The sequence below is a fragment of the Mycobacterium sp. ITM-2016-00317 genome (genome assembly GCF_002968295.1).
Lineage (GTDB): Bacteria > Actinomycetota > Actinomycetes > Mycobacteriales > Mycobacteriaceae > Mycobacterium.
Genome location: NZ_CP134399.1, coordinates 4,112,093 through 4,168,939 on the forward strand (window position 1 = coordinate 4,112,093; position 56,847 = coordinate 4,168,939).

52 protein-coding genes, 1 tRNA gene and 6 pseudogenes (2 of these 59 only partly in view) are annotated in these 56,847 nt (G+C 69.1%); 26 read left to right on the forward strand and 33 right to left on the reverse strand.

Translation table 11 applies throughout. The features are described from left to right. The 3 genes in view from C6A87_RS19565 to C6A87_RS19575 are tightly spaced (at most 28 nt apart) and all read right to left on the reverse strand, a layout consistent with a single transcriptional unit that may run on beyond the window. Positions 1-480 carry the beginning of an acyl-CoA dehydrogenase family protein gene (locus C6A87_RS19565; protein WP_311113790.1) on the reverse strand. 603 nt of this gene lie to the left of the window's left edge, so only the first 480 of its 1,083 coding nucleotides appear in the window; the start codon lies at positions 478-480; its stop codon lies beyond the left edge, outside the window. Continuing rightward, positions 467-1,282 (reverse strand): acyl-CoA dehydrogenase family protein, encoded by an 816-nt coding sequence (locus C6A87_RS19570; protein WP_311113791.1) that lies wholly within the window; start codon positions 1,280-1,282, stop codon positions 467-469. Before C6A87_RS19570 ends, C6A87_RS19565 begins: the two co-directional genes overlap by 14 nt. Positions 1,283-1,310: 28 nt before the next feature. Further along, positions 1,311-2,726: an AMP-binding protein gene (locus tag C6A87_RS19575; protein WP_311113792.1), complete on the reverse strand. Its 1,416-nt coding sequence runs from the start codon at positions 2,724-2,726 to the stop codon at positions 1,311-1,313. A 109-nt stretch (positions 2,727-2,835) separates the two neighbouring features. Here C6A87_RS19575 and C6A87_RS19580 point away from each other — a divergent pair, with 109 nt between their 5' ends. Continuing rightward, the gene (locus tag C6A87_RS19580) at positions 2,836-3,156 is read left to right on the forward strand and encodes a 2Fe-2S iron-sulfur cluster-binding protein (RefSeq protein WP_396836905.1); all 321 of its coding nucleotides are present in this window, start codon (positions 2,836-2,838) and stop codon (positions 3,154-3,156) included. On the opposite strand, the gene C6A87_RS19585 is transcribed toward C6A87_RS19580, so the two are convergent. The 4 genes and pseudogenes from C6A87_RS19585 to C6A87_RS19600 all read right to left on the reverse strand — a co-directional run bounded on the left by C6A87_RS19585 (position 3,144) and on the right by C6A87_RS19600 (position 7,290). Further along, a complete protein-coding gene (locus tag C6A87_RS19585; RefSeq protein WP_311113794.1) occupies positions 3,144-4,202 on the reverse strand; it encodes a CoA transferase in 1,059 nt (352 codons plus the stop codon). The genes C6A87_RS19580 and C6A87_RS19585 overlap by 13 nt on opposite strands. Before the next feature lie 60 nt (positions 4,203-4,262). Beyond that, positions 4,263-5,217: pseudogene (locus C6A87_RS19590) on the reverse strand (LLM class F420-dependent oxidoreductase). Positions 5,218-5,302: 85 nt separating this feature from the next. Continuing rightward, the gene (locus C6A87_RS19595; protein ID WP_311113795.1) at positions 5,303-5,701 is read right to left on the reverse strand and encodes a cobalamin B12-binding domain-containing protein; all 399 of its coding nucleotides are present in this window, start codon (positions 5,699-5,701) and stop codon (positions 5,303-5,305) included. Next, complete coding sequence (locus C6A87_RS19600) at positions 5,701-7,290, reverse strand: methylmalonyl-CoA mutase family protein (RefSeq protein WP_311113796.1); 1,590 nt, start codon at positions 7,288-7,290, stop codon at positions 5,701-5,703. The genes C6A87_RS19595 and C6A87_RS19600 overlap by 1 nt, the downstream gene beginning before the upstream one ends. 172 nt (positions 7,291-7,462) lie before the next feature. Here C6A87_RS19600 and C6A87_RS19605 point away from each other — a divergent pair, with 172 nt between their 5' ends. From C6A87_RS19605 to C6A87_RS19630, 6 genes are read left to right on the forward strand one after another with little or no spacing between them, the layout of a single operon-like run. Continuing rightward, positions 7,463-8,323 carry an NAD(P)-dependent oxidoreductase gene (locus tag C6A87_RS19605; RefSeq protein WP_311113797.1) on the forward strand — a complete coding sequence of 287 codons (861 nt, stop codon included), beginning with the start codon at positions 7,463-7,465 and terminating at the stop codon, positions 8,321-8,323. Beyond that, positions 8,320-9,828: a fatty acid--CoA ligase family protein gene (locus C6A87_RS19610; RefSeq protein ID WP_311113798.1), complete on the forward strand. Its 1,509-nt coding sequence runs from the start codon at positions 8,320-8,322 to the stop codon at positions 9,826-9,828. The genes C6A87_RS19605 and C6A87_RS19610 overlap by 4 nt, the downstream gene beginning before the upstream one ends. An 11-nt stretch (positions 9,829-9,839) precedes the next feature. Further along, positions 9,840-10,142 (forward strand): hypothetical protein, encoded by a 303-nt coding sequence (locus C6A87_RS19615; protein ID WP_311113799.1) that lies wholly within the window; start codon positions 9,840-9,842, stop codon positions 10,140-10,142. A gap of 12 nt (positions 10,143-10,154) precedes the next feature. Beyond that, positions 10,155-11,621 carry an adenylate/guanylate cyclase domain-containing protein gene (locus C6A87_RS19620; protein ID WP_311113800.1) on the forward strand — a complete coding sequence of 489 codons (1,467 nt, stop codon included), beginning with the start codon at positions 10,155-10,157 and terminating at the stop codon, positions 11,619-11,621. 29 nt (positions 11,622-11,650) lie between these two features. Next, positions 11,651-12,526 carry a putative hydro-lyase gene (locus tag C6A87_RS19625; RefSeq protein ID WP_311113801.1) on the forward strand — a complete coding sequence of 292 codons (876 nt, stop codon included), beginning with the start codon at positions 11,651-11,653 and terminating at the stop codon, positions 12,524-12,526. Next, positions 12,486-13,802, forward strand: coding sequence for an MFS transporter (locus C6A87_RS19630; protein WP_311113802.1), 1,317 nt, complete (start codon positions 12,486-12,488; stop codon positions 13,800-13,802). Before C6A87_RS19625 ends, C6A87_RS19630 begins: the two co-directional genes overlap by 41 nt. Before the next feature lies 1 nt (position 13,803). On the opposite strand, the gene C6A87_RS19635 is transcribed toward C6A87_RS19630, so the two are convergent. The 5 genes and pseudogenes from C6A87_RS19635 to C6A87_RS19655 all read right to left on the reverse strand — a co-directional run bounded on the left by C6A87_RS19635 (position 13,804) and on the right by C6A87_RS19655 (position 19,129). Continuing rightward, complete coding sequence (locus tag C6A87_RS19635) at positions 13,804-14,217, reverse strand: nuclear transport factor 2 family protein (protein ID WP_311118006.1); 414 nt, start codon at positions 14,215-14,217, stop codon at positions 13,804-13,806. Between the two features lie 21 nt (positions 14,218-14,238). Beyond that, positions 14,239-14,646, reverse strand: a pseudogene (locus C6A87_RS19640) (Zn-ribbon domain-containing OB-fold protein); the annotation flags it as partial. A gap of 8 nt (positions 14,647-14,654) precedes the next feature. Continuing rightward, positions 14,655-15,863: a thiolase family protein gene (locus C6A87_RS19645; protein WP_311113803.1), complete on the reverse strand. Its 1,209-nt coding sequence runs from the start codon at positions 15,861-15,863 to the stop codon at positions 14,655-14,657. Positions 15,864-15,896: 33 nt separating this feature from the next. Further along, entirely contained in the window at positions 15,897-18,119 is a 2,223-nt protein-coding gene (locus tag C6A87_RS19650; protein WP_311113804.1) for an acyl-CoA dehydrogenase, read from the reverse strand. Beyond that, the gene (locus tag C6A87_RS19655) at positions 18,116-19,129 is read right to left on the reverse strand and encodes an NAD-dependent epimerase/dehydratase family protein (protein ID WP_311113805.1); all 1,014 of its coding nucleotides are present in this window, start codon (positions 19,127-19,129) and stop codon (positions 18,116-18,118) included. The genes C6A87_RS19650 and C6A87_RS19655 overlap by 4 nt, the downstream gene beginning before the upstream one ends. 110 nt (positions 19,130-19,239) lie before the next feature. Here C6A87_RS19655 and C6A87_RS19660 point away from each other — a divergent pair, with 110 nt between their 5' ends. Beyond that, on the forward strand, positions 19,240-19,809 hold the full coding sequence (locus tag C6A87_RS19660) for a TetR/AcrR family transcriptional regulator (RefSeq protein ID WP_311113806.1): 570 nt from the start codon (positions 19,240-19,242) through the stop codon (positions 19,807-19,809). Between the two features lie 81 nt (positions 19,810-19,890). Beyond that, positions 19,891-21,711, forward strand: a complete 1,821-nt coding sequence (locus C6A87_RS19665) for a sulfatase-like hydrolase/transferase (RefSeq protein ID WP_311113807.1) — start codon at positions 19,891-19,893, stop codon at positions 21,709-21,711. A gap of 1 nt (position 21,712) precedes the next feature. Here C6A87_RS19665 and C6A87_RS19670 read toward each other — a convergent pair whose 3' ends face one another. Next, positions 21,713-22,975, reverse strand: a complete 1,263-nt coding sequence (locus C6A87_RS19670; protein WP_311113808.1) for an amidohydrolase family protein — start codon at positions 22,973-22,975, stop codon at positions 21,713-21,715. Between the two features lie 49 nt (positions 22,976-23,024). Between C6A87_RS19670 and C6A87_RS19675 the strand changes: the two genes are divergently transcribed. Beyond that, on the forward strand, positions 23,025-23,864 hold the full coding sequence (locus C6A87_RS19675) for a helix-turn-helix transcriptional regulator (protein ID WP_311113809.1): 840 nt from the start codon (positions 23,025-23,027) through the stop codon (positions 23,862-23,864). Between the two features lie 3 nt (positions 23,865-23,867). Here C6A87_RS19675 and C6A87_RS19680 read toward each other — a convergent pair whose 3' ends face one another. Further along, a complete protein-coding gene (locus tag C6A87_RS19680; RefSeq protein ID WP_311113810.1) occupies positions 23,868-24,491 on the reverse strand; it encodes a TetR/AcrR family transcriptional regulator in 624 nt (207 codons plus the stop codon). A 111-nt stretch (positions 24,492-24,602) separates the two neighbouring features. On the opposite strand from C6A87_RS19680, the gene C6A87_RS19685 reads away from it, so the two are divergent. Beyond that, entirely contained in the window at positions 24,603-24,875 is a 273-nt protein-coding gene (locus C6A87_RS19685; protein ID WP_311113811.1) for a WhiB family transcriptional regulator, read from the forward strand. A 1-nt stretch (position 24,876) separates the two neighbouring features. On the opposite strand, the gene C6A87_RS19690 is transcribed toward C6A87_RS19685, so the two are convergent. Beyond that, a complete protein-coding gene (locus C6A87_RS19690) occupies positions 24,877-25,749 on the reverse strand; it encodes an alpha/beta fold hydrolase (protein WP_311113812.1) in 873 nt (290 codons plus the stop codon). Positions 25,750-25,938: 189 nt separating this feature from the next. On the opposite strand from C6A87_RS19690, the gene C6A87_RS19695 reads away from it, so the two are divergent. Beyond that, complete coding sequence (locus C6A87_RS19695; protein ID WP_311113813.1) at positions 25,939-26,190, forward strand: hypothetical protein; 252 nt, start codon at positions 25,939-25,941, stop codon at positions 26,188-26,190. A gap of 136 nt (positions 26,191-26,326) precedes the next feature. Here the strand turns inward: C6A87_RS19695 and C6A87_RS19700 are convergent. Beyond that, positions 26,327-26,409, reverse strand: a tRNA-Leu gene (locus C6A87_RS19700). Between the two features lie 122 nt (positions 26,410-26,531). On the opposite strand from C6A87_RS19700, the gene C6A87_RS19705 reads away from it, so the two are divergent. Continuing rightward, positions 26,532-27,266, forward strand: a complete 735-nt coding sequence (locus C6A87_RS19705) for a hypothetical protein (protein ID WP_311113814.1) — start codon at positions 26,532-26,534, stop codon at positions 27,264-27,266. 19 nt (positions 27,267-27,285) lie between these two features. Here the strand turns inward: C6A87_RS19705 and C6A87_RS19710 are convergent, their stop codons facing one another. Next, positions 27,286-28,776: a GAF domain-containing protein gene (locus tag C6A87_RS19710; protein ID WP_311113815.1), complete on the reverse strand. Its 1,491-nt coding sequence runs from the start codon at positions 28,774-28,776 to the stop codon at positions 27,286-27,288. Between the two features lie 155 nt (positions 28,777-28,931). On the opposite strand from C6A87_RS19710, the gene C6A87_RS19715 reads away from it, so the two are divergent. From C6A87_RS19715 to C6A87_RS19745, 7 genes and pseudogenes are all read left to right on the forward strand, one after another. Beyond that, positions 28,932-29,969 (forward strand): amidohydrolase family protein, encoded by a 1,038-nt coding sequence (locus tag C6A87_RS19715; protein WP_311113816.1) that lies wholly within the window; start codon positions 28,932-28,934, stop codon positions 29,967-29,969. Continuing rightward, on the forward strand, positions 29,966-30,694 hold the full coding sequence (locus tag C6A87_RS19720) for an iron-sulfur cluster assembly protein (RefSeq protein WP_311113817.1): 729 nt from the start codon (positions 29,966-29,968) through the stop codon (positions 30,692-30,694). Before C6A87_RS19715 ends, C6A87_RS19720 begins: the two co-directional genes overlap by 4 nt. 10 nt (positions 30,695-30,704) lie before the next feature. Further along, complete coding sequence (locus C6A87_RS19725; protein WP_311118007.1) at positions 30,705-31,736, forward strand: NAD(P)-dependent alcohol dehydrogenase; 1,032 nt, start codon at positions 30,705-30,707, stop codon at positions 31,734-31,736. Positions 31,737-31,753: 17 nt separating this feature from the next. Further along, positions 31,754-32,077 (forward strand): putative quinol monooxygenase, encoded by a 324-nt coding sequence (locus C6A87_RS19730; protein ID WP_311118008.1) that lies wholly within the window; start codon positions 31,754-31,756, stop codon positions 32,075-32,077. A 51-nt stretch (positions 32,078-32,128) separates the two neighbouring features. Continuing rightward, complete coding sequence (locus C6A87_RS19735) at positions 32,129-32,524, forward strand: hypothetical protein (RefSeq protein ID WP_311113818.1); 396 nt, start codon at positions 32,129-32,131, stop codon at positions 32,522-32,524. Next, positions 32,521-32,865 carry a DUF3817 domain-containing protein gene (locus C6A87_RS19740; RefSeq protein WP_311113819.1) on the forward strand — a complete coding sequence of 115 codons (345 nt, stop codon included), beginning with the start codon at positions 32,521-32,523 and terminating at the stop codon, positions 32,863-32,865. The genes C6A87_RS19735 and C6A87_RS19740 overlap by 4 nt, the downstream gene beginning before the upstream one ends. 58 nt (positions 32,866-32,923) lie before the next feature. Then, positions 32,924-33,961: pseudogene (locus C6A87_RS19745) on the forward strand (acyltransferase family protein); the annotation flags it as partial. A 74-nt stretch (positions 33,962-34,035) separates the two neighbouring features. Here the strand turns inward: C6A87_RS19745 and rdgB are convergent. The 11 genes and pseudogenes from rdgB to clpS all read right to left on the reverse strand — a co-directional run bounded on the left by rdgB (position 34,036) and on the right by clpS (position 41,388). Next, positions 34,036-34,644, reverse strand: coding sequence for an RdgB/HAM1 family non-canonical purine NTP pyrophosphatase (gene rdgB / locus C6A87_RS19750; protein WP_396836907.1), 609 nt, complete (start codon positions 34,642-34,644; stop codon positions 34,036-34,038). Positions 34,645-34,649: 5 nt separating this feature from the next. After that, the gene (gene rph / locus C6A87_RS19755) at positions 34,650-35,432 is read right to left on the reverse strand and encodes a ribonuclease PH (RefSeq protein ID WP_311113820.1); all 783 of its coding nucleotides are present in this window, start codon (positions 35,430-35,432) and stop codon (positions 34,650-34,652) included. Positions 35,433-35,466: 34 nt separating this feature from the next. Further along, positions 35,467-36,240: a cyclic nucleotide-degrading phosphodiesterase gene (locus C6A87_RS19760; protein WP_311113821.1), complete on the reverse strand. Its 774-nt coding sequence runs from the start codon at positions 36,238-36,240 to the stop codon at positions 35,467-35,469. Between the two features lie 58 nt (positions 36,241-36,298). Then, positions 36,299-37,132, reverse strand: a complete 834-nt coding sequence (gene murI, locus C6A87_RS19765) for a glutamate racemase (RefSeq protein ID WP_311113822.1) — start codon at positions 37,130-37,132, stop codon at positions 36,299-36,301. Continuing rightward, the gene (locus C6A87_RS19770; RefSeq protein WP_311113823.1) at positions 37,129-37,815 is read right to left on the reverse strand and encodes a rhomboid family intramembrane serine protease; all 687 of its coding nucleotides are present in this window, start codon (positions 37,813-37,815) and stop codon (positions 37,129-37,131) included. Before C6A87_RS19770 ends, murI begins: the two co-directional genes overlap by 4 nt. After that, a pseudogene (locus C6A87_RS19775) lies at positions 37,806-38,769 on the reverse strand (PLP-dependent cysteine synthase family protein). Before C6A87_RS19775 ends, C6A87_RS19770 begins: the two are co-directional and overlap by 10 nt. Positions 38,770-38,779: 10 nt before the next feature. Then, complete coding sequence (locus tag C6A87_RS19780; protein ID WP_311113824.1) at positions 38,780-39,061, reverse strand: MoaD/ThiS family protein; 282 nt, start codon at positions 39,059-39,061, stop codon at positions 38,780-38,782. Positions 39,062-39,084: 23 nt separating this feature from the next. Further along, positions 39,085-39,465 (reverse strand): Mov34/MPN/PAD-1 family protein, encoded by a 381-nt coding sequence (locus C6A87_RS19785; protein ID WP_396837109.1) that lies wholly within the window; start codon positions 39,463-39,465, stop codon positions 39,085-39,087. Between the two features lie 45 nt (positions 39,466-39,510). Further along, positions 39,511-40,533, reverse strand: coding sequence for a P1 family peptidase (locus C6A87_RS19790; RefSeq protein WP_311113826.1), 1,023 nt, complete (start codon positions 40,531-40,533; stop codon positions 39,511-39,513). Next, a complete protein-coding gene (locus C6A87_RS19795) occupies positions 40,530-41,114 on the reverse strand; it encodes a DUF2017 domain-containing protein (protein WP_311113827.1) in 585 nt (194 codons plus the stop codon). The genes C6A87_RS19790 and C6A87_RS19795 overlap by 4 nt, the downstream gene beginning before the upstream one ends. A 7-nt stretch (positions 41,115-41,121) precedes the next feature. Then, positions 41,122-41,388, reverse strand: coding sequence for an ATP-dependent Clp protease adapter ClpS (gene clpS / locus C6A87_RS19800; RefSeq protein ID WP_311113828.1), 267 nt, complete (start codon positions 41,386-41,388; stop codon positions 41,122-41,124). A 45-nt stretch (positions 41,389-41,433) separates the two neighbouring features. Here clpS and C6A87_RS19805 point away from each other — a divergent pair, with 45 nt between their 5' ends. The 3 genes and pseudogenes from C6A87_RS19805 (at position 41,434) to C6A87_RS19815 (ending at position 46,410) form a co-directional block, all read left to right on the forward strand. Continuing rightward, on the forward strand, positions 41,434-42,834 hold the full coding sequence (locus C6A87_RS19805; RefSeq protein ID WP_396836908.1) for a nicotinate phosphoribosyltransferase: 1,401 nt from the start codon (positions 41,434-41,436) through the stop codon (positions 42,832-42,834). 6 nt (positions 42,835-42,840) lie between these two features. Next, positions 42,841-44,842, forward strand: a pseudogene (locus C6A87_RS19810) (ATP-dependent DNA helicase). Positions 44,843-44,952: 110 nt separating this feature from the next. Beyond that, positions 44,953-46,410 (forward strand): peptidase, encoded by a 1,458-nt coding sequence (locus tag C6A87_RS19815; RefSeq protein WP_311113829.1) that lies wholly within the window; start codon positions 44,953-44,955, stop codon positions 46,408-46,410. Between the two features lie 12 nt (positions 46,411-46,422). Here the strand turns inward: C6A87_RS19815 and glgP are convergent, their stop codons facing one another. Next, positions 46,423-49,050, reverse strand: coding sequence for an alpha-glucan family phosphorylase (glgP, locus tag C6A87_RS19820; protein ID WP_311113830.1), 2,628 nt, complete (start codon positions 49,048-49,050; stop codon positions 46,423-46,425). A 228-nt stretch (positions 49,051-49,278) separates the two neighbouring features. On the opposite strand from glgP, the gene C6A87_RS19825 reads away from it, so the two are divergent. After that, on the forward strand, positions 49,279-51,369 hold the full coding sequence (locus C6A87_RS19825) for an alpha-1,4-glucan--maltose-1-phosphate maltosyltransferase (protein ID WP_311113831.1): 2,091 nt from the start codon (positions 49,279-49,281) through the stop codon (positions 51,367-51,369). 4 nt (positions 51,370-51,373) lie between these two features. After that, the gene (gene glgB, locus C6A87_RS19830) at positions 51,374-53,623 is read left to right on the forward strand and encodes a 1,4-alpha-glucan branching protein GlgB (RefSeq protein WP_311113832.1); all 2,250 of its coding nucleotides are present in this window, start codon (positions 51,374-51,376) and stop codon (positions 53,621-53,623) included. 35 nt (positions 53,624-53,658) lie between these two features. Here the strand turns inward: glgB and C6A87_RS19835 are convergent. The 3 genes and pseudogenes from C6A87_RS19835 to C6A87_RS19845 form a co-directional block, all read right to left on the reverse strand. Then, positions 53,659-54,554, reverse strand: a pseudogene (locus C6A87_RS19835) (tetratricopeptide repeat protein). A 13-nt stretch (positions 54,555-54,567) separates the two neighbouring features. Beyond that, entirely contained in the window at positions 54,568-54,951 is a 384-nt protein-coding gene (locus C6A87_RS19840; protein WP_311113833.1) for a DUF3817 domain-containing protein, read from the reverse strand. Between the two features lie 51 nt (positions 54,952-55,002). After that, positions 55,003-56,196 (reverse strand): acetyl-CoA C-acetyltransferase, encoded by a 1,194-nt coding sequence (locus tag C6A87_RS19845; RefSeq protein WP_311113834.1) that lies wholly within the window; start codon positions 56,194-56,196, stop codon positions 55,003-55,005. Positions 56,197-56,288: 92 nt separating this feature from the next. Between C6A87_RS19845 and mce the strand changes: the two genes are divergently transcribed. After that, positions 56,289-56,771 carry a methylmalonyl-CoA epimerase gene (mce, locus tag C6A87_RS19850; RefSeq protein ID WP_311113835.1) on the forward strand — a complete coding sequence of 161 codons (483 nt, stop codon included), beginning with the start codon at positions 56,289-56,291 and terminating at the stop codon, positions 56,769-56,771. A gap of 11 nt (positions 56,772-56,782) precedes the next feature. Here the strand turns inward: mce and C6A87_RS19855 are convergent, their stop codons facing one another. Next, positions 56,783-56,847 carry the end of a hypothetical protein gene (locus C6A87_RS19855; RefSeq protein ID WP_311113836.1) on the reverse strand. 229 nt of this gene lie beyond the right edge of the window, so 65 of the gene's 294 nt are visible here — the last part of the coding sequence; its start codon lies off the right edge, out of view; it ends in the stop codon at positions 56,783-56,785.

The following is a 56,847-nucleotide window of genomic DNA, read 5'->3' on the forward strand; positions in this document are numbered from 1 at the left end:
GTCGGCGACGTCGGAGTAGCTGGTCCAGATCTTGTGGCCGTGGATGACGTAGTGGTCGCCGTCGCGCACGGCTGTCGTCGTCAGCGCTGCGAGGTCCGATCCCGCCCCGGGCTCGGAGAAGCCCTGGCACCAGCGCTCGGTGCCGTTGATCATGCCGGGCAGGAACCGCTGCCGGAGTTCCTCGCTGCCGTGATGGCTCAGCCCGACGACCAGGTAGCCGAGGCTGGGCCGCGCCGGCGCCCCAGCCTTGGCGATCTCCTCGTCGACGATCACGTCGAACACGGCCGGCAGGTCTTGCCCGCCATAGGATTTCGGCCATGAGGTGCCGAAGAACCCGGCCTCGAACAGTGCCTGATGCCATTCGCCGGCCTTGGCCCAGTACGCGTCGCCGGAGGTCGGGAACTTGCCCTTCTGCTCGGCCAGCCAGGCGCTCAGGCGCTCACGAAACGCGGCCTCGTCGGGGGAATCACGAAAGTCCAATGGTCAGCTCCTCCAGCTTCGCAGGCCAGGCCTCGGTCGCGGCCAGCACTCGGCGCAGGTACACGTGCGCCAGGCATTCCCAGGTGTTGCCGATACCGCCGTGCACCTGGATCGACGTCTCGCACACCGTCATCGCCGCACGCGCGGTGTAGATCTTGGCCACCCGGGCGGCCTCGATCGCTTCCCGCACGGGCAGTTCGTCGACCGCCCACGCGGCGTGCCGTGCCACGCTGACCGACCCCTCGATCAGCGCCAGGCTCTCGGCGAGCAGATGCGCGACGGCCTGGTAGGACCCGATCGTCGCGCCGTACTGCGCGCGCACCTTCGCGTACTCGGTGGCCAGCGCATGGGTGCCGCGCGCCGCGCCGAGGATGTCGGCGGTGGTCGCCGCCAGTGCGAGCGCGTACCAGCGGCCCGCGTCGTCATCGGTGAGCTCGGCCAGTTCGGCAGGCGATTCCACCACGCCGGCAAGACTTCTGGTCAGGTCGACGGTCGGCGGCACGGCATCGTCGACCGTCACCGCCCGGCCGAGCCTGACCTGCAGGTCGTCGGACAGCACCGGGCCGAGGTAGGGCACGTCGACCAGCCCCCGACCGAACTCCTCGGCCACGATCGCGATCTCGACGGCCGACGCGCCGTCGGAGCGCAGCGTGCGGAAACCGGTCGCGTCGACCGCCTTCTCCAGCCGCGTCAGGCGCGCCGAGTCGTCGAGGTCGGCGACCGAACCCGGCCCCAGGTCGCCCGCCACCTCCGCGGCGGCATCGCGCAGCTGTTGCTGCTCACCGGTCAGACGGACGTCCATCAATTTCCTCCACTCTTCGCGAGGGCGCTCATCGCAATCCACCGCTCTCTACGACAGCGCTCATCGCACGCTCCCGCAACACTCTTCTGAGCGCCTTGCCCGAAGGCAGGCGCGGGATCTCGTCGACGACCACCACACGGCTCGGTCGCTTGTAGGAAGCGAGCCGGTCACCGACCAACGCGGCCAGTTCGGCGGTGTCCACCGGCCCGTGGGTGGTCACCGCGGCCACGATCGCCTCGCCGTCGGCGGTGGGGACACCGAACACCGCGCAGTCGTCGACGGCGGGGTGGCCGTGCAGGACAGCCTCGATCTCGGCTGGGGCCACCTGGAAGCCGCGGACCTTGATCATCTCCTTGGCGCGGTCGGTGATCCTCAGCCAGCCGTCGGCGTCGAGGGTCCCGACGTCGCCGGTGCGATACCAGTCGTCCGAAAACGCTTGGTGGGAAACGTCGTCGGGGAGGTAACCGGCCATCGCAGAACCCGACCGCACCTGGATCTCCCCCTCCGCGCCCGGACCCAGCGCCTCGCCGGAGTCGCGGGAGACGATCCGCACACTCACCCCGTCGACCGCCCGGCCGACGGTGTCCAGGCGTGGGTTGTGCAGGTCGTTGCACGAGATCACCGGAAGCTCGCTGGCGCCGTAGGCGGTCATCCATGACACCCCGGTGCGCTCTGTCACGGCCTCGGCCACGCTGGTGGTCACCGGGGTGGCACACCACATGATGTAGCGCAGCGACGAAAGATCGTGCTTCTCCAGGTCCGGGTGTGCGGACAAGGCCAGCGCGATCGGCGCGACCGCCATCTCGACGGTGATCCGGTCGGACTCGATGTGGCGCAGCATCGCGTCGATGTCGAAGCGCCGGTGCAACCGGATCCACGCGCCGGTGTCGAGAGCCATCACGATGTTGAGCAGCCCGAGAATGTGCGACGGCGGCGTCATCACCTGGAGCCGGTCCGAGGACGTGAGCCCCAGACCCGCCCGCCAGTGCCGCACCGCGACAGCCAGCGACGCGTGCGTGTGACGCACCGCTTTGGGCATGCCGGTGGTACCCGAGCTGAAGACCAGCACGGCGTCGGCGGCGGAGTCGGGTTCTGCCGCCCGGCGATCACCGGCGGCGAGTGGCTCGTCGAGGGACAGCATCGGCATCGCGTCGGCGAGCACCGGGTGGTCGCCGACCGCGTACACCGGTCCGGTCAGCGACAGCGCATGGTCGACCTCGGCGCGCTTCCACGCGGGGCTGAGCAGCACCGCCGCCGCGCCGAGGCGCCAGATCGCGCGCAACGCCACCACGAACTCGGGACGGTTCGACGACATCAGCGCGACCCGCGATCCCGGGGTCACGCCGCGCCGCTGCAACTCGGTGGCCATCCCGGCGGCGAGTGCGTCGAGGTCGGCACGGGTGTACTGCCGGTCCTCGAAGGCGAGCGCCCAGGGCTCACTCACGTCGCGCGCGCCCCTTCCGGTCAGGGATGATGGGTACGAGAAGGCATCCGCTTTTCGATGAGAATAGTATTCTCCTATTATCAGAATGACAATGTCGAAAGAGGGTTCAATGACCGACCCGCAGACACCGGGCACCGGGTCCGCAGTGACAGCCACCGCCACCGTCACCGTGAAACTGGACGGCAGTACCGCCTCGGTGCCGCAACGACCCAACGAAACGCTGCTGGAGAGCGCCCGCCGCGCAGGCCTGGCGCCGCCGTTCTCCTGCGAGGCCGGCAACTGCGGAACGTGTATGGCACTGGTCACCGAGGGTCACGCCACCATGCGCGTCAACGACGCGCTCACCGAGGACGAGGTCGCCGAGGGCTACGTGCTGACGTGCCAGGCGGTTCCCGACACCCCCGCGGTGACGGTCAACTACGACGACTGAGTCGCCACCCTGTGATGCTCGTCCAGCCGCGGAGCGGGCCGGTACTCCGGCTCGTACCCGGCGATGTGGATCGGACTGCCGACCAGACGGAACTCCCCCGCGGTGACCAGCGCCTGCGGCGTCGCAGCCAACGCCTCCGGCAGTGTGCGCACCGCAGCCACCGGAATACCCAGCGGCTGCAGCCGGCGCTGCCAGTTCAGCGCGGAGTCGCCCCGCAACGCCGCCCCCACCAGCTCCAGCACCTCGTCACGGCGCGCGGCGCGTTCGGCCATCGTGGCGAACCCGTCGATCCCGGCCTCGGCGGCGAACGCCGCCCAGAACCCGTCGTGCGTGATGAACAGCGCGAGATAGCCGTCGGCCGTCGGAAACAGCTGCGCCGGAACGTAATACGAGTGGGCGCCATTGGGCAGGCGCTGCGGCACCACGCCGTCGTTGAGGAACGCCGCGGCCCGGTAGTTCAGCTGCGAGAGCATGACATCCTGCAGTGACACGTCGATCTGCCCGCCCCGGCCCGACACGATCTGCGCGAGCAGACCCAGCGCAGCGGTCAGGCCGGTGGAATTGTCCGCCGACGAGTAACCGGGCAGCGTCGGCGGGCCGTCGGGGTCTCCGGTCATCGCGGCCACCCCGGTCGCGGCCTGGATCACGTAGTCGAAGGCCGGATCGTCTCCCCCGTCCAGCCCGAACCCCGTCATCGCCACACAGACGATGCGCTCGTTGAACTGCTTGAGCGACTCATAGGTCAGGCCCAGGCGACGGATCGCCGACGGCTTCATGTTGACCAGCAGCGCATGCGAATCGGCCACCAGCTCGCCGAGTCGGCGGCGCCCCTGCTCAGAGCGCAGATCCAGCATCATGCTCTGCTTGTTGCGGTTCAGGCTCGCGAAATAGCTGTCGCTGACCTGCCGGGAGATCTCGCCGCCGGGCGGCTCGATCTTGATCACCTCAGCGCCCAGATCCGCGAGCATCATCGTCGCGTAGGGCCCGGCCAGCATGACGCCGACCTCGATGATGCGGATCCCGGCCAGCGGACCGGCAGTGCTCACCGGTTTCCTCGGCTCTTCGCGCAAGCGCTCATCGGGCTCCTCGGCTCTTCGCGCAAGCGCTCATCGCACAGCCTTGGCGAGCTCGCCGATCACCTCACGCGTCCGGTACTTCGACGCCACCAGCTCGTCCCGGGTCTCCCCGATAGGCAGCAGCCGCACCGAAAGGTCGGTGACACCGGCATCGGCGAATCTTTGGAATCGCCGCAGAATCTCGTCCATGTCACCGGCCGCGCAGAGATCGCCCACGTTGCGGGCGTCGCCGCGGTCGAGCAGCTTCTGGTAGTTCGGCGACGTCTCCGCCTCGGCCAGGATCCGGTTGGCCCGCTCCTTGGCCGCGTCGATCTCGGAGTTCGCGCACAGGCACACCGGGATGCCGGCCACGATGCGCGGCGCGGGGCGGCCCGCCTCCGCGGCAGCCTTGTTGATCTTCGGCGCGATGTGCTCGCCGATCGCCTTCTCGTCAGCCATCCACAGCACAGTACCGTCGGCCCGTTCCCCGGCGATCTGCAGCATGACCGGACCCAGCGCGGCGACCAGCACGGGAAGCGGCTGCTCGGCGCCGAGGACGGTCGGATTGTGCACGGTGAACGTGTCGTTCTCCACGTCGACGTCACCGGGTCCGGCCAGCGCGGCGTTGAGCACCTCGAGGTAGTCGCGGGTGTAGGCGGCCGGTTTGTCGTACGGCAGGCCCAGCATGTCGCGCACGATCCAGTGATGCGACGGCCCGACGCCGAGGGCCCGGCCTGGCCGCCATCGCGTGCACCGAAAGCGCCTGGCGGGCAAGGGCCACGGGATGCTGTGCCTGCAGCGGCACCACGGCGGTGCCGAGCTCGATGCGGGAGGTGTGCGCCGCCATCAGCGCCACCATGGTGAGGCAGTCGAAATCATTCGGCACCTGCGGCATCCACGCGGTGTCCAGGCCTGCCGACTCCGCCCATTCGATGTCGGACACCAGTTTGCCGACCTTGCGCGCCATGTCGCCGCGCTCGGCCCCGATCATCACTCCGAGCTTCATCGCTGTGCCTCCTGCCGCGAGAGTGCGCTGAGATCGAGAAACCAACCGAAAAGGCGCTCTGTGCGCACTCTCGACTCGCCGAGCTTCACTGCTGCACCTTCTCCGTCAGCGCCCGCACGTCGCGCACCAGATCCTCCAGCGAAGTGCCGGTCGGGAACACCGCGGCTGCGCCGGCGTCCAGCAGCTTCTGCACGTCGCCCTGCGGGATGGTGCCGCCGACGACCACCGCGATGTCACCGGCGTCGGCCGCACGCAGCGCGTCGACGGTCCTGGCGGTCAGCGCGACATGGGCGCCGGACAGGATCGAAAGGCCCACCAGCGCAACGTCTTCCTGCAGCGCGATGGACACGATGTCCTCGATGCGCTGCCGGATGCCGGTGTAGATCACCTCGAAGCCGGCATCGCGCAGCGTGCGCGCGACGATCTTGGCCCCTCTGTCGTGGCCGTCCAGACCCGGCTTGGCCACCAGCACACGAGTGGACATCAGAACACCACCGGCTGCTGGAACTCGCCCCACACCGACTTCAACGTCGACACCATCTCTCCCACCGTGCAATACGCGTTCGCGCAGTCGATCAGCTTGTGCATCAGGTTGTCGTCACCCTCGGCCGCCCGGGCCAGCGCCGTGAGCGACTCCTTGACCGCGACGTCGTCACGGTCGGCCTTGACCTTCGCGAGCCGCCGGAGCTGGGTGTCGCGGCCCTCGGCGTCCAACTCGTAAGTGGCCAGGTCCGGCGGCGGCTCGTCGACGACAAATCTGTTCACCCCGACCACGGGCCGCTCACCCGATTCCACCTCCTGGTGGATCTTGAACGCCTCGTCGGCGATCAGCCCCTGCAGATAGCCGTCCTCGATGCAGCGGACCATGCCGCCGTGGCTCTCGAGGTCGTGCATAATCTCGACGATCTTCTCCTCGGTGGCATCGGTGAGGGCCTCGACGAAGTACGAGCCGCCGAGCGGGTCGGCCACCTTCGTCACGCCGGTCTCGTACGCCAGGATCTGCTGGGTGCGCAGCGCCAGGGTCGCCGATTCCTCGCTGGGCAGCGCGAAGGGCTCGTCCCACGCGGCGGTGAACATCGACTGCACCCCGCCGAGCACCGCGGCCATCGCCTCGTAGGCGACCCGGACCAGGTTGTTCTGCGCCTGCGGCGCGTACAGCGACGCACCGCCTGCCACGCACCCGAAACGGAACATCGAGGCCTTGTCGGTGCTCGCGCCGTAGCGCTCCCGCACGATCGTCGCCCAGCGCCTGCGGCCGGCCCGGTACTTGGCGATCTCCTCGAAGAAGTCGCCGTGGGTGTAGAAGAAGAACGAGATCTGCGGGGCGAACTTGTCGATGGTCATCCGGCCGCGCTCGACGACGGTGTCGCAGTAGGTGACGCCGTCGGCGAGCGTGAACGCCATCTCCTGCACCGCGTTGGCGCCGGCGTCGCGGAAGTGCGCACCGGCCACCGAGATCGCGTTGAACCTCGGCACCTCGGCCGCGCAGAACTCGATGGTGTCGGCGATCAGCCGCAGCGACGGTTCCGGAGGCCAGATCCAGGTGCCCCGCGACGCGTACTCCTTGAGGATGTCGTTCTGGATCGTGCCGGTGAGCTTCTCGCGCGGCACGCCCTTCTTCTCCGCCGCCGCGACATAGAACGCCAGCAGGATCGCCGCGGTGCCGTTGATCGTGAAGCTGGTGCTGATCTTGTCCAGCGGGATGCCGTCGAACAGGATCTCGGCGTCGGCGAGAGTGTCGACGGCCACGCCGACGCGTCCGACCTCCTCGCCGTACTCCTGGTCGTCGGAGTCGTAGCCGCACTGCGTCGGCAGATCCAGCGCGACCGACAGCCCGGTACCGCCCTGGTCCAGCAGATAGCGATAGCGGCGATTGGACTCTTCGGCCGTGCCGAAACCCGAGTACTGCCGGAAGGTCCACGTCTTGCCGCGGTACCCGGACGCGAAGTTTCCGCGGGTGAACGGGTACTGCCCCGGCGGCGGCGGATCGGCCGCGCTGTCACCGGGCCCGTAGACGGGGTCCAGCGGGATGCCAGAGGGGGTCTCAACCCTGGGGTCGACTTGCTCGCTCATCGCTGGATAACGTACTTGCAAAAAATGAGAATGCCAATACCGCCTGCCGGAAAGCCGCACGCAGCAGTATGTGCAAAGGTCGCAAACACCACCCCGAAACCCCGGAACACAGCGATTATGGGATTCGCCTAAAATGAGAATGCCACTATCTGGCGCCGACGAGGAGGCCCTTTTGTCTGGAACGTCCCACGCCACCGGCGACGCATCGTTCGCCGACCGCACCGTCGTGGTCTCGGGCGGCAGCCGCGGCATCGGGCTGGCCATCGCGCTCGGCGCCGCCAGTCGCGGCGCCAACGTGGTGTTGCTGGCCAAGACCGCAGAACCGCACCCCCGGCTACCGGGCACCGTGCACACCGCGGTGGCCGAGGTGGAGGCCGCCGGCGGCAAGGGTGTGGCCGTGGTCGGCGACGTCCGCAAGGAGGAGGACGTGGCACGGGCCATCGAGACCGCGGTCGAACACTTCGGCGGGGTCGACATCGTCGTCAACAACGCCAGCGCCATCGCCACCGAACCGACCGAGGCGCTGTCGGCCAAGAAGTTCGACCTGATGATGGACATCAACGTCCGCGGCACGTTCCTGCTGACCAAGGCGGCACTGCCCCACCTGCGACAGTCCCGCACCGGAGCGCACGTGCTGACCCTTGCGCCGCCGATGAACATGAACCCGCACTGGCTGGGCGCCCACCCGTCCTACACGCTTTCCAAGTACGGCATGACCCTGCTGTCGCTGGGCTGGGCGAGCGAATACGGTGAAGCCGGAATCGGTTTCAGCTGCCTGTGGCCGGAGACCTACATCGCGACCTCAGCGGTGTCCAACCTCGCCGACGGAGAGGACCTCGTGAAATCCTCGCGTACCCCCGACATCATGGCCGACGCCGCCGTGCAGATCCTGTCGCGGCCACCGGCGGAGGTCAACGGGCAGTGCTACATCGACTCCTCGGTGCTGACCGAGGCCGGGGTCACCGACCTGTCCCGCTACGGCGGCGGGGACGACCCCATCCTCGACATCTTCGTCGACGAGCGCATCTCATGAGCATCTCGCTGCTGCTGGAGATGGCAGCCGACGCCGCCCCCGACCGGACCGCGCTGGTCGCCGGCGATCTGCGGCTCACCACAGCCGAATTGAGCTCGCTGGCCGACGGCGGCGCCGGCGTCATCGCGGCCTCCGGCGCCGGCCACGTGGCCTACGTCGGCACCGGCGGGGCGCTGCTGCCGCTGCTGCTGTTCGCCTCCGCCCGCGCGGCCATCCCGGTGACGCCGCTGAACTACCGGTTGTCGGCCGACGGGCTGCGGGCACTGCTCGACCGCCTGCCCGACCCCCTGGTGGTGGTCGACGACGAGTACCGCAACGCCGTCGGCGACGGCTATCGGACGGTGAGCTCTGCGGAGTTCCTCGCCTCGGCCCGCACGGCCGAGCCCGCGGCTGAGTTCGCCGACCCCGACGCGGTCGGCGTCGTGCTGTTCACCTCGGGGACCACGTCCAAGCCGAAGGCGGTCGAGCTCACCCACACCAACCTGACGAGCTACATCATGGGCACGGTGGAATTCGCCGCCGCCGAACCCGACGACGCCGCACTGATCTGCGTGCCGCCGTACCACATCGCCGGTGTCAGCGCCGCGCTGTCGAATCTGTATGCGGGCCGGAAGATGGTGTACCTGACGCACTTCGACGCCGAGCGGTGGGTGCGCCTGGTCGCCGAGGAAGGTGTCACGTCCGCGACGGTGGTGCCGACGATGCTCGACCGCATCGTCGCGGTGCTGGAAGCGCAAGGTGTCACGCTGCCGACCCTGCGCACCCTGGCCTACGGCGGGTCGAAAGTGCCGCTGCCGCTGGTGCGCAAGGCGCTGTCGCTGCTACCCGAGGTCGGATTCGTCAACGCCTACGGCCTGACCGAGACCAGCTCGACCATCGCGGTGCTGACCCCCGACGACCACCGCGCCGCGCTGGCCGGCACCGACGAGGGCATCACCCGCCGGCTGGGGTCGGTCGGTCAGCCGGTGCCGGGCATCGAGGTGCAGATCCGCGCCGAGGACGGCACCGTGCTGGGACCCGGCGAGACCGGCGAACTGTTCGTCCGCGGCGAGCAGGTGTCGGGCAAGTACACCGACATCGGCTCGGTACTCGACGAGCAGGGCTGGTTCCCGACCAGAGACGTCGCGTCCGTGGACGAGGACGGGTACCTGTTCATCGGCGGCCGGTCCGACGACACGATCATCCGCGGCGGGGAGAACATCGCGCCCGCCGAGATCGAAGACGTGCTCGTCGAACACCCGCACGTCCGAGACTGTGCCGTGGTCGGCGCCGACGACCCCGAGTGGGGGCAGATCATCGTCGCGGTGGTGGTCGCCCAGCCCGGAGAGCAACCCGACGCCGAACAGTTGCGCAGCCACGTCCGTGCCCAGTTGCGCGGATCCCGCACCCCCGACCGGGTGGTCTTCCGCGACGAACTGCCCACCAACGCGACCGGCAAGGTGCTGCGCCGTGAACTGGTCGACGAACTCAACCACCCATCGCCGGCACAGCCGGCCACGACATAAGGAGTCCCTGCATGATCAAGAACGGCACCCGACTGCAGAGCCAGGTCTGCGACACCCAGGTGATCGTGGTCCGCAGCAGCGACAGCCTCGACGACCTGCGCGCCGGTGGAGCGGCGATGGTTCCTGTCGGCGACGCCGTCGACGGCAACCTCTCGCTCGACGACGGGCTGGCCGACGGCAATCTGATGGGCAAACGCTACGTCGACGAATCCGGCGCCGAGGTGCTCGTCACCAAGGCCGGCAAGGGCACACTCAGCATCGGCTCTACCCCGTTGGCGCTCAAAGAGGCCAAGCCGCTGCCCGCCAGCGACTGATACCGTCGCCGGGTGAGGCCACGCCGCCTACTCGGCAAATACGCCGCAGGACTGACGTCGGCCTACCTGCTGACCGTCGGCGAAGTCGTCGCGATCGTCGTCGCGCTCGCCGGCCGTGACGTTCTCACCGCGGGCAACGTCATCACCCTGGCCGTCGTCAGCTCCGTCGGTACCGTCACCGTGGCGCTCGGCGCCGTGCTCATCGTCCGGCCGTCGCTGCGCTGGTCGACGTCCGGCCGCCACCCGACCCCCGCCGAGATCCGGTCGACGGCCCGGATCACCCGCCGCCAGGCCGTCATCACGCTCGCGCCGTGGCTGCTCACCGCCGCGATCCTGGTCCCGTTGAATCTGGACGCCCCGGCGCCGGTCTTCGTCGTGCTCACCACCGCGCTGGCGTTCGGCGCGATCGCCACCGTGAGCACCGGCTTCCTGTTTACCCTGCGCACGCTGCGGCCGCTGCGGGCCGCGGTGCCCGCCGACGCTGACCGTCCGGCGGCCCCCGGCGTGCGGGCCCGGCTGCTGATCATGTGGGTGGTCTGCACCGCGCTGCCCGGCTCGACGATCGCCGTGCTGCTGATCCTGCGGTCCCAGCACTGGCTGCTCGACGAGTCGTCGCCGATCGAGCTCGCGCTGCTGGTGCTGGCGCTGGTGGCCGTGGTGCTCGGCCTGCGCTCGATGCTGCTGGTGGCGATGTCGATCTCCGATCCGGTCGACCAGGTGGTCGACGCGATGGCCGACGTCGAGAAGGGCGAGATCGACCGCAGCATCGAGGTTTACGAGTGGTCCGAGATCGGCCGGCTGCAAAGCGGTTTCAACCGGATGGTGGCGGGCCTGCGGGAGCGCGACAGGCTGCGCGACCTCTTCGGCCGCCACGTCGGTGAGGAGGTCGCCCGGCGGGCGGTCGAGCAGTCCACCGCACACAGTGACGCGGCGGCCGGCGACGAACGCGACATCGCGATCCTGTTCATCGACCTGGTGGGCTCGACCCGGCTGGCGACCGAACGGGAGCCCCACGAGGTCGCAGGCATCCTCAACGAGTTCTTCCAGATCGTCGTCGCCGAGGTCGACCGGCGGCACGGTCTGGTCAACAAGTTCCAGGGCGACGCCGCGCTGGCGGTGTTCGGCGCGCCGCTGCGCATCGACGACCCGGCCTCGGCAGCACTGTCCACCGCCCGCGCGCTGGGTGCGCACCTCCGCCGACTACCAGTGGATTTCGGCATCGGCGTGTCGGCCGGGCCGGTGTTCGCCGGCAACATCGGCGCCCACAACCGCTACGAGTACACGGTGGTCGGCGACGCCGTCAACGAGGCCGCCCGGCTGGCCGACTGCGCCAAGGAGTTCGCCGGGCGAACCCTGTCGTCGGGTGCGGCGCTGGACCGGGCCGCCCCTGCCGAGCAGCGACTGTGGTCTCCCGAAGGCGAGGTCACGCTGCGCGGACGCTCCGACGCCACCGCGATCTCGACGCCGTTACGACGTTAGGCCGCGACCCCGAGCGGGAATGCACACGCATGCGTTCTGCAGCGGCAGTACACACGACGCCCGTTGCTGCCGCGCGCGCCGCGATCCGGGCGGGCACCCACACCGGCCCCACCAGCGGCCTGGCCCCCGGGTACGCGCAGGCCAACCTGGTGGTGCTGCCCGAGGCGTACGCGGTGGATTTCCTGCGGTTCTGCGTGCGCAATCCGGTGCCCTGCCCCCTGCTGGAGGTGACCGACACCGGCTCACCGCGGCCCGCCGGCCTCGCCGCGGACGCCGACATCCGCACCGACCTCCCGCGCTACCGGGTGCTGCACAAAGGCATGTGCACCGACGAACCCACCGACATCACCCCGTACTGGCGGCCCGACCTGGTGGCGTTCCTGCTCGGGTGCTCGTTCACGTTCGAATGGGCCTTGGCCGCAGCGGGACTGCCGTTGAGGCATCAGGCGCAGGGGGTCAACGTCCCGATGTACGTCACCGACCGGCCGTGCCGGGCCGCCGGGCCGTTCGACGGACCGATGGTCGTCTCGATGCGGCCGCTACCCCGGCGCGACGTCGAGCGTGCGATCGAGGTCACCGCACGCTTCCCCGCGATGCACGGACGTCCCGTGCACATCGGCGATCCCGCCGCGCTCGGCATCGCCGACCTCACCGCACCGGACTTCGGCGACGCGGTGACCCTGGCCGACGGCGACGTGCCGGTCTTCTGGGCGTGCGGTGTCACGCCACAGGTCGCGGCGCAGCGGGCGAGGATGCCGGTGGCCATCTTTCACGCGCCGGGACACATGTTCATCACCGACCGGATGCACGGGCACTACGACAGTGCCGCGAGCGAAGACATCGATCAGCTCCAGGAGGACACCGGTGAACGTCGAGCAGAAGACCCGACCCACCGCCAAGGGTGAGGGCTCCGTCGCCCAGGCCGTCCGCGCCGCGGCCATCGGCAACGCCGTCGAATGGTTCGACTTCGCGATCTACGGGTTCTTGGCCACCTACATCGCGGCCAAGTTCTTCCCGCCCGGTGACGAGACAGCGGCGCTGCTGAGCACCTTCGCGATCTTCGCGGCCGCGTTCTTCATGCGACCGCTGGGCGGGTTCTTCTTCGGGCCGCTGGCCGACCGCATCGGCCGCCAGAAGGTGCTCGCGTTGGTGATCCTGCTGATGTCGGCGTCCACGCTGGCGATCGGCCTGATCCCGAGTTACGACTCGATCGGCGTGTTGGCCCCGATCCTGCTGCTGCTCATGCGGTGCCTGCAGGGCTTCTCCGCAGGGGGCGAGTACGGCAGCGGCGCCTGCTTTCTGGCCGAGTACGCCTCCGACAGGCACCGTGGCTTCGTGGTGTCGTTCCTGGTCTGGTCGGTTGTCGTCGGCTTCCTGCTCGGGTCGCTGACGGTCACCGCCCTGGAGACGTTGCTGTCGGAGTCGGCGATGGACAGCTACGGCTGGCGGATCCCGTTCCTGATCGCCGGCCTCCTGGGCGTGGTGGGCCTCTACATTCGGCTGCGCCTGAATGACACCCCAGAGTTCGAGGCGCTGCGCGAGGCCGGCGAGGTGTCGACCTCACCGCTGAAGGAGGCCGTCACCACGTCCTGGCGGCCGATCCTGCAGATCATCGGCCTGGTCGTCGTCCACAACGTCGGCTTCTATCTCGTGTACACGTTCCTGCCGAGCTATTTCACCGAGACGCTGGGCTTCACCAAGACCGACGCGTTTTTCTCGATCACCGTCGCGAGCCTGGTCGGTATCGTGCTCATCCCGCCACTGGGTGCATTGTCCGACCGGATCGGGCGCAAACCGCTTCTGCTGACCGGGTCGATCGCGTTCGCACTGTTCTCCTATCCGCTGTTCCTGCTGCTCAACACCGGATCGCTGCCTGCGGCGATCGCCGCCCACGCGGGCCTGGCCGCGATCGAATCGGTGTTCGTGTGCGCCTCCCTGGCCGCGGGCGCCGAACTGTTCGCCACCCGGGTGCGCTCCAGCGGCTACTCAATCGGATACAACGTGTCGGTGGCGGTGTTCGGCGGCACCGCCCCGTACGTCGCGACGTGGTTGGTGTCGCGGACCGGAAACGACCTCGCGCCGGCGTACTACGTGATCGCCGCGGCCGTCATCACGTTCCTGACCGTGCTCACCATGCGGGAGACCGCGCGCAAGCCGCTGCGAAAACTGGTGTCGGACTGAGTCACCCCGAGCCGACCAGCCGCATCAACACCACGGTGAAACGGCGGCGCCTGATCCGCCAGCCCGTGTCCGTGCGCGACAGCTCGTCGTCATAGAAGCCGACGGCGTTGACCCCGGATGCGTTGTCCGGTGCCATGATCAGCGCGTCGACATAGGCACGAGCGGTGGCGGTGTCGCCGTCCACGTCGACGGCCTGGTTGGTGATCCGGTGCAGTGTGTGACCGGCCATCTGGTGGGTGTCGGCCATGAACTGCACGACGGTGTCCGCTCCGACGAACGTGCCGATCTCCCCGTAGTCGAGCTCGCAGTCCTCGGTGAACACGGTGCGGAACAACGGCCAGTCGCGACTGTCGATGCCGGTGGCATACCGCACCAGCACGTCGCTGATCTGTGCGCGGTCCTCGTGGGCGGTCATAGGTTGTCCCCGTTGGCGTGCCGCGCGCTCGTAACGCAGCATCGTCACCTCGTGCTCCGGGTAGTCGCAGAACACCGGGCTGACCCGCATTCCGATCGTGACGTCCGCCGGTTCGACATTGACCAGCTCGGTGGAGAACCGGGGACCCTCGTCCCACTCGACGATCGCCAGCAACTGTGGTACCGCACCGGCGAAATGCGGGCCGACCGGCCGCCGCGCCACGGTGAACGAATACAGCGTGCCCATGCCCGAGATCTCCCGCCACTGCAGGTCGTCGGCCAGCGTGCGCGGTGCGCGCACCCGCGGATAGAACACGTAGGACTGTGCCGAGGGCGAGTACTGGATCACCACCCGGTGTTCGGCGAGGGCATCCCAGAACGGTGCCGTGGTCGGGGTTTTCACCGGCATCGGCCGTTCGAAGGTGGGCATGCTCATCGTCAGTCCCCTTCCAGCACGAGCGTGGTCTGTTCGGACAGAATGCCGCCGTTGCCGGACACGAACGCCCGGTCGCACGCAGCGACCTGGGCGTCGCCGGCCCGCCCCATGATCTGGCGGGCCGCATCGCAGACGTGATGCATGCCGCCCGCGTTCCCGGCCTGACCGTAACCGAGTTGCCCGCCCGCGGTGTTCAGCGGAAAGTCGCCGCGGAAGGTCAGATCATGCTCGGAGACGAACTCCATGCCCTTGCCCTTCTCGCAGAAACCGGCGTCCTCCAGGCTCAACAGCACGGTGATCGTGTAGCAGTCGTAGATCGACACCATGTCCATCTGTTGCCGACTCAGACCCGACATCGCGAACGCGGTGTCGGCGGCCCGGATGATCGGTGTCTGCAGTAGGTCCTCGGCGTAGGTGGGGGTCTTGTAGGGCACCTGCTCGCCGAATCCCTTGATCCACACCGGACGGTTCCTGGCTCGCGCGGCCACGTCCGCACTCGCCACCACCACCGCGGCGCCGCCGAGACACGGCATCACGATCTCGAGCATGTGCAGCGGATCGGCGATCACCGGGCTGGCCAGCACGTCCTCGATGCTGAGCGGCTTGTCCTTCCAGATCGCCCCGTCGGTGTGGTTGGCGTTGACCCGCTGATCCACCACGATCTTGGCCATCGCGCGCTCGTCGTAGCCGTACACCGACGCGTACCTCTGCGCCACCTGACCGTAGGGTCCATTCTGGCCGAGATTTCCGTAGGGGATCTCGAATTCGGCCTGCGGAGAACCGAACTGGTTGCTCGACGCGCCGAAGAACATCGCGTCCACGAACGGCTTGGGTTTCTTCGCCGACGTCGGGGTCAGGTAGCGGGCCGGGATCGCGCACAGCACCACATCGCAGATGCCGAGTTCGATCGCCGCGGCCGCCCGCCACACCATGCCCACCGCACTGGCGCCGCCGAGGTCGACCATCTCAGCGAAGTTCGCACGCACACCGAGGTATTCGGCCACCGTGGACGGGACGAAGATCTCCGACTCGCTCACGTGGGTGGTGACCAGGCCGTCGACCGACTCACCGGACAGCCCGGCATCGTCGAGCGCCGCGGCGGCGAGCTCGGCCCACTGCTCCAGCATGAACGGCGCCGGAGTGGCCTGGTTGAGCCGCTCGGGCGGCAGTTCCACGAATCCGACGATCGCGGCGTCACCGCGCAGCCCCATGGGCGTCTCCTTTACGTCGTTGTCCCACAACGCTTACGCGCGGGGCAGCCCGAGAATCATCTGGGCGATGATGTTGAGCTGAATCTCCTTGGTACCGCCACCGATCAGTTCGGCGGGCAGGTGGAAGTACGGTTCGACGACCGTCGGGTCGGAGTCCTCGACCAGCGCCGCGGGCGCGCTGAGCGCCAGCGTCGCGGCGAAGATGCGGCGCAGCATCACGTTCATCGCCACCTTGGCGATACTCGACGCCGGGCCCGCGGCCTGCCCGTCGAGCAGACGCATGACCTCGCGCAGGGCCAGCACCTTGATGGCGTTGGCGTACGCGTCGGCCTCCCCGAGGGCGGCCAGCACCCGGGCCCGGTCCCGACGCTGCGCGGCGGCCAGGGCGCGCAGGATGCCGGCCCGGTCGAAGTTGACGTAGCCGCTGATGGCCACCCGCTCCTGCGCCATCGTCGCAATGGCCAGGTTCCACCCGTCGGTCGGCCCGCCGAGCAGCAGCTCGTCCGGCACGAACACGTCGGTCAGGAACACCTCGTTGAAGTGCGCCTCCCCGGTGGCCTGTCGGATCGGTTGCAGCTCGATACCTTCGGAGGTCATGTCGATGACGAAGTAGCCGAGGCCGCGGTGCTTGGCCGCGTCGGGATCGGTGCGCGCCAGCAGCGCCCCGTAGTCGGCGGTGTGCGCCGACGACGTCCAGATCTTGTGGCCGTTGATCCGCCAGCCGCCGTCGACCTTGGTCGCCCGGGTCGTCAGCGACGCCAGGTCCGAACCCGCACCGGGCTCGCTGAACAGCTGGCACCAGCCGAGTTCGCCGCGTTGGGTCGGCGGGATGAGTCGCTGCTGGACGTGGTCGGGCGCCGAGCTGATCAGTGCGGGCAGGATCCACTCGGCGATGCCGAGCGACGGCCGGACCAGACCGGGCCGTCTGGCGAATTCCTCGTCGAGGATCAACAGCTGGCGTTGGGTGGCCTCCACTCCCCACGGCCTGGGCCAGTGCGGGGCGATCAGGCCGGCCTCGGCCAGCAGTGTCCGTTGCGGGCCGGTGGCGAGATTCTCGTAGTCGCCCTGGCGCCCCGGCTTGTCGTTGCGCAGGGCCTCCGCCTCATCCAGAGTCGTTGCCACGGCGCGCCGGAACTCGGCGTCCAGGTCCCCGAGCTTGACCGAGACGTCCCGGCTCTGCGTGCGGGTGAGCTCACCGAGTGCCTCGGCGTAATCGCCTGCCGGTCCGATCGACGCGGCCAGGCTGGTGGCCTTGCGCCAGTACAGGTGCAGGTCGTGTTCCCACGTGTAGCCGATGGCGCCGAACATGGTCAGGGTGTCGAGGACCAGGTCGGGGGCCGGCGAGATCGCCATCAGTGCCGAACCCCAGGTGGCGATGCGGTGCTGCGCCAGGTCCTCGGAGGCCGACCGGACCGCGTCCCATGCCGCCGAGGTGGCCAGTTCGCTGTGCACCAGCAGCATCGCGGCCTGATGCTGCAGCGCCTGGAACGTCCCGATCGGACGGCCGAACTGCTCGCGGGTGCGCAGGTGGTCGGTGATCGCCCGCACGCACCAGCGCACGACACCGGCGGACGCACTGGCCGCCAGCGCGATCGCGACACAGCGGGCCCGCTCCTCGTCGACGCCGGTCAACACCTCGCCGTCGGCGCACCGGTATCCGTCGAGATGCACCACCGCGACGTCGACGGTCCGGTCGGTGCCCAGGCGGGTCTGGACCTCCACCCCCGGCCGCGACGGGTCGATCGCGAACCACACCAGGTCGTCGCCTGCGCGTGTGGCGGCGATGACCGTGCGGGCCGAGCGGGCGCCGAGGGCGGGGGCACAGGAACCGCTGACCTGCCAGCCGTCCGAGGTCCGGACAGCCTGGAACTCGTTGTCCCCGGGCAGGATCACCGCCGCGGGCGCGCCCTCGGCGAGTATGCCGAGCAGAGACTGCCGGGCCGCTGTGGGGTCGGCCAGCAGCGCGACCGCGCTCGCGGTCACCGTCGGCAGCACCGGACCCGGGATCAGCGCGAGTGCCGCGGCCTCGACCACGCATGCGGTGTCGGTCAGCGTGCCGCCCTGCCCACCCGTCTCCTCGGGCAGGTGCACGGCGTGGAAGCCGTTGGCGACGAACTGATCCCACCAGGGCGGAAGCTCTCCGGCGGCCAACGCGTCGAACGACCCACGGGTCTTGTCGATCGGCGCGTGCCGCGCGGCGAACCGGGTGACGGCGCTGCTCAGCTCTTCCTGCTCGGGGGTCAGGCCGATGCTCATCTGGCTCCTTCGGCCGCGCGCTGTCGCCGGTCGCGGAAGAAGTGCGCGGCCGCCACGACCGCCTCAGCGATCGGCCGCGGCTGCCATCCGAGCTCCCGCACCGCCTTGGAATGGTCCATCGGCGACATGATGTGCATGAGCCGGATGTTCAGCGGCGTCAGCATGGTGTCCCTGCCCCGCAGCCGGGCCACGGCCTCGCTCGCATACCCGGCCGCAGACATCAGGCCGATCGGCACGCCGAACTTCGGCGGCGCGACTCCGACGGCGGCGCAACCGATCTCGTGGAGCTCGCGGGTACTCATGAATCGCTCGCTGACGATGTAGCGCTGCCCCACCCGTCCGCGCTGCCCGGCCAGGATCAGCGCCCGCGCCGCGTCCTCGATGCCGACCACCTCGGCCGCGTAGCCGTCGATGGAGAACGGCAGCTTGCCCCGCACCGCGGCGGCGAGCATCCCACCGTGCGGAGTCGGCAGGAAGTCACCGGGGCCATAGGTGTTGGCCACGCACATCGCGACCGCAGGCAGATCCTTCTCGGCGCAGTACCGCAGCACCATCTCCTCGGCCTGCACCCGGGACCGGACATAGGCCCCACCCTGGTCTATCCAGTGGTGCGCGGTGCCCTCGTCGGCCAGACCGCCGTCGGCCAGACCGATCGTCGCTATCGAGCTGGTGAAGACGAAACGGTCAAGGCCGGCGTCTGCGGCCACGTCGAGGACGTTGCGCAGTCCGTCGACGTTGGTCCGCCACATGGGCCCGGGGTCGCGCAGCCAGGGACGGGCGTCGACGACGCAGTAGTAGACGACGTCGCAGCCGGACATCGCGATACGCAACGCCTCGGTGTCGAAGATGTCGCCGTAGTGGATCTCGACGGGGAGCCCGTCGATCCCGCGGGTCGAGCTGGTGGTGCGGATCATCACCCGCACGTCGTCTTCGCCGTCGGCGACCAACTGCCTGGTGACATGTGACCCGAGGAAGCCGCTGGCGCCGATCACCAGCTTGGTACCCGCCATTACCGCCCCACCCCGGCTCTCCTCCACAACCGTCAAACGAGACGCAACGTCTCGTCTTGTGGCACACTACGGGCGATGCCCCACCGTGTAAAGCAGGCCGGACGCTGCTGATGGCCGCCGAGACCGCGACGCCGCGCAGGCGCAGCGAGAAGTCCCGCGTGGCCATCATCGACGCCACCCGCCGACTGCTGATGGAGCGGGGCTTCGACAAGCTCACCATTGAGGCGGTCGCCGCCCGGGCAGGTGTCGGCAAGCAGACCATCTACCGCTGGTGGCCGAGCCGGCACGCGCTCGTCGCCGACGTCCTCCTCGAAGACGCCGACCGCATCCTGCGGCCCGTCGACCACACCGGCGACGTGGTCGCCGACGTGTCTGCGTGGGCGATCACCCTGGCGTCGGCGTTGACCACGCCGCGCGGCAACGCGATGCTGCGCATCCTGACCACCGCGGGCATGGAGAATCCGGACACCGCGGCCCGGCTGCGGACCGGCTTCAGCCTGCCGCTGCACGACTCGGTGCAGAACCGCTTGGCAGCCGCCGGCTTTCCCGTCGACGCTGCCCGGGACGCCGCCGACGCGATCGTCGGCGGCATCGTCTACGCGATCCTCGGTGAGGGCCGTTCCTTCCCGCCCCACCGCGCCGAGTCGATCACCCGCACCGTGCTCGACACCCCGAGATGAGCGGTCAACGCCGGCGACGATGAGCGCTTCGGCGGGAAACCCGGCACCGCCCGGCTACGGTGACCGCGTGAAAGGAAAGCCATGAGCGACGCAAGGCCCGACATCGTCATCATCATGACCGACGAGGAACGGGCGGCACCGCCCTACGAATCCGATGCGGTCCGCGCCTGGCGGCGCCGCACACTGGTCGGCAGGAACTGGTTCGACGACAACGGGGTCAGCTTCGCCCGCCACTACACCGGTTCACTCGCCTGTGTGCCGTCCCGGCCCACCCTGTTCACGGGCCAGTATCCCGACCTGCACGGCGTGACGCAGACCGACGGTCTGGGCAAGGCCTACGACGATTCCCGCCTGCGGTGGCTGCGCCCCGGCGAGGTGCCGACGCTGGGCAACTGGATGCGCGCCGCGGGCTACGACACCCACTACGACGGCAAGTGGCACATCTCCCACGCCGATCTGACCGACCCGGGCACCGGGCAGGCGCTGGCCACCAACGACGACCGCGGGGTGGTCGACCATGCCGCCGTGCGCCGGTATCGCGACGCGGATGCCCTTGCCCGGTACGGCTTCTCGGGCTGGGTCGGACCGGAACCGCACGGCGCCAAGCTCTCCGACGCCGGGATACGGCGCGATCCGCTGATCGCCGACCGGGTGGTCGCGTGGCTCGACGACCGCTACGCACGCCGACGCGCCGGTGACCCCGCCGCGATGCGCCCCTTCCTGCTGGTGGCGAGCTTCGTCAATCCGCACGACATCGTGCTGTTCCCGGCCTGGGCACGGCGTAACCCGTTGCCCGCATCCCCGCTGGATCCTCCCCCGGTGCCGGCCGCACCGACCGCCGACGAGGATCTGTCCACCAAACCCGCTGCGCAGAGCGCGTTCCGCGACGCCTACTACTCCGCTTACGGCCCGGCGAGGTTCGTCGAACGGACCTACCGGCGCCACGCCCAGCGCTACCGCGACCTGTACTACCGGCTCCACGCCGAGGTGGACACGCCGATCGACCGGGTTCGGCGCGCGGTCACCGAGGGCGGCACCGGCGCCGGACCCGACGACACCGTGCTGGTGCGCACCGCCGACCACGGCGACCTTCTCGGCGCCCACGGCGGCCTGCATCAGAAGTGGTTCAACCTCTACGACGAGGCCACCCGCGTCCCGTTCGTCATCGCCCGGGTCGGCAGCCGCCCCACCACGCCGCGCACCGTCACCGCGCCGACATCGCACGTCGACGTCGTGCCGACCGTCCTCGCGGCGGCCGGTGTCGACCTCGACGCGACCGCCGCCGCGCTGGCGCAGACGTTCTCCGAGGTACACCCGCTGCCCGGTCGGGATCTGATGCCGGTCGTCGACGGCGGCCACGCCGACGACGACCGTTCGGTGTATCTGATGACCCGCGACAACGTGCTCGAAGGCGACACCGGCGCTTCAGGTCTGGCGCGCTCCCTGAAGTTGACCTCGAAAGTCCCCGCGCCGCTGCGCATCCGGATCCCGGCGCACACCGGCGCCAACTTCGAGGGGCTGGTCACGCGGGTCGCGGCGGGCACGGCGGGCGGGCGCGGGCACATGTGGAAGCTGGTGCGCTCGTTCGACGATCCGGGCACCTGGACCGAACCCGGCGTGCGGAACCTGGACTCCGACGGCATCGGCGGAGCCACCTACCGGACCGATCCGCTCGATGACCAGTGGGAGCTCTACGACCTCAGCGCCGATCCGACCGAAGCGCACAACAGGTGGACCGATCCGCAACTGCGGGAACTGCGCGCGCATCTGCGGACCCGCCTGAAACATGTGCGCGCCGAAGCCGTTCCGGAGCGCAACAGGCCGTGGCCGTACGTCCGCCGTCAGCCGCCGCAACCGGCACGGCGATCGCCGATGCGTGCGTTGCGGCGGCTGCTGGGCTGAATCACGCGCTGGCGAAACGCTTCTCGTCGTAGAGCCGGGCCCACTCGGCACGCGGCCGGATCGACACGTCCACGTCGGCGCCCTTGACGCGCAACGCGCCGACGGTGGCCTGGTCCTTGGGTGTCAGCTTGAACGGGTCCCAGCCGAAGAACCGGCAGGAATTCTCCCAGGTGATCTTGTTGATGTCGGAGTCCGAGGCGCCGGCGCCGAGCAGTTCGGCGTGCACCTTCTCCGGTGCGTCGGGCCAGAAGCAGTCCGAGTGCGGGTAGTCGCACTCCCAGGCGATGATGTCGATGCCGATCTCGTGCCGCAGCTTCAGCGAGGTCTTGTCGGTGACGTAGCAGGCCAGCGAATGCTCGCGGAACACGTCGCTGGGCAGCTTGTCACCGAAGTCGCGGCGCAGCCACTTCTGGTTCGTGTAGTGCCGGTCGCTGCGGTCCAGATAGAACGGGATCCAGCCGATGCCACCTTCGGAGAACGCGAACTTCAGGTCCGGGTAGTTGCGCATCGCCGGGCCCCACAACAGGTCCTGCGCGCACATCGCCGACACCTGGGTGGCCAGGATGATCAGATTGTCGATGGGGGCGTTCGGCGCCATGCTGATCGCGCCGAAGCCCGTGCCGATGTGCAGGCACATCACCACGTTCTCCTCCGACAGAGTGCGGAACACCGGGCCCCAGTACTCGTCGTCGTGGTAACTCGGAAGTCCTTCCAGGTGCGGCAGTTCCGGCATGGTCACCGCGCGGCACCCCTTGGCCGCGACACGGCGGATCTCGTCGCACATCGCCTCGGGATTCCACGTCGGCAGGATCGCGATCGGGATGAAACGGTCCGGGTAGGTGCCGGCCCACTCGTCGATGTGCCAGTCGTTGTAGGCCGACACCATCACCAGGGTGATGTCCTCGCGGGTCATGTTGAGGTGCCGCGCGCTGAATCCGGTAAAGGTCGGGAAGCACATCGAGGCCAGGATGCCGTTGCGGTTCATGTCGCGCACCCGCTCGTGCACGTCGTACACCCCGGGACGCATCTCGGCGAAGCCTGCGGGGTCGCGACCCCACTCCTCGGCCGGCCACGACACCACGGCGTTCAGACCGCTGACCCCCTGCGGCCTGCCCTGGTACATCCACTGATCGACGCCCTTTTCGTCGGTGACGACGATCGGCGCCTCGTCCCGGTACTTGGCGGGGACGTGGCGCAGGAACATGTCCGGCGGTTCCACCACGTGGTCGTCGATGCTCACCAGGATCAGGTCGTCTGTGTTCATGTCTCTCCTCGCGTCCGCCTGCTTCCCTCAAGTAGTACCGTCTGCATGCGTGACCGTCTCTGCATCTTCGGACAGACTCTTGTCCGCAGCGGCCGACCTCCCGCATCGCCGGGTAATCGACCTGCGCCGCGGCGGCCAAGCGCTCGGCGGCAGCTATCTGTACGAGGGCGACGCGCTGATCACCGGTTGGCATTCGCACGACGTGCACCAGATCGAGTACGCGCTGCACGGTGTCGTCGAGGTGGAGACCGACTCCGCGCACTACCTGCTGCCCCCGCAGCAGGCTGCGTGGATTCCAGCCGGACTCGAACATCAGGCGGTGATGAACCCCGACGTCAAGACGGTGGCGGTGATGTTCGACCGCGCCCTGATCCCCGACGGCGGCGACCGCGCGCGGATCCTGGCAGTGTCGCCGTTGATCCGGGAGATGATGATCTACGCGCTGCGCTGGCCGATCGAACGGCACGTCGGCGACGAGATCTCCGACGGCTTCTTCCGGACACTGGCGGTGCTGGTGTGCGAAGCGCTCGACCACGAAGCGCCGCTGAGCCTGCCCACCTCGGATCACCCGATCGTCGCCGCGGCGATGGCCTACACCAAGAACCATCTCGACGCCGCGACGTGTGCCGACGTCAGCCGCGCCGTGTCGGTGTCCGAGCGCACTCTGCGTCGACTGTTCGCCGATTCGCTCGGAATATCTTGGCGCACTTACCTTCTACATGCCCGAATGCTGCGCGCGATGGCGCTGCTGGCCGGTCCGGCGCAGACGGTTCAGGAGACGGCGACCGCGGTCGGGTTCGACAGCGTCAGCTCGTTCACGCGCGCCTTCACCCAGTTCTGTGGTGAGACGCCGTCGGCTTACCGCAAGAGGGTCGCCGACGCGTCCTGAACGTCAGTCGGACTCCGGACGGCGTAACAGCCCCTCCCGGAGCAGCATGTCCACCGCGGTCTGCCACCGCTGCAGCTGAGGTGGCGAGATGAGCGGCTCGGCCAGGTGCCGGTCCAGATGCGGCCGCAGACTGATGGCGCCGAGAGCCAGGACCATCGCGTTGATCGCGGCCCAGGTGACGTCGACGTCCGGGCGGAGCTCGCCACGCTCTTTGCGTCGCTGCCAGCGGGCCACGCCGACCGCGAACAATGTGTCGAAGATCTCGGCCCCGAGCGGACTGCCGTCGACCAGCGCGCGGCCTACGTAGGCAGCGACATCGGGCTCCTCGGTGAACAGGTTGCTGACCCGATCGCCGATCTCGGCGACGGAGTCGACCGGTGGCTCGGAGAGTGGCCTGGACATCGTCGACGTGGTCAACTCCAACACGTACTCGTCGACGGCCTTGATCAGGCCGGCCTTGGTCACGAAGTGGTGCTGGACCAGTCCTAGGGACACCCCGGCCGCCGCCGCAACACCCCGCATCGTGGTTCCTGCGGCGCCGTTTGCGGCCAGGCTGCGCAGAGCGGCCGCTCGGATTCGCTCGATGTTGCGCGGTTCCGCTACGCCGGCCTCTTCCTCTGACACCACAGTGTTCACCGTAGACAACACCCGAACCAGCGAAGTCGACAATACGGCGGTATTGCTCCTACGGTACAAATGTATTTGCGTGTGTGAGCGCTACCAGAGGGGAAGGTGTCCGTGAACTCGATACGCATCGACGAGGAAGCGTGGACCGCGCCCTGCACCCGCGACCCGGACCGGTGGATGGTCACCGCCGATGAAGGCGCCAAGTCGCTGTGCCGCTCCTGCCCGCGGCGCTGGCAGTGCGCACGGGATGCCTGCGTGACCCCGGGTGCTACGGGGTTGTGGGCCGGCATCGTGCTGCCCGAGGGTGGCCGCAACCGGCAGTTCGCGCTCAAGCAGCTGAGATCGCTGGCCGAACGCCACGGGTTCTCGGCCACCAGGCGTTGACCTAGCTGCTCGGTATGGGGGCATTGGAGGGCTGCCCGGTCGAGGCGATGAAATCCTCCAACAGATCGACGACCTGGTTCGGCGTCTCGACGTGCGGGAAGTGACCGACCCCGCTGAGCACTTCCAGCCGGCACCCGGGCCGGTGCCGGTCGAGCTCGTAGCCGTGCTCCACGGGGATGATGTGGTCCTGGTCGCCCCAGATCACCATCAGCGGCAGCTCTGCCGTCAAGTGCATCCGGTTCAGCGCGCTCACCGCCTGGCCGCGGTAGTCCACCACGGACCTCAGCGTGCGCAGGAACGCCTGGCGGGTCTGCGGGTCCGACAGTGACGCGTAGGCGCTCCACATCTCCGACCCTCGGGGAGATTGGATGTTCGCCGCGGAGAACCACCCGCGCACCCTGTCACCCACTCGCACCACCGGCGTCGGCGCGATGACCGGCAACAGCAGTTCGGCCCCCGGCGCCGACAACAGACGCAGCGTCCACCCAACGTCCTGGCCGAGACCGCCGCTGCTGATCAGCACCAGCCGCTTGCAGTAGTCGGGATGCTGATAGACGAACTGCATGGCCACGCCGCCGCCCAGCGACTGGCCGACGACGGTGACCGACGTGATGCCCAGTTCGTCGAGCAGGTCGCGAAGGCCGACGGCGAACGCGCCCAGTGAGTAGTCGCTTCGGGGCTTGGCAGACTCGCCGTGCCCCAACAGGTCGGGCGCGATCACCCGGTAGCGCTTCGACAGCTGCGGCAGCACCGCCCGCCACGTGTTCGAGCTTCCGGCCATCCCATGCAGCAGCAGCAAGGTTTCTTCGCCGTCACCGACGTCCCGATAGGCGACGCGGTCGCCATGCAGGTCCACGTACTTCAGGTCGCTCATATGTCGTCCCCATCCAACGGATATCTCCATGTTCCCCGAGATCGCCGGCAATACGCCGATGGTGGCCATCCCAACCCGCGGCAGCCCGAGTGAGCGGCGTCACCGGTGGTCGGGCCGCCATCCGAGGTTTCACGTGCTGACGGCGGGGTAATTATCGGGCCAGTCAGCGTGAATCGAGAAGGAGACGGCATGCCCGACCGGGCCAAAGGCACCCGCGGTACAGACGATCCGTTCAACGAGACCGTCGCCACGACCGGGCTGTTCCTGATCATCACCGCGATCATCTCGCTGGCGTTCGCACTGGCGAGTTGGGGTCTGGCGGAGACGCTGATGGCGATTTTCGCAGGCGCCATCGCGGTCATCAGCTTCACCGCCAGCATCCTGTGCTTCAAGAACCAGGCCGACGACGCCGCTCCGGCAGCCGCTGAAGTCACTGCCTGAGTGATTCACGGGGTTTGTCGACAGCCGGAACCCGCAGCGGTGACGCATGACGTCCGGGTCTTGACCGACGCCGGGGCACCCGATGGCGGCGCGGCCCACGGCCTAATGTCTACGGCCCGGGCTCGGCCAATCCAAGTGCGCGAGGGGGGACTCGAACCCCCACGCCCATAGGGCAATGGAACCTAAATCCATCTCGTCTGCCAGTTCCGACACTCGCGCTAAGCTCGCCGATCTTAGCGCGACTTCTGCGCCATCCCCCTGTCGGACATCGTCGATACCCTCGCGACAAACACCGCAGGCCGGGGGTCGATTTGAGGTCCAGAGAACAGTTCGAGGAAGTCTTGCGGCTGATCTCGACCGGCCTGAATGATTGCGAGATCGCCAGACAGACGGGTATTCCGCGGAAGACAGTCTGGCAGTGGCGGTGTGAACCAGGTGCTGGGCTTCGCGCTCGGGCAGGGTCGTCGGAGTGCGGTATCGAGCACAACTTTGCAGTTCTGCCTGCGAAACCCTATGCGTACCTTCTCGGCCTCTATCTGGGCGACGGCTGCGTCTCCCGTGGAGCGAGGACATTCACACTGCGCATCTCCTGCGACAAGCGATATCCGGCGATCATCCAGCGGTGTCGCGAAGCTATCGACGCGCTGTTTCCCGGTCAGCGCGCCGGCGTCTACGCCCGTAAGAGTGGTTGCGCTGACGTCTACCACTGCTCCAAACATTGGCCGTGCCTGCTCCCCCAACACGGGCCCGGCCGCAAGCACCTTCGCAAGATCGCCCTCGAACAGTGGCAGCAGGAGATCGTCGACCGCGAGACCGAGGAATTCGTCACGGGGCTGATCCACAGCGACGGCTGCCGCGTGGTCGCCAACGACCGTGGCGTCCTCAGCGTCCGATACCACTTCAGCAACCGGTCCGAAGACATCATCGGACTGTTCACCGCCGCGCTCGACCGGTTGGGCATCACGTGGCGGCGTTCCGACAGGTACACCGTGTCCATCTACCGCAAGGCTGCGACGTCCCGTATGGACGAGTTCATCGGCCCCAAGGACCGCCCGATACCGCTGCACTGCCCCTGATTCGGATCAGCGGCACAACTCACTTGTGCGGGCGCGGCACGTCGATGTCGTATTGCGCGATCTTGCGATAGAGCGTGGCCCTGCCCATCCCGAGTTCGTGTGCGGCCTCGGCCATCGTGACGGAACCGGCAGCCAGCACGCGGATGATCTCCCCCCGCTCGAACGACTCGATGCGTGAGAGATGACGAGTGTCGCCCGCGAGCACTTCGGACGGTAGATGACCGACGTCGACGATGTCGGTGCGATTGACGGCATTGGTGACGACCTGCCTGAGTTGATCGGCGTTGCCGGGCCACCCGTAACCGGTCAACGCCCGTGCCGCAGCAGGGGTGAAAGTGACGTCGCGGCCGCGAGCCCGACGCGCCACGTGTGCCGCGAGCGCGACGATGTCGTCGGGGCGCTCACGCAGCGGCGGCACCTCGACGACCGTCTCGACCAGACGCGCCAACGCCGCCGGGATGTCGGTGAACCGCTCGGCCGTCACCGCGAACTGAATTCTGGCACCGAGGCCGGCGGCGCTGCGGAGCACGACTGCATGCAGCCGCTCAGCGGCCCACGCCGGCAACTGGTCGACGTCGCGCACGATCACCGCCGTGTGCGACTTGCCGAGTTCGGGGGTCCACAGCCCGAGCCAGGTCGAAATGTCCTCGGGCTCAGGCACGCCCGCCGACAAGATCCGGTCGCGCGGATGGGCGTGCCGCGCCGCCTGACCGAGCAGAGTAGCCCGGCCCGCGCCCGGCTCACCGATCGCGGCGACGATGCTGTCCACCGTCATCGCCTCCTCGGCACGCCGGACCGCCGCATTCCATGCCGCCGACAACGTGTGCACCGTGCCCGATCCCGGTTCGAGGTGCGGCATCTCCACCCGGAACACCTGGCCGCGCGGCGTCGGCCGGGTCCGCCGACCCGAACCCCGCGCCAGCATCAACGCGGCGGTGTTGCTGGCCGCCGAGCGGGCCAGCGCCAGCAGCAGCTCGCTCGACGAACGCGACCACGTGGTGAGGTTGACGCTGCCCTCCAGCCGGCCCGACGTGGGATCCAGCACCGGCACCGCGGCGCACGTGAAGAGGTTCAGGCTCAGCGCGTAGTGCTGGTCGGCCCGGACCAGCGTCGGCGCCCGGTCGGCCAGCGCCAGGCCGAGCCCGTTCGTGCCCACCTCACGCTCGGAATAGGCGAAGCCGGGCGCAAGGTGCACCGCGTCGAGGGCTGCCACCAGCGACCGGTCGCCGGACAGCCGGGACAGCACCACACCGTCGGCGTCGGTGAGCATCAGGCTGACCGGTTCGGCGGACAGCGTGCGGTGCAGATCGGCGAGCACCTCGTTGCCGCACTCGAAGAACAGCGAGCTGAGGTTCTCCGTGCCGGTGAACACCGGCTCGACGCCCTCCAGCGAGATCCCGTAATCCTCGCTGCGCTGCCATGACGCCAGCAGCCGCTCCGGCACGGCCCCAGGCGGGGCGCCGCGCACGGGGTGGCGTATCTGGGCCCGTTCAGGCAGACCGTCGGGCATGTGATCCACGTTACAAACACTGGCAAGCCGATGCGCCCCCTCGCAGCCCCGCCGGCGTCTCAGATTGAGACGGCGAACCCCTCGGAAGCGGTGGCCCGCGGCTCTAACCTCAGGCCAGGTTGTGACAGCCATCACACAGCCCCCGAAGGAGACCGATGTTCACCAAGGACGGCACCAGCTACTTCATCGTCGACGCCCACATCGCGCTGTGGGACGCGCGGCCCGAGAACCAGCGCAACATCCACGGCAAGCAGTTCATCGACTGCTTCTACGACTACCACCGCAACCTGTCGCCGGACTCGGAGGTCTGGAGCTACGAGGACTACCTGTACCAGGGCGGCGAACGGCTGATGCACGACCTGTTCGACCTCGGCTACGTCGACCACGCGATCTTCCAGCCCGCCCACCTCGGCGAGTTCTACTACAAGGGATTCGGACAGACCGCCGAAGCCTCCGAGCTGGCCAGGGCCCACCCGGACAAGCTGACCTACAACCACCACTTCGACCCGCGCAACGGCGAGGTCGGCCTCGAGCAGCTGCGGCTGGACGCGAAGAAGTACGACCTCAAGGGCGTGAAGCTCTACACCGCCGAGTGGCACGGCGAATCGCGCGGCTGGAAGCTCGACGACCCGTGGGCTTACCGCTACTTCGAGGCGTGCCGCGAACTCGGCATCCGCAACATCCACGTCCACAAGGGCCCGACGATCCGGCCGCTGGACCGCGACGCGTTCGACGTCGCCGACGTCGACCACGTCGCGTCGGACTTCACCGACCTGAACTTCATCGTCGAGCACTGCGGGCTGCCCCGGCTGGAGGACTTCTGCTGGATCGCCACCCAGGAACCCAACGTCTATGCCGGTCTGGCCGTGGCGATCCCGTTCATCCACACCCGGCCCAAGTATTTCGCCCAGATCATGGGCGAGCTCCTCTACTGGATCGGTGAGGACCGCATCTTCTTCTCGTCCGACTACGCGCTGTGGACCCCCAAGTGGCTCGTCGAGTCGTTCGTCGATTTCAACATCCCTGACGAACTCGGCGAGTACCCGCAGATCACCACCGAGCAGAAGAAGAAGGTCCTGGGACTCAACGCGGCCAAGCTCTACGACATCCCGGTGCCGGCCGAACTCCAGCTGCCCGACGCCGACGAGCCGGCCGTAGGTCCCCGCGGCGCCGACGAGATGGCCAACGCGTGAGCCGCTCCGACGAGGCGTTCGCGGCCCTGGCCGCGGTCGTCGACCCGGAACTCGACGAGCCGGTCACCGACCTCGGGTTCGTCCGTTCGCTGCTGGTGTCCCCTTCGGGCGACGTCGAACTGCACCTGAGGTTGCCGACGTCGTTCTGCTCACCCAACTTCGCCTACCTGATGGCCTCGGACGCCAAAGACGTTCTGGTGGCGTTGACGTGGGCCCGGCACGTGGTGGTCGAGCTCGACGACCACCACGACTCGGCGATCATCAACGCGGGCCTGGCCGCCGACGCGGGCTACCGCGGCACGTTCGGCCACGAGGCCGAGGACTCGCTCGACGAGCTGCGCCAGACGTTCACACGCAAAGCGCACACCGCCGCGATGGAGCGATGTCTGACCGCACTGCTGCGCTCCGACCGAGCCCGGTCGGAGGAATCGCTGGGCAGGGTCACCCTCGGGGAGCTGCCCGACGACGAACTGACCGCGTCGCTGCTGCGTCGCCGCGAGGCGCTCGGTCTGTCCACGTGCGGCACCGAGGCCGTGCTCGTCGATCACCTGGGCCATCGGTACGACGACGTGCCGATGGCGATCCGCCGGGCCCGCTCGACCCGGATCTCGATCGACGGCAACGCCCACTTCTGCCGGGGGCTGCTGCGCACCCGGTACGCCGACGAGCCGGCGGCGTTCTTCCCCGCATCCGCCCTGCTGCCCGACCACCAAGGAGTCCACTGACATGTCCACCATGCGCGCTGTCCAGGTCGTCGGCTACCACCAGAACCTGGAGATGACCGAGCTGCCGATACCCACGCCGACCGGGCCGTTCGACGTGATCGTCAAGATCGGCGGCGCCGGGGTCTGCCGCACCGACCTGCACATCCTGGAGGGCCAGTGGGCCGAGAAGTCCCAGGTCCAACTGCCGTACACGATCGGCCACGAGAACGCGGGCTGGGTGTCGGCGGTCGGCTCCGCGGTGACCAACGTCGCCGAGGGCGACAAGGTCATCGTGCACCCGCTGATCACGTGCGGGTTGTGCCGTGCCTGCCGGTCCGGCGACGACGTCCACTGCGAGGCCAATCAGTTCCCCGGCATCGACACCAACGGTGGCTACGCCGAGTACCTGAAGACCTCGGCCCGCAGCGTGGTGCGGATCGACGACGCGCTGGAACCGTCCGACGTCGCCGCCCTCGCCGATGCCGGGCTGACGGCCTACCACGCGGCGGCCAAGGCGGCGAAGCGGCTGGGTCCGCGCGACCGGGTCGTCGTGATCGGTGCGGGCGGGCTGGGTCACATCGGCATCCAGGTGCTCAAGGCGCTGTCCCCGGCGGAACTGATCGTCGTCGACCGCAATCCGGAGGCCCTCAAGCTCGCCGAGTCGATCGGCGCCGACCACGGGGTGACGGCCGACGGCGGGTCGAACGTCGTCGACCAGGTGCTCGAACTCACCGGCGGCAACGGCGCCGAAGTGGTCATCGACTTCGTCGGGGAAGGCGGCGCGACCGCCGAGGGTGTGGCCATGCTGCGGGGTGCCGGCGACTATCACGTGGTCGGCTACGGCGAGAACATCGACGTGCCGACCATCGACATCGTGTCCAGCGAGATCAATTTCATCGGCAACCTGGTCGGCTCCTACAACGACCTGTGCGACCTGATGGCGCTGGCCGGCCGCGGCAAGGTCCGCCTGCACACCCAGAAGTACCCGCTGGACGATTTCCAGTCCGCCATCACCGATCTCGACAACGGCAATGTCCGTGGCCGGGCCATCCTGATCCCGTAGAAGGGCGTGTGATCTCCGTGATATTCATCGTCGTGAAATTCCGGCCCAAGCCCGAGTACGTCGAGAACTTCCCCGACCTGATGGCCGAGTTCACCGAAGCCACCCGTAACGAGCCGGGCAACATGTGGTTCGACTGGTCCCGCAGCCTCGAGGATCCGTCGGAATACGTTCTGGTCGAGGGGTTCCGCGACGGCGACGCAGGCAAGGAACACGTCACCGCCGAGCACTTCAAGAAGTTCGTCACCGACACCCCGGCGCTGCTGGCGTCCACCCCGCTGATCATCAGCCAGACCGTGGACGCGACCGGATGGTCGGAGATGGGCGAGATGAAGGTGGGTTAGCCCGACTCGTCACGATCGCGGCGCCGGACGGGGACACGGTACCGTTGAACGGTGTCCACTACACGGCGTAGGAGGCCGGCGCTCATCCTGTTGATGATCGCCGCCGCTGCCGGCTGCCTCGCGCTGGCGTGGTGGCAGTGGACCCGTTACGAGTCGACCTCGGGCAGTTTCCAGAACCTCGGCTATGCGTTGCAGTGGCCGCTGTTCGCCGGCTTCTGCGTGTACGCGTACTTCAAGTTCGTCCGCTACGAAGAGGCTCCGCCCGAGCCGCATCCGAGCGACGCGGTCACCGAGATCCCCGCCGGCCTGCTGCCGGAACGGCCGAAGGCCGGAGGCGGGACCGATGCCGACGCCACGTTGCGGGAGTACAACGCCTACCTGGCCGAGTTGGCCGAAGCCGATGCCGAAGACCAGAAGACGCAGCAGACAAGAGGAACCGGTACGTGAGCGCACCCGAATCCCCCACCCCCATCGTTCCCGTCGAGGCAGTCCGCAAGGCACTGACCGGATACCGCGTCCTGGCCTGGGCCACCGGGCTCTGGCTGATCGCCCTCTGCTACGAGATGGTGATGAAGTACGCGTTCCACGACGACTCCCTCGGCTGGATAGCGGTCGTGCACGGCTGGGTGTACTTCGTCTATCTGCTCTTCACCGCGAACCTCGCGGTGAAGGTGCGCTGGCCGATCGCCAAGACCGTCGGCATCCTGCTGGCCGGCACCGTCCCGCTGGTCGGCATCATCGTCGAGCACTTCCAGACCCAGAACATCAAGACGCAGTTCGGCATCTGAGCCGGCTTTGCCGGACGCACCGCTGGTTACACTCGGTGCGGTGTCAGCCAGCCCCGGCGTGCGCTGCGGCGCCCCGGCGGTCCCGCACCGGCACGCGTCGCTCCGAGATCCCGCCCTCACCGGTCTGCGGGCAGTCGCGGCGTTGCTGGTCGTCAGCACGCATGCCGCATTCGCGACCGGCTACCTGGCCCACGGCTATCTCGGCGCGATGTACGCACGCCTGGAGATCGGCGTCGCGATCTTCTTCGTGCTGTCCGGTTTCCTGCTGTTCCGTCCGTGGGTGCAGGCCGCCGCCGACGGCAGGCGGTCCCCTTCGGTGGGGCGCTACGGCCGCAAGCGCCTGCGCCGCATCGTGCCCGCCTACGTCGTCACCGTCGTTGCGGTCTTCGAGATCTACACCGTCTTCACCCCCGGCGCCAATCCCGGGCAGACCTGGCACGGGCTGCTGCGCCATCTGACCTTCACGCACATCTACACCGACGACTACGTGGTGACCCTGCTGCACACCGGCCTGTCGCAGATGTGGAGCCTGGCCGTCGAGGTGTCGTTCTACCTCGCGCTGCCGGCACTGGCGTTCCTGGTGCTGCGGGTGCTCGGCCGCGGGCAGTGGCAACCGGCGCGGGCCCTGACCGGTATCGCGGTCCTGGCCGCGGTGAGCCCGCTCTGGCTGGCCGTGGTGATCGGCACCGACCTGCTGCCGAACTCCGCGGGCATGTGGCTGCCCGCGCACCTGGCGTGGTTCGCCGGCGGAATGGCCCTCGCGGTGCTGGAACGGGTCGGTGCCCGCTGCGCCGCGATCGTCGCGGTGCCGGCGGCCGTCGTGCTCTACCTGGTGGTGTCGACTCCGCTCGGCGGCACGCTGTGGGGCCCCGATCCGGCCTGGACACCGGTGGTCAGGTCACTGCTGTACGCGGCGATCGCGACGCTGGCCGTGGCACCGGTGGCGTTGGGGTGCCGGGATTCGTACGCGCGGGTGCTGGGCAGCAGGCCGATGGTGTGGCTCGGCGAGATCTCCTACGAGATCTTCCTGGTGCACGTCGCGGTGATGGCGCTGACGATGCACCTGGTGCTCGACTGGTCGCTGTTCACCGGTTCGATGCCCGTGCTGATCGCCGCGACGCTGGCGCTGACCGTCCCGGTGGCGTGGATGTTGAACCGGGTGACCCGTCCTCAGACCAGGCTGCGCAGCGACGGCAGCAGCGCGGCCAGCGCGCGGCCCCTGTGCGACGACGCGTCCTTCTCCGCCGGACTCAGCTCGGCGGCGGTCCTGTCCGAACCGGCGGGCAGGAACACCGGGTCGTAACCGAATCCGCCGTCGCCGCGGGGCGCACGCACGATGCTGCCCGGCCACTCCCCCCGGACCACCACCGCGTCGCCGTCGCCGGGACCGAACACCACTGCGCACGCCGACACGAACGCCGCACCACGCCGGTCGTCGGGCACGTCGGCGAGCTGGCCGAGCAGCAGCGCGGTGTTCGCGGGATCGTCGCCGTGCCGCCCCGCCCAGCGGGCGCTGAGCACACCCGGCATGCCGTTGAGGGCGTCGACCTCCAGACCGGAATCGTCGGCGACGGCGGGGATGCCGGTCGCGGTGAAGGCGTCGCGGGCCTTGGCCAACGCGTTCTCCTCGAACGTCGCCCCGGTCTCGGGCGCCTCGTCGAACGGCGGGACGTCGTCGAGGGACAGCAGGGTCAGTTCGGACACGCCCGCGGCGTCGAGCACGCGGCGCAACTCGGCCAGTTTCTTGCGGTTGCGGCTGGCCACCAGCAGACGCGACATCGCGGTCAGCTCCCGAAGGCCTTCTTCGCGGGCTCGGTCGACGCCGGCAGCTGACCCGGGTAGGGCAGCGCCAACGCCGCGCGCTGCACCTCGAAGAGCTGGTCGATGGCGACCATCGCGACGTCGAGCATCTTGTCCAGGGTGGACCGCGGGAACGTCGCGCCCTCGCCGGTGCCCTGGATCTCCACGAGCGTGCCGGTGTCGGTGGCGACGACGTTCATGTCCACCTCGGCGCGCGAATCCTCGGTGTAGGGCAGGTCCACGCGGATGCGGCCGTCCACCACACCGACGCTCACGGCGGCGATCGCGCACGACAGCGGACGCGGATCGGAGAGCTTGCCTGCCGCGGCCAGATAGGTGACGGCGTCAGAGAGCGCCACGTAGGCGCCGGTGATGGCCGCCGTGCGGGTACCACCGTCGGCCTGCAGCACGTCGCAGTCGATCGCGATGGTGTTCTCCCCCAGCGCGGCCAGGTCGATGCAGGCGCGCAGGGATCGGCCGACCAGCCGGCTGATCTCCTGGGTGCGGCCGCCGACCCGTCCCTTGACCGACTCGCGGCCGGACCGCTCATGGGTGGCGGCGGGCAGCATCGCGTACTCGGCGGTCAGCCAGCCCTGCCCGGATCCCTTGCGCCACCGGGGCACGCCCTCGGTGACGCTGGCGGTGCACATCACCCTCGTCTGCCCGAACTCCACCAGTACCGAACCGGCGGGATGAGTGGTGAAACCGCGCGTGATGGTGACCGGGCGCAGTTCGTCGTCGAGGCGGCCGTCTTCTCGTCTGGACACGGGCCAACCCTAGCTGGTCAGCCCGGGCGGCCTCTCAGGAGCGCGTGACCTCGAAGGTCTCGTTGCAGACCACCGCGTGCACGGGGCCGTCGAACTCCGCCTTCGCCTCGCTGATCACGTCCTCGCGGGACGTCCACGGCGGGATGTGGGTCAGCAGCAGCGCGCCCACACCGGCACGGGCGGCCGCCCGGCCGGCCTCGGCACCGGACAGGTGCAGGCGCGGCGGCCGGTCCGGCGAATCCGTCCACGACGCCTCGCACAGGAACACGTCGGCGTCGCGGGCCAGCTCGATGAGCGCATCGCAGTAGCCGGTGTCGCCGCTGTAGACCAGGGTCGCCCCGGACGGGTCGGTGAACCGCATCCCGTAGGACTCGGTCGGGTGGCACACCAGACGCGGCAGTACCGTCAGCGCGCCCATCTGGACAGGCTGGTTGTCCACCCAGTGCCGGATCTCGAAGATGTCGGTGAAGTCGTCGATCTCGCCGCCCTCCGGCGAGGACGCCGAACCGAGGCGGGCCCACGTGTTGGCGGGCCCGTAGACGAACCCTCGCTCCTGCGCCGGCGTCGGGTGGTACCGCCGCCAGACGAACAGTCCGGGCAAATCCAGACAGTGGTCGGCGTGCAGATGGGACAGCAACACATGGACGGAGTTCGGGTCCGCGTGACGCTGCAGTGCGCCGAGGACACCGCCACCGAAATCCAGCACCAGCGGCGGGGTGTCGGGCGCGGTGACGAGATATCCCGACGCGGGCGAATCAGGACCGACCACACTGCCGGAGCAACCGAGTACGGTGATTCGCACGCCCACTAGCTTGCCATGCCCGGCATCGCCATGACGAAAACATCGCCGCTTTCGGCGAGGAAGGTCATGTCCGAGAACCGGCGTGACGCTGAACAGGCCGGACCCCGTCGAGTGTGGGCCCGAGGAACCGCGCGGCCAGCGCGGTGAACGCCGCCGGGTCCCCGGTGGCCTCGAACTGCCGGCGCGGCGCCGCGGCCGGATCCGCCGGATGCGGTCTCAGCAACTGCTGCTCGGTCAGCACGCGCAGCAGATCCTTGGCGGTCTCCTCGGCGCTGGACACCAGCGTCACGTGGTCGCCCATCGCCAACTGGATCAGGCCCGACAGCATCGGATAGTGGGTGCACCCGAGCACCAGCGTGTCGACCTCGGCCCGCTGCAGCGGCTCCAGGTAGCCCTCGGCCAGGCCGAGCACCTGACGTCCGCTGGTGACGCCGCGTTCGACGAAGTCGACGAAGCGCGGGCACGCCACGCCGAACACCTCGATGTCGCGGGCCGCGGCGAACGTGTCCTGGTAGGCGCCCGACGCGATCGTCGCCGCGGTGCCGATGACGCCGATGCGGCCGTTGCGGGTGGTGGCCACGGCGCGGCGCACGGCAGGCAGGATCACCTCGACCACCGGGATCGGGGCGTACCGCTCCCGCGCGTCCCGCAGGCACGCCGACGACGCCGAGTTGCACGCGATCACCAGCGCCTTGACGCCGCGGCCTGCCAGGTCGTCGCCGATCGCCAGCGCGTGCGCACGGATCTGCGGGATGGTCAGCGGGCCGTAGGGCCCGTTGCCGGTGTCGCCGATGTAGATGATGTCCTCGTCGGGCAGCTGGTCGATCACCGCGCGTGCCACGGTCAGCCCGCCCACCCCGGAGTCGAAGATGCCGATCGGCGCCTGCTGGTCGCTCATCGGGTCGGGTACGGCGGGGTCGTCGCGGGCCGGTGTGGCTGCCGCGCCCGGCGCTCGGGACCCGAGAGCAGGTACGCCGCCAGCACCCCCGCGGCCGCACCGCACAGGTGCCCCTGCCAGGACACGCCGAACGTCCCCGGCAACACGCCGAGCAGGATGCTCCCGTAGATGAACAGCACCACGACCCCGACGACGATCTCCCAGATCTTGCGGGTGAAGAAGCCGAACACGATCAGGAACGTGAGCCAGCCGAAGATCAGCCCCGAGGCGCCGATGTGGTTGGTCTCGACGACGGTGCCGTGGTATGTGGGGGCGCCGATGTTGCCGATCAGCCAGGTGCCGAGGCCGCCGACGATCCAGACGATCGCCGTCGCGTACAGGAACCGCGACAGGCCTGACAGCGTCATGAGGAATCCGAGGACCAGCGCCGGGCCCGTGTTGGCGATCAGGTGGCCCCAGTCGGAGTGCAACAGCGGCGCGAACAGGATGCCGGACAGCCCGTCGGTCTCCAGCGGGCGGATCCCGTTGCCGTCGAGGCGATGTCCGGTCAGCGAGTCGAACAGCTCGATGATCCAGAGCAGCACGATGAACGACACGATGGTGAGGCCGCCCACCATCCACGGGGGCCGCTTCGTCGGCCCCGCGGGCAGGGCTGGGTGTCCACCGGTCCCCGTCACGCCCAAAGCTGCCCTTCCAACGCGTCTTCAGCGTCATCCAGGCTACCGGCGTAGGCGCCGGTGGACAGATACTTCCAGCCCGCGTCACACACCGTGAACGCGATGTCGGCGCGCTCCCCCGCCTTGACCGCCTTGGCCGCCATCCCCAGCGCCGCGTGCAGGATCGCGCCGGTGGAGATGCCTGCGAAGATCCCCTCGGTCTGCACCAGCTCGCGGGTGCGCCGCACCGCATCGAAGGAGCCCACCGCGAATCGCGTGGTCAGCACCTCCGGGTCGTACAGCTCGGGAATGAAGCCCTCGTCGATGTTGCGCAACGCGTACACGCCCTCGCCGTAGCGGGGTTCGGCCGCCACGATCTGCACCCCGGGTACGTGCTCGCGCAGGAACCGTCCGGTGCCCATCAGCGTGCCGGTCGTGCCGAGGCCCCCGACGAAGTGGGTGATCTCGGGGAGGTCGGCCAGCAGCTCGGGGCCGGTGCCCTCGTAGTGCGCGGCCGCGTTGGACGGGTTGCCGTACTGGTACAGCATCACCCAGGAGGGATGTTCGGCGGCAAGCTCTTTGGCGTGCGCCACCGCGGTGTTGGAACCGCCCTCGGCGGGCGAGTAGATGATCCGCGCGCCGTAGAGCTCCAGCAACTGGCGCCGTTCGATCGAGGTGTTCTCCGGCATCACGCAGACCATCTGGTAGCCCTTGAGCAGCGCCGCCATCGCCAGCGAGATACCGGTGTTGCCGCTCGTCGGCTCCAGGATCGTGGCCCCGGGATGCAGCCGGCCTTCGCGTTCGGCGTCCTCGATCATCCGCAGCGCCGGCCGGTCCTTGATTGAGCCCGTCGGGTTGCGGTCCTTCGAGCTTGGCCCACAGCCGCACGTGCGGCGACCCGTCCCAGGCAGGCGAGAGCCGCTGCAACCCGACCAGCGGGGTGTTGCCGAGCGCTTCGAGCAGCGAGTTGTAGCGCGTCATCGGAAAGTGCTCAGCCTCCTGCGACGGCGGGCAGGATCGTCACCGAGTCGCCGTCGGAGATCGCGGTCTCCAGGCCACCGGAGAACCGCACGTCCTCGTCGTTGACGTAGATGTTGACGAAGCGGTGCAGCTTGCCCGGGTTGGCGGGGTCGACCAGCCGATCCGAGATGCCCGAGTAGTTGGCCTCGAGATCGGCGATCACGGCCTGCAGTGTGTCGCCGGAGGCGGACACGCGCTTCTCGCCACCGGTGTGGGTGCGCAGGATCGTGGGGATGGACACAGAGATGGCCACGGGAGTGACTCCTTCGGTTGTCTTCAGTACTGCTCGACGATGGTGACGGGCTCTTCGGTGACGACGCCGTCCACGATGCGGTAGCTCCGCAGCTCGTGTTCGTCGGGGTCGCGGGTGGACACCAGGACGTAGTGGGCGTCGGGTTCCGCCGCGATCGCGACGTCCGTGCGGCTCGGGTAGGCCTCGGTGCCGGTGTGCGAGTGGTAGATGACGACGGGCACCTCGTCGGCCTCGTCCATCGCCTTCCACACCTTGAGCTGCTCCATGGAGTCGAACCGGTAGAACGTCGGCGAGCGCTCCGCGTTGACCATCGCGATGAACCGCTCGGGGCGATCGGAGCCCTCGGGGCCGGCGATGACGCCGCAGGCCTCGTCGGGATGATCGGCGCGGGCATGGCTGACCATGGCCTCGACCAGGTCAGCACGGATCGTCAACACTGCACAGTCCTCTCACTCGAACGCTCCCGGCAACATCCCACGGTATGTCGGTATTCCGGCGACCGGGGCGGCGGCCAGCACCGCGACCAGCACGGCGCGCGCCAGCACCTCGGCCGCCGCGGCGCCGACGGCGGTCACCAGCGGCAGCTCCGGGGTCATCGAGGCCGGCGTCGTCGGGTCCGGGTTGACCTCCACCGCGCCGGTGGCCAGCGCGAACACGGTGTCGCCGTCCAGCGGGGTGTGGCAGGGGTTGATGGTGCGGGCCAGTCCGTCCTGGGCCGCGACCGCCACCCGCCGGCATGCCGCCTTGCTCAGCGCCGCGTCGGTGGCCACCACCGCGATGGTGGTGTTGAGCGGGCTGAGTTCGCCGTGCCGGTCGGTGTAGGCCGCGAGTTGGTCCGCGGGCGGGGCGACGAGCCCGAACTGTTCGGCATGGGACGCGAGCCAGGGCAAACCGGTGGCCGGGTCGACGACGTCGCCCGCGGAGTTCACCACCACGAGCGCGCCGACCGTGACGCCGGAATCGAGCAGCACCGAGGCCGTGCCGACACCGCCCTTGAGGACGCCGGCACGTGCCCCGACCCCCGCCCCGACGGTGCCGATCGCCGCGTCGGCGCCGGCCGCGGCGGCCGCGCGGTAGCCGAAGTCGGCATCGGGCCGGCACTGCCAGCCGCCGACCGGGAGGTCGAAGATCACCGCCGAGGGCACGATCGGGACCACACCGCCGTCCAGCGCGACCCCGCGGTTGCGCTCCTCCAACCAGGTCATCACTCCGTCGGCGGCTGCCAGCCCGAACGCGCTGCCGCCGGTCAGCACGACCGCGTCGATGTGGCGCACGGAGTTGCTCGGGTCGAGCAGGTCGGTCTCCCGGGTGCCGGGGGCGCCGCCCCGCCCGTCGACCGCGCCGGTGGTTCCCGGCGGCGTCAGCACGACGGTGGTTCCGGTCGCCCAGCCCGACCCCAGCTGCGCGTCGTCGTCGAGCCGGTGATGGTGGCCGACCAGAATGCCGCCGACGTCGGTGATCGATCCGCTCACCGCGACTGGTCCATCAGGCAGATCACCAGGTATTCCTGCATCACCGTGAGCCACTGGTAGACGTCGAGATGCCCGGCCATCGGGTGGTCGCCGGGCAGCCGGTCGGGAATGTCGGAACCCACCCCGAGCATGGTGCCGAGCGCCAGCCGGACGTCGTTGACGGACGACGCCCAGGCGTGCGCGTCGTCCTCGGACAACTCGAACTTGCCGCCCGCCGCCGGGACCGTGTCCAGCAGGCGTTGCGCCGCTTCACGTTTGGCGTCGATGATGGCGGGCTCGTGCAGGCTGCGCAGCGCGCTGTTCAGACTCTCCGCCGGACCGGACCCGGCCGGATGCTCGGTGGCCAGCCGGTAGAAGTCCGGGAGCAGTCGCTTCAACGTATCGTCTTGCGGCGGAACGGAGTTGCCGGTGCGCATGCCGGTGATCTCGGCGAGTTCGTCCACCGGGCCGGAGCTCTCCCGGGCGTCGAGCATGCCCAGCAGCGAGGTGACCAGGCTGCTCAGCAACTCTGATTCGTGGGCGGCCAGTGCCGACCGAAACCGCGGGCCGTCGGCGCCCTCGACCCGTTTCCATTTACGCACAGTGTTTTCAGCGGTCCTGTTGCAGTGTCGCCCACAGCCCTGCGGCGTGGAGCCTGGTCACGTCGGCCTCCATGGACTCCCGGCTGCCCGCGGACACCACGGCCTTGCCCTCGTTGTGCACCTGCAGCATCAACTTGGTGGCGTGCGGTTCGCTGTAGCCGAAGAGTTTCTGGAAGACGTAGGTCACGTAGGTCATCAGGTTCACCGGGTCGTCCCAGACGATGGTCACCCACGGCGTGTCGGTCGCTTCGGCCGTTTCCGGGTCCAAGCGCACGTCACGGTCTTCGCGGGTGCCCGGTCGGGCCTGGGCGGCGTCACCATGCGGCCAGAATACCGGGGTCCCGGACGCGCCCGGAACCGATACGGTGACCGTGTGCCCCTGTCGCCCCCGGACCTGTCGGACATGTCTGTGGCGTTGCTCACCGACAAGTACGAACTGACCATGCTCGCCGCCGCGCTGCGCGACGGCACGGCGGCCCGGCGCAGCACGTTCGAGGTCTTCGCGCGCCGCCTCCCCGGCGGCAGGCGCTACGGCGTCACCGCAGGCACGGCCCGGTTCGTCGAGGCGCTGGCGCAATTCCGCTTCGACTCCGACGCGCTGGCCCTCCTTCAGGACTTCCTCGACGACGCCACGCTGGGCTTTCTGGCCGACTACCGCTTCACCGGTGACGTGGACGGCTACGCCGAGGGCGAGCTGTACTTCCCCGGCTCACCGGTGCTGTCGGTGCACGGCACCTTCGGCGAATGCGTGATCCTGGAGACGCTGGCGCTGTCGATCTTCAACCACGACGCCGCGGTGGCCTCGGCAGCGGCGCGGATGGTCAGCGCCGCGGCCGGACGCCCGCTGATCGAGATGGGTTCGCGCCGCACCCACGAACAGGCTGCGGTCGCCGCGGCACGGGCGGCATACCTGGCCGGTTTCACCGGCACGTCCAACCTCGCCGCCGCGCGGCGCCACGGCGTGCCCGCGCTGGGCACCAGCGCCCACGCGTTCACGCTGCTGCACACCACCGCGGACGGCACCCCCGGCGACTGGGAGAAGGCCGCGTTCCGGGCCCAGGTCGACGCGTTGGGCGTCGGCACCACCCTGCTCGTCGACACCTACGACATCACCGCGGGCGTCGCCAACGCGGTCGAGGTCGCGGGCACCGGACTGGGTGCGGTGCGCATCGACTCCGGCGATCTGGGGGTGCTGGCCCGTCAGGTCCGGGAACAGTTGGACCGGCTCGGGGCCACGGAGACCCGCATCGTGGTGTCTGGCGACCTCGACGAGTTCGCGATCGCGGCGTTGCGCGCCGAACCGGTGGACTTCTACGGCGTCGGCACCTCGGTGGTCACCGGGTCGGGCGCCCCCACCGCGGGCATGGTCTACAAGCTGGTCGAGGTGGACGGCATCGCGGTGGAGAAGCGCAGTAGCCACAAGGGATCTCACGGCGGCCACAAGCAGGCGTGCAGACTCGCCAAGCGTTCCGGCACCATCGTCGAAGAGGTGGTCCATCCCGCGGGCAGCCCACCGCCGGTGCCGGAGGACCTGAACCACCGCGAGCTGACCATCCCGCTGGTGCGCCACGGCGAACCCGTCGCCGATCTCGGGCTCGACCGCGCGCGGACCCTCGTCGCCGAGGGGCTGCACAGCCTGCCGTGGGACGGCCTGAGCCTGTCCAACGGCGATCCCGCGATCCCGACCCGCATGATCGCGCCCGTGCGCGGTCCGAGGTAGACGCCTGTGGAGGTCACCGACCTGTTGGCCACGGCGGTCGCCGGGCTGGGCGGCGCCACCCGCGAGGGGCAGATCGCGATGGCCGAGGCCGTCGCGCGCGCATTCGACACCGGGGAGCATCTCGCCGTCCAGGCCGGCACAGGCACCGGGAAATCACTGGCCTACCTGGTGCCCGCGATCGCGCACGCGCTCTCGGAGAACCGGCCGGTGGTGGTCTCCACCGCCACCATCGCGCTGCAACGGCAACTGGTCGATCGCGACCTGCCGCGGCTGGCGGACTCGCTGGCCGGGGCGTTGCCCCGCCGCCCCTCCTTCGCCTTGCTGAAGGGTCGCGGAAACTATCTGTGCCTGAACAAGATCCACAACGGCTCCGCGGCAGGCGTACCCGACGACCTGCCGCAGGAGGAACTGTTCTCGCCGGTGCCGAGCAGCGCGCTGGGCCGCGACGTCGCGCGGCTCACCGAATGGTCGGAGACGACCACCACCGGCGACCGTGACGATCTCAAACCCGGTGTGCCGGACCGGTCTTGGGCGCAGGTCAGTGTGTCGGCGCGCGAGTGCATCGGGATGTCGCGCTGCCCGTTCGGCACCGAGTGCTTCGCCGAACGCGCGCGTGGCCTGGCCGGCGAGGCCGACGTCGTGGTCACCAACCACGCGCTGCTGGCCATCGACGCCATCGGCGATGCCAACGTGCTGCCCGAGCACGAGTTGCTGGTGGTCGACGAGGCACACGAGCTGGTCGACCGGGTCACCGCGGTGGCGACCGCGGAGCTGTCGGCGACGTCGCTGGGCATCGCGCACCGGCGCGCCGCACGCGTGATCGCCCCCGACCTCGCCGAGCGGCTGGAGGCGGCGTCGGCGACGTTCTCGTCGGCGATCTTCGAGGCCCAGCCCGGCCGCCTGGACGTGCTCGGCGAGGAACTGGGCATCTGCCTGACGGCACTGCGCGACGCCGCGCACGCGGCCCGCACTGCGGTGGACACCGCCCCCAACGACCCGAAGACGACTGCGGCGCGGGCGGAGGCGGCCACCGCGCTCTCCGATGTCTGCGACACCGCCGCCCGCATCCTGGACTCGTTCGTGCCCGCGATCCCCCAGCGCACCGACGTCGTCTGGCTCGACCACATCGACGACGCCAGGTCCGGCAGCCGCGCGATCCTGCGCGTCGCGCCGCTGTCGGTGGCCGGCCTGCTGCGCAACCGGCTGTTCGGGCCGTCGACCGCGGTGCTGACCTCGGCGACGCTGACCATCGGAGGCAGTTTCGACGCGATGGCCTCGGCCTGGGGCCTCGCCGGCCCCCCCAACCAGGACGGCGAACGGGCGCCGGCGGCGGCGCGGGCCGCTGGCGGGGACTGGACGTCGGATCGCCGTTCGACCACAAGAAGGCGGGGATCCTCTACGTCGCCGCGCACCTGCCGCCGCCCGGGCGCGACGGCACCGGCTCGGCCGAGCAACTCGACGAGATCACCGCGCTGATCGAAGCCGCCGACGGCCGCACGCTGGGACTGTTCTCGTCGATGCGCGCGGCCAAGGCCACCGCCGAGGTGATGCGCGAGCGCCTCAAGACACCGGTCCTGTGCCAGGGCGAGGACACCACCTCGGCGCTGGTGCAGCGGTTCGCCGCGGACGAGCAGACCTCGCTGTTCGGCACCCTGTCGCTGTGGCAGGGCGTCGACGTGCCCGGGCCGTCGCTGTCGCTGGTGCTCATCGACCGCATCCCGTTCCCCCGCCCGGACGATCCGCTGCTGACCGCCAGGCAGCGCGCCGTCGCCGCGCGCGGCGGCAACGGGTTCATGGCCGTGGCGGCCAGCCATGCGGCGCTGCTGCTCGCCCAGGGCGCCGGCTGCTGCGCCGCGTCGACGACCGGGGCGTGGTCGCCGTGCTCGACTCCCGGATGGCCACCGCGCGCTACAGCAGCTACCTGCGCGCGTCGCTGCCGCCGTTCTGGGCGACGACCGACGGCACGGCGGTGCGGGCGGCGCTGCAGCGGTTGCGCGCCACGCACTGACCCGGCCGCCCGCCGCGACGCCGACGGGTCGCGGCGCGCGGTCACTATCCTGGCGGGAGGTTCGGTCGCGGTGGTCGTGCCACCGGCGGCACTGACGAAAGGCGGCGGTCATGGGCCCGTCGAGAAGCCTGCGCACGACGTTCGCCGTCGCGGTCGCCGCCGGCTCGCTGCTGGTCGCCTCCGGCTGCTCGACCACGCTGCAGGGCGAAGCCGTCTCGATTTTCGACGATCCGTTCCGGGTCGCGGGAATGCCCGCGACCGACGGACCGACCGGGCTGCGGCCCGGCGCCGAGGGCCCCGCCCGAGACCCCGAGGGCACCGACGGCGGCAGCATCGACGAACTCGCCGCGAGTGCGGTCACCGACATCGAGGACTACTGGGCGACGGCGTACGAGGAGACCTTCGACGAGCGGTTCCGGCCGGTGGCCGAGCTGATCTCCTGGGACGCCAACGAATTCGACGGAACATTCTGCGGCACAGAAACCTTCGGCCTGATCAATGCCGGCTACTGCTACCCCGAGAGAACCCTCGGCTGGGACCGTGGCGAACTGCTGCCCGGACTCCAGAGTGCCTACGGCGACATCGGCGTGGTGATGGTGCTGGCGCACGAGTACGGGCACGCCATCTCACGACTGGCCGGGCTGGCCCGCAACGACACCCCCACCCTGGTCGCCGAGCAGCAGGCCGACTGTTTCGCCGGCGCCTACATGCGCTGGGTCGCCGAGGACTCCTCACCGCGGTTCACGCTGAGCACGGGCGAGGGACTCAACAACGTGCTCGCCGGTGTGGTCTCGTTCCGCGACCCGGTGCAGTCCGAAGGCGATCCCGATGCCGGTATCAACGAGCACGGTTCGGCATTCGAGCGATTGTCCGCGTTCCAGTTCGGCTTCACCGACGGTCCACAGGCCTGCGTGGCCATCGACATGGACGAGATCGAACAGCGGCGCGGAGAACTGCCCGTGATGCTGCCCGAGGACGGGACCGGCGAGCTGCCGATCACCGAGAGCTCGGTGCGGGCGGTCGTCGACGCGATGGGAATCCTGTTCTCCCCCAACAACCCTCCCGCCCTGAGCTTCGACGCCGACTCCGCCTCGAACTGTCCGGGCGTGCGCGCCAGCCCGCCGGCCTCCTACTGCCCGGACACCAACACGATCGTCGTCGACCTGCCGGCACTGGAGGAGATGGGCGCACCGGCCGATCCAAGAGCGGCCGAGAACCTGGCCGCAGGCGACAACGTCGCCTACTCGGTGCTGGTGTCGCGATACATGCTGGCGCTGCAGCGCGAACGCGGCAGCCTGCCGCTCGACGACGCCGAGACCGCACTGCGCACGGCCTGCCTGACCGGCGTCGCGACCGTCAAGATGACCGAGGAGGTGACCACCCCCGACGGCGAGACGGTCGCGCTCACCGCAGGCGACGTCGACGAGGCGGTCTCGGGCATCCTGACCAACGGACTGGTGGCCAGCGACGTCAACGGCGACTCCGTACCGTCGGGCTTCTCCCGCATCGACGCCTTCCGCGTCGGCGTCCTCGGCGACACCGAACGGTGCTTCAGACGGTTCGCCTGAGCGGCCGCGACGTCACGCAGAGGTGACCAGACCGAGTTCGTTGTCCCCGGCCAGCAACCGGTGGTGCGGCAGCACCCGCACCGTGTAGCCGACGGACCCGGCGACCGACAGCGGCGTCGTCGCGGTGAAGATCTCCACGCCGCTCTCCGCCGTACCGGTGTGGACCATCTGCACGGTGGCCGGGGCGATCAGCGCGTCACCGGCGTCGACCCGCCCCACCACGGCCTGCACCACGACCTCGTCGGGCCGCAGGTCGCCGAGCGCCACCTGCGCGGTCAGGGTCAGCTCGGACCCCAGCAGCGGGGTGTCGGGCAGCCCGTAGCTGTCCACATCGGTGATCTTGATATGCGGCCACGCCTGCTGGGCGCGCATGCGGTACTGCGCGAGTTCGCGTGCCGCGCCGAACGGCACGGCGTACTCCGGCGTACCGCTCTGCCCGGGCTCGATCACCTGCCGCAGCGCCTGCGCGGCGGGCAGGTAGTACTTCTGGGTGTAGTCGCGCACCATCCGCGAGGCGAGCACCTTGGGGCCCAGGACCTGCAGCGTGTGGCGCACCATCTCCACCCACCGCGTCGGTACGCCGCCGTCGTCGCGGTCGTAGAACTTCGGCGCGACGGCACGCTCGAGAAGGTCGTAGAGCGCGGCGGCTTCGAGGTCGTCGCGCCTGCCCTCGTCGGCCAGGCCGTCGGCGGTCGGGATCTCCCAACCGTTCTCGCCGTCGTACCACTCGTCCCACCAGCCGTCGCGGATCGACAGATTCAGCCCGCCGTTGAGCGCGCTCTTCATCCCCGACGTGCCACATGCCTCCAGTGGGCGCAGCGGGTTGTTCAGCCACACATCGCAACCGTGGTACAGCTTGCGTGCCATCGAGATGTCGTAATCGGGCAGGAACGCGATGCGGTGCCGCAGGTCTGCCCGGTCGGCGAACCGCACGATCTGCTGGATCAGCGCCTTGCCGCCCTCGTCGGCCGGATGCGACTTGCCGGCCACGATCAACTGGATCGGCCGCTCGTCGTCGAGCAGCAATCTCGTCAGGCGTTCCGGGTCGCGCAGCATCAGCGTCAGCCGCTTGTAGGTGGGCACGCGGCGGGCGAATCCGATGGTCAGAATATTCGGATCGAAAGCCGTTGCCACCCAACCGAGTTCAGCATCGGAGGCACCACGCTCCAGCCAGGACCGGCGCAGCCTGGCGCGCACGTCGGCGATCAGCTCGGCACGCAGCTGGGATCGGATCCACCACAGATGGCCCGAGTCGACCTGCTGCAGTCGCGACCAGGACTCCATCTCCCGCAGCGGGCTCAGGTCCCCGCTGCCGAGCAGTTCGCGTCCCAGCTCCAGCCACTGCGGCGCCGCCCAGGTCGGCGCGTGCACGCCGTTGGTGATCGAGCCGATCGGCACCTCGTCGGCATCGAATCCCGGCCACAGCTCGTTGAACATCGCCCGGCTGACCCGGCCGTGCAGCAGAGACACCCCGTTGGCGCGCTGCGCCAGGCGCAGGCCCATGTGCGCCATGTTGAACTTCGTCGGATCGTCCTCCGCGCCGAACGCGACAATGCGCTCCAGCGGCACACCGGGCAGCAGCGGGGGTCCGACGGAGGACGTGGCGTCCGATCCGGGCCCGAAGTAGCGCTGCACCATCTCCACCGGGAACCGGTCGATGCCCGCCGCCACCGGCGTGTGGGTGGTGAACACCGTGGACGCGCGGACCACCGCCAGCGCGGTGTCGAAGTCCAGGCCGGCCTCGATCAGCTCGCGGATGCGTTCGGCGCCCAGGAAGCCGGCGTGTCCCTCGTTCATGTGGAACACCTCCGGCGCGGCCAGGCCCTCCAGCGTGGTGAACGCACGGATGGCACGCACCCCGCCGATGCCGGCCAGGATCTCCTGCCGGATCCGGTGCTCCTGGTCGCCGCCGTAGAGCCGGTCGGTGACCGAGCGCAGCTCGTGCTCATTCTCCGGGATGTCGGAATCCAATAGCAGCAACGGGATTCGGCCCACCTGCGCGATCCAGACCCGGGCGTGCAGCTGCGCTCCGGCCGGCAGGGCGAGTTCGATCAGCACCGGTGCGCCGGCAGCGTCGGTGAGCAGGCGCAACGGCAGCCCCTGCGGGTCCAGCGACGGATAGCTCTCGTGCTGCCAGCCGTCGGCGCTCAGCGACTGCCGGAAGTATCCGGAGCGGTAGTACAGCCCGACCGCGATCAGCGGCAGACCGAGATCCGATGCCGATTTCAGATGGTCGCCGGCCAGGATGCCGAGGCCGCCGGAGTAGTTGGGCAGCACCTCGGCGACCCCGAACTCCATCGAGAAGTAGGCGATGCCCTTGGGCAGTTCGGCGGTCTTCTCGCCGGCGAGTTGCTGGTACCACAACGGCCTGGTCAGGTAGTCGTCCAGATCTGCGGCCAGCGCGTCGAGGCGCTGCACGAACGAGTCGTCGGCGGCCAGTTCCTCCAACCGGGCCGGACCCACCTGGCCGAGCAGCGCGACCGGGTCGCCGACCTGCTGCCACAGCCGCGGGTCGATCGCGGCGAACAGGTCCTGGGTCGGTTTGTCCCAGGACCAGCGCAGATTGACGGAGAGCCGCTCGAGCGCGGCCAGCGGCGCGGGTAGATGGGCGCGAACGGTGAACCTGCGAAGAGCTTTCACGCGACTTCACCTTACTGACGTGAACGCGCCGCCGGGTGCGGTCACGCCCGCGGGCGGGCGAAGACTCGATGCCCGCGGGCGGGCGAGACCTGATGACCGACGAAAGGTGATGCCCGACGAAAGGTTGAGTCGGACACTACGGTGGGTATAGGGCGCGACAGGCAAGGACGCGTGGCAGTCGCCATGCGGTGCTGATCGAAATCGTAGGGAGTGCCAGGGAGTGATCGCGTGACCGCCGGTCGTATCGAGATCGATGACGTCCAGCCCGTGGTGTCGGAAGGACGCTTCCCGGCCAAAGCGGTCGTCGGTGAGGTTGTCCCGGTGACCGCCACCGTGTGGCGGGAGGGCCACGACGCAGTAGACGCGACCCTGGTGGTCCGCTACCACGGGACCGCCTATCCCGCGCTGGCCGACGAGCCGCCGGGCCGGGTGCGGCCCGCCGAGGTGGTGCCGATCGAGGATTTGGTCAATCCGTCTCCGCGGGTGCGCCCGCTCGCCCTTCCGATGGACACCGGCCGCACCCCGGACGTGTTCCACGGCCAGTTCGTCCCCGACGAGGTGGGGCTGTGGACGTTCCGCGTGGACGGGTGGGGCAATCCGCTGGCGACCTGGCGCAAGAACGTGACGGCCAAACTCGAAGCCGGCCAGAGTGAAGGCGAACTCGACAACGACCTTCAGGTCGGCGCCCGGCTGCTGGAACGCGCCGCCACGCGTGTGCCGCGCCAGGACCGTTTTCCGCTGGCCGAGGCGGCTGCCAGGCTGCGCGAGCCCGGCGACCCGTACTACCGGGCCGGAGCAGCGCTCGCACCCGAGTTGACCGCGCTGCTCGACCAGTATCCGCTGCGTGAATTCGTCACCCGGGGCAAGCAGTACGGCATCTGGGTCGACCGCCCGCTGGCCCGGTTCAGCGCCTGGTACGAGTTCTTCCCGCGCTCCACGGGCGGCTGGGACAGTGCGGGCAACCCCGTGCACGGCACGTTCGCCACCGCCATCAAGGCGCTGCCGCGGGTGGCCAGGATGAACTTCGACATCGTGTACCTGCCCCCGATCCATCCGATCGGCAAGGTGCACCGCAAGGGCCGCAACAACAGCGTCACCGCCGCCCCCGGCGATGTGGGGTCCCCGTGGGCGATCGGCAGCGACGAGGGCGGCCACGACGCCGTGCACCCCGACCTGGGCACCATCGAGGACTTCGACGAGTTCGTCGGCGCGGCGCGCGACGAAGGCCTCGAGGTGGCCCTGGACCTCGCGCTGCAGTGCGCGCCGGACCACCCGTGGGCCCGGGAGCATCCCGAGTGGTTCACGGTGCTGCCCGACGGCACCATCGCCTACGCGGAGAACCCGCCGAAGAAGTACCAGGACATCTATCCGCTGAACTTCGACACCGATCCCACCGGCCTGTACGAAGAGGTCCTGCGGGTGGTGCTGTACTGGGTGTCCCACGGGGTCAAGGTGTTTCGGGTCGACAACCCGCACACCAAACCGCCGAACTTCTGGGCGTGGCTGATCGGCGAGGTCAAGAACGTCGACCCCGACGTGCTCTTCCTCGCCGAGGCGTTCACCCGGCCGGCGCGGCTGTTCGGACTGGCCAAGCTCGGGTACACGCAGTCCTACACGTACTTCACCTGGCGCACGGCCAAGTGGGAACTGACCGAGTTCGGCGAATCGATCGCCGAGCACGCCGACTACTGCAGGCAGAGTCTGTGGACGAACACGCCCGACATCCTGCACGAGAGCCTGCAGCACGGCGGTCCCGGGATGTTCGCGATCCGCGCGGTTCTCGCGTCGACGATGAGCCCCACGTGGGGGATGTACTCGGGCTTCGAACTGTTCGAGCACCGCGCGGTGCGTGAGGGCAGCGAGGAGTACCTGAACTCGGAGAAGTACGAGCTGCGACCCCGCGACTACGAGGCCGCGGTGGCCGACGGCGAATCCCTGGAGCCGTTCATCACCCGGCTCAACGAGATCCGCCGCCTGCACCCCGCGCTGCAGCAGTTGCGGACCATCAAGTTCCACCACATCGACAACGACGCGCTGCTGGCATACAGCAAGTTCGACCCGGTGTCGGGCGATCAGGTGCTCGTGGTGGTGACCATCAACCCGTTCGGCCCGGAAGAGGGGACGCTGTGGCTGGACATGGAAGCGCTGGGCATGGACCAGCAGGACCGCTACTGGGTACGCGACGAGATCTCCGGCGAGGAATACCAGTGGGGCCAGGCCAATTACGTGCGCCTGGACCCGGCGCGGGCTGTGGCCCACGTGTTCAACATGCCGCAGGTTCCCGCTGACCAACGAGCCAACCTTCTGCGTAGGGAGTGACGACATGACCAACGCGTCCAATCTGGAGAAGAACCACATCGACAGCCCGCATCTGCGGCCGCACACCGCCGACCTCAACCGGCTGCTGGCCGGTGAGCATCACGATCCGCACTCGATCCTGGGCGCCCACGAGTACGGCGACCACACGGTGATCCGTGCCTATCGACCGCACGCGGTCGAGGTGGTCGCGCTCATCGGCGGCAACCGCTATCCGTTGCAGCACATCGAATCCGGCCTGTTCGCGGTCGCGGTGCCGTTCACCGGCCTGATCGACTACCGGTTCCAGATCAGGTACTCCGAGGACGAGTCGGCGTTCGTGCACACCGTCGCCGACGCCTACCGGTTCCTGCCCACGCTGGGTGAGGTCGACCTGCACCTGTTCGGTGAGGGCAGGCACGAGCGGCTGTGGGAGATCCTGGGCGCGCATCCGCGCAGCTTCACCACCGCCGACGGCGAGGTCGACGGCGTGTCGTTCGCCGTGTGGGCGCCCAATGCCAAGGGCGTCAGCGTGACCGGCGACTTCAACCACTGGGGCAACGAAGCCCAGATGCGGGTGCTCGGCTCCAGCGGCGTGTGGGAACTGTTCTGGCCCGGGTTCCCCGAGGGCGGGCTCTACAAGTTCCGGGTGCACGGCGCCGACGGCGCGGTGACCGACCGCGCCGACCCGATGGCCTTCGCGACCGAGGTGCCGCCGCAGACCGCGTCCCGGGTGTTCGAGAGCGACTACACCTGGAGCGACGACGAATGGATGAGCGGGCGCGCACTGCGTAACCCGGTCTTCGAGCCGATGAGCACCTACGAGGTGCACCTGGGCTCCTGGCGACCGGGCCTGAGCTACACCGAGCTGGCCGAGCAGCTCACCGAGTACGTCGTCGAGCACGGCTTCACCCACGTCGAGATGCTGCCGGTCGCCGAGCATCCGTTCGGCGGATCGTGGGGCTACCAGGTCACGTCCTACTACGCGCCGTCGTCCCGGTTCGGCTCCCCCGACGAGTTCCGTTACCTCGTCGACGCGCTGCACCGGGCAGGCATCGGCGTGCTCGTCGACTGGGTGCCCGCCCACTTCCCCAAGGACGCGTGGGCGCTCGGCCGTTTCGACGGCACCGCGCTCTACGAGCACGGCGATCCGCGCCGCGGCGAGCAACTGGACTGGGGCACTTACGTTTTCGACTTCGGCCGGTCCGAGGTACGCAACTTCCTCGTCGCGAACGCGCTGTACTGGCTGCAGGAGTACCACATCGACGGATTGCGGGTCGACGCCGTAGCGTCGATGCTCTACCTCGACTACTCGCGACCCGAGGGCGGCTGGTCGCCGAACATCTACGGCGGCCGGGAGAACCTAGAGGCGGTGCAGTTCCTGCAGGAGATGAACGCCACCGTCCACAAGATCAACCCGGGCATCGTCACGATCGCCGAGGAGTCGACGTCCTGGCCCGGCGTCACCCGTCCGACGAACCTTGGCGGACTTGGCTTTTCGATGAAGTGGAACATGGGCTGGATGAACGACACGCTGGAGTTCATCAAGCGCGACCCGATCCACCGCAGCTACCACCACCACGAACTGACGTTCTCCCTGCTGTATGCGTTCAGCGAGAACTTCGTGCTGCCCATCAGCCACGACGAAGTGGTGCACGGCAAGGGCACGCTGTGGGGCCGGATGCCGGGTGACGACCACATGAAGGCCGCGGGCATCCGCAGTCTGCTGGCCTACCAGTGGGCGCACCCTGGTAAGCAGTTGCTGTTCATGGGGCAGGAGTTCGGCCAGCGCGCCGAATGGTCCGAGGAACGAGGCGTGGACTGGTTCCAGCTCGACGAGCAGGGCTTCTCCGGCGGCATCCTGCGCATGCTGTCCGACGCCAACGACATCTACCGCAGCCGTCGTGCGCTGTGGTCACGCGACAGCCAGCCCGAGGGCTACTCGTGGATCGACGCGAACGACTCGGCGAACAACGTGCTGAGCTTCCTGCGGTTCGGTGACGACGGGTCGATGATGGCCTGCGTGTTCAACTTCTCGGGTGCCGAGCACGCCCGCTACCGGCTGGGCCTACCGCACGCCGGGACGTGGCGCGAGGTGCTCAACACCGACTCCGACAGCTATCACGGATCGGGGATCGGCAATTACGGCGCGGTCGAGGCCACCGACGAACCGTGGCACGGCAGGCCCGCGTCCGCGGTGATGGTGCTGCCGCCGCTGGCCGCGCTGTGGTTCGAGCCAGTCCCACCCGAGACGGCCGCAACCCCCGTCGAGCCCTGACCCCGCTCCCGCCGAACGCAATTTCGGCGGGAAGGTCAGTAGAGGGCGTTGGCGAGGTTGCGCGGCCGGCGACGACCTCCGGGTCGGCCGGATCGAACAACTCGAAGAGCTCGATCAGGCGCGTGCGCACCCTGGTGCGGTCGTCCCCCGCGGTGCGCTTGACCAGGGCGGTCAGCCGCGCGAACGCGGCGGCGATGTCCTGCTGCATGATCTCGACGTCGGCGGCCGCGAACGCGGCGTCGATGTCCTCCGGTGAGGCGTCGGCGAGCGCGACGGCGTCGCGGGGGTGGGTCGTCGCCCGCTGCAGGAAGGCGATCTGGCGCACTGCGCCCTGAGCTTCCGGGTGGCCCGGGTTGGCGTCGAGGATCGCCTGGTAGGCACTGCGCGCGGCATCGAAGTCGCCGGCGTCGAGATACGCGCGGGCCTGTTCGACCTCGGGGTCGACGGTCTCCTCGGCCTCGGCTCCGGCTGCGCCGCCGAGCTTTCCGGCCGTCGCGTTGAGCAGCGAGTCGATCCAGCGCCGCAGCTGCTCGGGCGGCTGCATGCCCTCGAAACTGGACAGCGGCCTACCGCCGGCCAGGGCCACCACGGTCGGCACCGCCTGGACACCGAACATCTGCGCGACCCGCGCGGTGGTGTCGACGTTGACCGTCGTGTATGCCCACTTGCCGCCGTCGGCGGCGGCAAGGGAGGCCAGCGCCTCGCCGAGCTGGACACTGGAATCGCTGCGGGGCGACCACAGCAGCACCACCACGGGCAACTCGGTGGAGCGGACCAGCACCTCGGCTTCGAGGTTGGTTTCGGTGATCTCCACGCCGCCGGGGCTTGCGCCCGGCGTGCCGGCACCGGCGGCGGCCGGGCGTTGCTTGAGCGCCGACAGGTCGACAGCTCCCGCCAGCGCAGGCGAGATTCGGGGTCCAGGTCGTGTCACGTGAACAATTTTGTCACGCCGATTCGGATACCGATGCCCCCGGTCGACCGAGCTCTGCGGATACCGGCTGGGAACCCAGCCGGCCGCTGCGATCTGCCCATATGAGGAAGATCACACTGCCCAATGGCACGATGCTGCCCAGCAACGCCAGCAACCAGGTTGCGATGCCCCATTTGTTCACGATCCCGACGACCAGCGCGGCCACACCGAACGCGACGAACACGGCGCCGTGCGCCGGGCCGAACACCTTCACCCCGATCTCGGTGGGTGCGGAGTGCAGGTACTTGAAGTACATCCCCATCAGCAGCCCGACCCAGCTGACCGCCTCAGCGAACGCGATCAACCGGAACCAGCCCGCTGCGGTGCGGAGGTCGTATGCGCTAGTCATAGCGGCCATTGTGCCCGACCGGACGGCCGGCTACTACAACGTGTCGTTGACGTGCCGGCGTCAGGGCCGGCGCAAGACCAGCGCGTCGCCCTGTCCGCCCGCGCCGCACAGCGCGGCAACCGCGTAGCCGGAGCCCCGGCGCGCGAGTTCCAGGGCTGCGTGCAGCGTGATGCGGGCGCCCGACATCCCGATCGGATGCCCGATGGCGATCGCGCCGCCGTTGGTGTTGACCTTCTCCTCGACCGCGGCCTCGTCCAGCCCGAGTTCCTTGGTCGAGGCGAGCGCGACGGCCGCGAACGCCTCGTTGATCTCGATGACGTCGACCTGGTCCAGCGAGATGCCTTCCTTGGCGACGGCCTTCTTGATCGCGTTCGCGGGCTGGCTCTGCAGCGTGGAGTCCGGGCCGGCGACCACACCGTGGGCGCCGATCTCGCACAGCCAGGTCAACCCCAGTTCCTCGGCCTTCGCCTTGTTCATCACGACCACCGCGCACGCTCCGTCGGAGATCTGCGACGCCGAACCGGCGGTGATGGTGCCGTCCTTGCGGAACGCGGGGCGCAGCCCGCCGAGCGACTCGGCGGTGGTGTCGGCGCGGATGCCCTCGTCCTCGGTGAACTCGATCGGGTCACCCTTGCGCTGCGGGATCTCGACCGGCACGACCTCGTCGGCGAACACCCCGTCCTTCCACGCCCGGGCGGCCTTCTGATGCGACGCCGCCGCGTACTCGTCCTGCTGGGCGCGGGTGAACTGGTCGACGTCGTTGCGCTGCTCGGTCAGCGCGCCCATCGGCTGGTCGGTGAAGACGTCGTGCAAACCGTCGTAGGCCATGTGGTCGACGGCGGTGACGTCGCCGTACTTGTAACCGGACCGGCTGTTGACCAGCAGGTGCGGCGCCTGGCTCATCGACTCCTGACCACCGGCGACGACGACGTCGAACTCGCCTGCGCGGATGAGCTGGTCGGCCAGCGCGATCGCGTCGATGCCCGACAGGCACATCTTGTTGATGGTCAGGGACGCGACGTCCCACGGGATGCCTGCGGCGACGGCGGCCTGGCGGGCGGGCATCTGGCCGGCGCCTGCGGAGAGCACCTGGCCCATGATCACGTACTCGACCAGATCGGCGGGTACGTTGGCCTTTTCCAGGGCCCCTTTGATCGCCACGGCACCGAGGTCACTGCCCTTGAAATCCTTGAGCGAACCCATGAGTTTGCCTACCGGCGTACGGGCTCCAGCAACGATCACCGATGTCGTCATGACGACCTCCAGACTTGTTTCAGACGGCTGCAAAGAGGCTATACGGGCGCACAAGCTATTCGAAACTGATCTTGTTAGGTTACCTTTGCGTTATGACCGCCGAGCAGACTGACGCCCGTCCGGCACTGGCCACTGCGCTGGTGACCGGAATCGACCATGTCGGCATCGCCGTGCCGGATCTGGACGTCGCGATCAAGTGGTACCACGACCATCTCGGCATGATCGTGCTGCACGAAGAGGTCAACGAGGAGCAGGGCATCCGCGAGGCGATGCTGTCGGTCCGCGGCGCCCCGGTCGGCAGCCCGCAGCTCCAGCTGATGTCCCCGGTCGACGACAGCTCGACGATCGCGAAGTTCCTCGACAAGCGCGGTCCCGGCCTGCAGCAGTTCGCGTACCGGGTCAGCGACATCGAGGCGCTCAGCGAACGTCTGCGCGAGCAGGGCGTGCGGTTGATCTACGACGCCCCCCGCCGCGGCACCGCGAACTCGCGGATCAACTTCATCCACCCCAAGGACGGCGGCGGCGTGCTCATCGAGCTCGTGGAGCCCGCCTCGGGCGAGGACGCCGAGCACTAGTCAGGCCGGCGCTAAGACCAGCGGCGAGTCGGCCCGCGCGTCTGGCGGTGCCCCCAGCACGACGTGTGCCAGTGCC

What these genes read in the sequence shown, in the direction of transcription:
- C6A87_RS19570 (WP_311113791.1), bottom strand. Translation starts at nt 1,282, where the DNA reads ATGGACGTCCGTCTGACCGGTGAGCAGCAACAGCTGCGCGATGCCGCC.
- C6A87_RS19715 (WP_311113816.1), top strand. Translation starts at nt 28,932, where the DNA reads ATGTTCACCAAGGACGGCACCAGCTACTTCATCGTCGACGCCCACATC.
- C6A87_RS19785 (WP_396837109.1), bottom strand. Translation starts at nt 39,465, where the DNA reads ATGGTCAGCCATGCCCGCGCCGATCATCCCGACGAGGCCTGCGGCGTC.
- C6A87_RS19840 (WP_311113833.1), bottom strand. Translation starts at nt 54,951, where the DNA reads ATGGCCGCTATGACTAGCGCATACGACCTCCGCACCGCAGCGGGCTGG.
- C6A87_RS19655 (WP_311113805.1), bottom strand. Translation starts at nt 19,129, where the DNA reads ATGGCGGGTACCAAGCTGGTGATCGGCGCCAGCGGCTTCCTCGGGTCA.
- C6A87_RS19815 (WP_311113829.1), top strand. Translation starts at nt 44,953, where the DNA reads ATGGGCCCGTCGAGAAGCCTGCGCACGACGTTCGCCGTCGCGGTCGCC.
- mce (WP_311113835.1), top strand. Translation starts at nt 56,289, where the DNA reads ATGACCGCCGAGCAGACTGACGCCCGTCCGGCACTGGCCACTGCGCTG.
- C6A87_RS19695 (WP_311113813.1), top strand. Translation starts at nt 25,939, where the DNA reads ATGCCCGACCGGGCCAAAGGCACCCGCGGTACAGACGATCCGTTCAAC.
- rdgB (WP_396836907.1), bottom strand. Translation starts at nt 34,644, where the DNA reads ATGTCGCGTCTGCTGGTGGCCAGCCGCAACCGCAAGAAACTGGCCGAG.
- C6A87_RS19610 (WP_311113798.1), top strand. Translation starts at nt 8,320, where the DNA reads ATGAGCATCTCGCTGCTGCTGGAGATGGCAGCCGACGCCGCCCCCGAC.
- murI (WP_311113822.1), bottom strand. Translation starts at nt 37,132, where the DNA reads ATGAGCGACCAGCAGGCGCCGATCGGCATCTTCGACTCCGGGGTGGGC.
- C6A87_RS19600 (WP_311113796.1), bottom strand. Translation starts at nt 7,290, where the DNA reads ATGAGCGAGCAAGTCGACCCCAGGGTTGAGACCCCCTCTGGCATCCCG.
- C6A87_RS19625 (WP_311113801.1), top strand. Translation starts at nt 11,651, where the DNA reads ATGCGTTCTGCAGCGGCAGTACACACGACGCCCGTTGCTGCCGCGCGC.
- C6A87_RS19805 (WP_396836908.1), top strand. Translation starts at nt 41,434, where the DNA reads ATGCGGCCAGAATACCGGGGTCCCGGACGCGCCCGGAACCGATACGGT.
- C6A87_RS19580 (WP_396836905.1), top strand. Translation starts at nt 2,836, where the DNA reads ATGACCGACCCGCAGACACCGGGCACCGGGTCCGCAGTGACAGCCACC.
- C6A87_RS19725 (WP_311118007.1), top strand. Translation starts at nt 30,705, where the DNA reads ATGCGCGCTGTCCAGGTCGTCGGCTACCACCAGAACCTGGAGATGACC.
- C6A87_RS19670 (WP_311113808.1), bottom strand. Translation starts at nt 22,975, where the DNA reads ATGAACACAGACGACCTGATCCTGGTGAGCATCGACGACCACGTGGTG.
- C6A87_RS19635 (WP_311118006.1), bottom strand. Translation starts at nt 14,217, where the DNA reads ATGACCGCCCACGAGGACCGCGCACAGATCAGCGACGTGCTGGTGCGG.
- C6A87_RS19615 (WP_311113799.1), top strand. Translation starts at nt 9,840, where the DNA reads ATGATCAAGAACGGCACCCGACTGCAGAGCCAGGTCTGCGACACCCAG.
- glgB (WP_311113832.1), top strand. Translation starts at nt 51,374, where the DNA reads ATGACCAACGCGTCCAATCTGGAGAAGAACCACATCGACAGCCCGCAT.
- C6A87_RS19595 (WP_311113795.1), bottom strand. Translation starts at nt 5,701, where the DNA reads ATGTCCACTCGTGTGCTGGTGGCCAAGCCGGGTCTGGACGGCCACGAC.
- C6A87_RS19710 (WP_311113815.1), bottom strand. Translation starts at nt 28,776, where the DNA reads ATGCCCGACGGTCTGCCTGAACGGGCCCAGATACGCCACCCCGTGCGC.
- C6A87_RS19660 (WP_311113806.1), top strand. Translation starts at nt 19,240, where the DNA reads ATGGCCGCCGAGACCGCGACGCCGCGCAGGCGCAGCGAGAAGTCCCGC.
- C6A87_RS19665 (WP_311113807.1), top strand. Translation starts at nt 19,891, where the DNA reads ATGAGCGACGCAAGGCCCGACATCGTCATCATCATGACCGACGAGGAA.
- C6A87_RS19650 (WP_311113804.1), bottom strand. Translation starts at nt 18,119, where the DNA reads ATGAGCATCGGCCTGACCCCCGAGCAGGAAGAGCTGAGCAGCGCCGTC.
- C6A87_RS19690 (WP_311113812.1), bottom strand. Translation starts at nt 25,749, where the DNA reads ATGAGCGACCTGAAGTACGTGGACCTGCATGGCGACCGCGTCGCCTAT.
- C6A87_RS19645 (WP_311113803.1), bottom strand. Translation starts at nt 15,863, where the DNA reads ATGGGGCTGCGCGGTGACGCCGCGATCGTCGGATTCGTGGAACTGCCG.
- C6A87_RS19845 (WP_311113834.1), bottom strand. Translation starts at nt 56,196, where the DNA reads ATGACGACATCGGTGATCGTTGCTGGAGCCCGTACGCCGGTAGGCAAA.